General features: G+C 70.8%; 36 protein-coding genes (2 of these 36 cut by a window edge). 27 read left to right on the top strand and 9 right to left on the bottom strand.

Annotated elements, in window-relative coordinates; translation table 11 throughout:
• The 3 genes from NFR49_RS04220 to NFR49_RS04210 all read left to right on the top strand — a co-directional run.
• Positions 1 to 255, top strand: partial view of an ornithine cyclodeaminase family protein gene (locus tag NFR49_RS04220; RefSeq protein WP_251158398.1) — the 3' portion only. Its footprint begins 768 nt before the window's first position; 255 of the gene's 1,023 nt are visible here — the last part of the coding sequence; its start codon lies beyond the left edge, outside the window; the stop codon is at positions 253 to 255.
• A 40-nt stretch (positions 256 to 295) separates the two neighbouring features.
• Positions 296 to 1,453 (top strand): aminotransferase class I/II-fold pyridoxal phosphate-dependent enzyme, encoded by a 1,158-nt coding sequence (locus NFR49_RS04215; RefSeq protein ID WP_251158397.1) that lies wholly within the window; start codon positions 296 to 298, stop codon positions 1,451 to 1,453.
• 188 nt (positions 1,454 to 1,641) lie between these two features.
• Entirely contained in the window at positions 1,642 to 2,385 is a 744-nt protein-coding gene (locus tag NFR49_RS04210; protein WP_251158396.1) for a GNAT family N-acetyltransferase, read from the top strand.
• A gap of 79 nt (positions 2,386 to 2,464) precedes the next feature.
• Here the strand turns inward: NFR49_RS04210 and gpmA are convergent, their stop codons facing one another.
• Positions 2,465 to 3,226 carry a 2,3-diphosphoglycerate-dependent phosphoglycerate mutase gene (gene gpmA, locus NFR49_RS04205; protein ID WP_338032522.1) on the bottom strand — a complete coding sequence of 254 codons (762 nt, stop codon included), beginning with the start codon at positions 3,224 to 3,226 and terminating at the stop codon, positions 2,465 to 2,467.
• Between the two features lie 133 nt (positions 3,227 to 3,359).
• Here gpmA and NFR49_RS04200 point away from each other — a divergent pair, with 133 nt between their 5' ends.
• The 19 genes from NFR49_RS04200 to NFR49_RS04110 all read left to right on the top strand — a co-directional run bounded on the left by NFR49_RS04200 (position 3,360) and on the right by NFR49_RS04110 (position 41,453).
• Complete coding sequence (locus tag NFR49_RS04200) at positions 3,360 to 3,599, top strand: hypothetical protein (RefSeq protein ID WP_251158395.1); 240 nt, start codon at positions 3,360 to 3,362, stop codon at positions 3,597 to 3,599.
• 135 nt (positions 3,600 to 3,734) lie between these two features.
• A complete protein-coding gene (locus tag NFR49_RS04195; protein WP_135978361.1) occupies positions 3,735 to 5,069 on the top strand; it encodes a glutamine synthetase family protein in 1,335 nt (444 codons plus the stop codon).
• Positions 5,070 to 5,366: 297 nt separating this feature from the next.
• Positions 5,367 to 6,212, top strand: a complete 846-nt coding sequence (locus tag NFR49_RS04190) for a substrate-binding periplasmic protein (protein ID WP_251158394.1) — start codon at positions 5,367 to 5,369, stop codon at positions 6,210 to 6,212.
• A 147-nt stretch (positions 6,213 to 6,359) separates the two neighbouring features.
• The gene (locus tag NFR49_RS04185) at positions 6,360 to 7,166 is read left to right on the top strand and encodes an ABC transporter substrate-binding protein (protein WP_251158393.1); all 807 of its coding nucleotides are present in this window, start codon (positions 6,360 to 6,362) and stop codon (positions 7,164 to 7,166) included.
• 25 nt (positions 7,167 to 7,191) lie between these two features.
• Complete coding sequence (locus tag NFR49_RS04180) at positions 7,192 to 8,652, top strand: ABC transporter permease subunit (protein WP_251158392.1); 1,461 nt, start codon at positions 7,192 to 7,194, stop codon at positions 8,650 to 8,652.
• Entirely contained in the window at positions 8,645 to 9,505 is an 861-nt protein-coding gene (locus NFR49_RS04175; RefSeq protein WP_275557133.1) for an amino acid ABC transporter ATP-binding protein, read from the top strand. The genes NFR49_RS04180 and NFR49_RS04175 overlap by 8 nt, the downstream gene beginning before the upstream one ends.
• A 240-nt stretch (positions 9,506 to 9,745) precedes the next feature.
• Positions 9,746 to 10,366, top strand: coding sequence for a winged helix-turn-helix transcriptional regulator (locus NFR49_RS04170; protein ID WP_251158929.1), 621 nt, complete (start codon positions 9,746 to 9,748; stop codon positions 10,364 to 10,366).
• A gap of 229 nt (positions 10,367 to 10,595) precedes the next feature.
• Positions 10,596 to 12,194: a trypsin-like peptidase domain-containing protein gene (locus tag NFR49_RS10140; RefSeq protein ID WP_275557132.1), complete on the top strand. Its 1,599-nt coding sequence runs from the start codon at positions 10,596 to 10,598 to the stop codon at positions 12,192 to 12,194.
• Between the two features lie 348 nt (positions 12,195 to 12,542).
• Positions 12,543 to 14,831: a heavy metal translocating P-type ATPase gene (locus NFR49_RS04160; protein ID WP_251158391.1), complete on the top strand. Its 2,289-nt coding sequence runs from the start codon at positions 12,543 to 12,545 to the stop codon at positions 14,829 to 14,831.
• A gap of 88 nt (positions 14,832 to 14,919) precedes the next feature.
• Positions 14,920 to 17,055 carry an NAD-dependent DNA ligase LigA gene (gene ligA / locus NFR49_RS04155; protein ID WP_251158390.1) on the top strand — a complete coding sequence of 712 codons (2,136 nt, stop codon included), beginning with the start codon at positions 14,920 to 14,922 and terminating at the stop codon, positions 17,053 to 17,055.
• Positions 17,056 to 17,206: 151 nt separating this feature from the next.
• A complete protein-coding gene (locus NFR49_RS04150) occupies positions 17,207 to 17,512 on the top strand; it encodes an SWEET family sugar transporter (protein ID WP_251158389.1) in 306 nt (101 codons plus the stop codon).
• 104 nt (positions 17,513 to 17,616) lie between these two features.
• A complete protein-coding gene (gene hypB / locus NFR49_RS04145; RefSeq protein ID WP_251158388.1) occupies positions 17,617 to 18,345 on the top strand; it encodes a hydrogenase nickel incorporation protein HypB in 729 nt (242 codons plus the stop codon).
• Positions 18,338 to 21,181: an FAD-dependent oxidoreductase gene (locus NFR49_RS04140; RefSeq protein ID WP_251158387.1), complete on the top strand. Its 2,844-nt coding sequence runs from the start codon at positions 18,338 to 18,340 to the stop codon at positions 21,179 to 21,181. Before hypB ends, NFR49_RS04140 begins: the two co-directional genes overlap by 8 nt.
• Positions 21,182 to 21,186: 5 nt before the next feature.
• Positions 21,187 to 21,531: a hydrogenase maturation nickel metallochaperone HypA/HybF gene (locus NFR49_RS04135; RefSeq protein ID WP_251158386.1), complete on the top strand. Its 345-nt coding sequence runs from the start codon at positions 21,187 to 21,189 to the stop codon at positions 21,529 to 21,531.
• A 266-nt stretch (positions 21,532 to 21,797) separates the two neighbouring features.
• The gene (gene gltB, locus NFR49_RS04130) at positions 21,798 to 26,432 is read left to right on the top strand and encodes a glutamate synthase large subunit (protein ID WP_251158385.1); all 4,635 of its coding nucleotides are present in this window, start codon (positions 21,798 to 21,800) and stop codon (positions 26,430 to 26,432) included.
• A 3-nt stretch (positions 26,433 to 26,435) separates the two neighbouring features.
• Positions 26,436 to 27,920 (top strand): glutamate synthase subunit beta, encoded by a 1,485-nt coding sequence (locus NFR49_RS04125; RefSeq protein ID WP_251158384.1) that lies wholly within the window; start codon positions 26,436 to 26,438, stop codon positions 27,918 to 27,920.
• A gap of 264 nt (positions 27,921 to 28,184) precedes the next feature.
• On the top strand, positions 28,185 to 33,935 hold the full coding sequence (locus NFR49_RS10135) for an isopeptide-forming domain-containing fimbrial protein (RefSeq protein ID WP_275557131.1): 5,751 nt from the start codon (positions 28,185 to 28,187) through the stop codon (positions 33,933 to 33,935).
• A gap of 394 nt (positions 33,936 to 34,329) precedes the next feature.
• Entirely contained in the window at positions 34,330 to 40,125 is a 5,796-nt protein-coding gene (locus NFR49_RS04115) for a DUF11 domain-containing protein (RefSeq protein ID WP_251158383.1), read from the top strand.
• Between the two features lie 110 nt (positions 40,126 to 40,235).
• Positions 40,236 to 41,453 (top strand): hypothetical protein, encoded by a 1,218-nt coding sequence (locus NFR49_RS04110; protein ID WP_251158382.1) that lies wholly within the window; start codon positions 40,236 to 40,238, stop codon positions 41,451 to 41,453.
• 58 nt (positions 41,454 to 41,511) lie between these two features.
• On the opposite strand, the gene NFR49_RS04105 is transcribed toward NFR49_RS04110, so the two are convergent.
• On the bottom strand, positions 41,512 to 42,807 hold the full coding sequence (locus NFR49_RS04105; RefSeq protein ID WP_251158381.1) for an O-acetylhomoserine aminocarboxypropyltransferase/cysteine synthase family protein: 1,296 nt from the start codon (positions 42,805 to 42,807) through the stop codon (positions 41,512 to 41,514).
• Positions 42,808 to 43,215: 408 nt separating this feature from the next.
• Between NFR49_RS04105 and fba the strand changes: the two genes are divergently transcribed.
• Positions 43,216 to 44,088: a class II fructose-1,6-bisphosphate aldolase gene (gene fba / locus NFR49_RS04100; RefSeq protein WP_251158380.1), complete on the top strand. Its 873-nt coding sequence runs from the start codon at positions 43,216 to 43,218 to the stop codon at positions 44,086 to 44,088.
• A gap of 261 nt (positions 44,089 to 44,349) precedes the next feature.
• Positions 44,350 to 45,594, top strand: coding sequence for a C40 family peptidase (locus NFR49_RS04095; protein WP_251158379.1), 1,245 nt, complete (start codon positions 44,350 to 44,352; stop codon positions 45,592 to 45,594).
• Positions 45,595 to 45,823: 229 nt separating this feature from the next.
• Here the strand turns inward: NFR49_RS04095 and NFR49_RS04090 are convergent, their stop codons facing one another.
• From NFR49_RS04090 to sufC, 7 genes are all read right to left on the bottom strand, one after another.
• Complete coding sequence (locus NFR49_RS04090; protein ID WP_251158378.1) at positions 45,824 to 47,659, bottom strand: Ig-like domain-containing protein; 1,836 nt, start codon at positions 47,657 to 47,659, stop codon at positions 45,824 to 45,826.
• A gap of 327 nt (positions 47,660 to 47,986) precedes the next feature.
• Positions 47,987 to 48,442: an RrF2 family transcriptional regulator gene (locus tag NFR49_RS04085; protein ID WP_251158377.1), complete on the bottom strand. Its 456-nt coding sequence runs from the start codon at positions 48,440 to 48,442 to the stop codon at positions 47,987 to 47,989.
• A 1-nt stretch (position 48,443) separates the two neighbouring features.
• Entirely contained in the window at positions 48,444 to 48,905 is a 462-nt protein-coding gene (gene sufU / locus NFR49_RS04080) for a Fe-S cluster assembly sulfur transfer protein SufU (RefSeq protein ID WP_251158376.1), read from the bottom strand.
• Positions 48,892 to 50,277, bottom strand: coding sequence for an aminotransferase class V-fold PLP-dependent enzyme (locus tag NFR49_RS04075; RefSeq protein WP_251158375.1), 1,386 nt, complete (start codon positions 50,275 to 50,277; stop codon positions 48,892 to 48,894). Before NFR49_RS04075 ends, sufU begins: the two co-directional genes overlap by 14 nt.
• 2 nt (positions 50,278 to 50,279) lie before the next feature.
• Positions 50,280 to 51,416, bottom strand: coding sequence for a SufB/SufD family protein (locus NFR49_RS04070; protein ID WP_251158374.1), 1,137 nt, complete (start codon positions 51,414 to 51,416; stop codon positions 50,280 to 50,282).
• The gene (sufB, locus tag NFR49_RS04065) at positions 51,416 to 52,840 is read right to left on the bottom strand and encodes a Fe-S cluster assembly protein SufB (RefSeq protein WP_251158373.1); all 1,425 of its coding nucleotides are present in this window, start codon (positions 52,838 to 52,840) and stop codon (positions 51,416 to 51,418) included. Before sufB ends, NFR49_RS04070 begins: the two co-directional genes overlap by 1 nt.
• Before the next feature lie 3 nt (positions 52,841 to 52,843).
• Positions 52,844 to 53,605: a Fe-S cluster assembly ATPase SufC gene (gene sufC, locus NFR49_RS04060; protein ID WP_251158372.1), complete on the bottom strand. Its 762-nt coding sequence runs from the start codon at positions 53,603 to 53,605 to the stop codon at positions 52,844 to 52,846.
• Positions 53,606 to 53,862: 257 nt separating this feature from the next.
• On the opposite strand from sufC, the gene NFR49_RS04055 reads away from it, so the two are divergent.
• The 3 genes from NFR49_RS04055 to NFR49_RS04045 all read left to right on the top strand — a co-directional run.
• Positions 53,863 to 55,095 (top strand): MFS transporter, encoded by a 1,233-nt coding sequence (locus NFR49_RS04055; RefSeq protein WP_251158371.1) that lies wholly within the window; start codon positions 53,863 to 53,865, stop codon positions 55,093 to 55,095.
• A gap of 195 nt (positions 55,096 to 55,290) precedes the next feature.
• Complete coding sequence (locus NFR49_RS04050) at positions 55,291 to 56,202, top strand: bile acid:sodium symporter family protein (RefSeq protein ID WP_251158370.1); 912 nt, start codon at positions 55,291 to 55,293, stop codon at positions 56,200 to 56,202.
• Between the two features lie 239 nt (positions 56,203 to 56,441).
• Positions 56,442 to 57,671: the 5' portion of an MFS transporter gene (locus tag NFR49_RS04045; RefSeq protein ID WP_251158369.1), read on the top strand. Its footprint extends 15 nt past the window's final position; only the first 1,230 of its 1,245 coding nucleotides appear in the window; it begins with the start codon at positions 56,442 to 56,444; the stop codon falls past the right edge of the window.

Here is a 57,671-nt window from a genome sequence, read left to right as displayed (position 1 = left end):
GTCTTCGTCGACGACCGTACCCAGTCCGTCTCTTCCGGCGAGCTCGAGGTCCCCGTCAGGGACGGCGCCGTGGCGCCGGACGCCATCGTCGCCGAGCTCGGCGAGGTGCTCGCCGGCCAGGTCGCAGGCCGCACCGCCGACGATGAGGTTACCGTCTTCGACACCTCGGGCATCGCCGTGCAGGACCTCGCCGCGTCCAAGGTCGCCTACGACCGTGCCGTGGAGGCCGGCCTCGGGACCTGGGTGGAGCTGTAGCGGCGCCCGCCCCGACCGACCAAGAGAGAAGGAGAGACCGATGAGGATCAAGGACTTCGCCGTCGAGCAGTGGATGAACACGTGGGAGACGCGGTGCCGCTTCAACGTGGCAGAGACCTGCTGCGACAGCCTGAGCATCGACGACCTGTTCGAGCTGGGCGGGGCCTCCGCCAGCGAGTTCCTCGGCGAGCTCGCCGGACGTCGCCTCACCTACGGTCACATCGAGGGGTCGCCGGAGTTCCTCTCGGGCGTGTGCTCCCTCTACCGCACCGTGGGGCCCGAGCACGTGGTGCCCACCCACGGTGCGGCCGGTGCCAACATGCTCGTGCTCTCCACGCTGTGCGGACCTGGCGACCATGTGGTGGCGGTCATGCCTACCTACCAGCAGCTCTACTCGATTCCCGAGATGTGTGGCGCCGAGGTCTCGGCCCTGCACCTCGACCCCGCCGACCGCTACCACGTGGACGTCGACCGCCTCATGGCCCTCTGCCGCCCGGACACCTCGGTCATCTGCATCAACAACCCCAACAACCCGACGGGCGCCCTGCTCTCCACCGAGGAGCTCGAGTCCATCGTGGAGGTCGCCCGCTCCGTGGGGGCGTGGCTCGTGTGCGACGAGGTCTACCGCCCGCTCAACGCCGCCGGCGAGTACCAGGAATCCGTGGCCGACCTCTATGGGAGGGCCGTCTGCACGTCGTCCATGTCCAAGGCCTGGAGCCTCGCCGGCATTCGTCTGGGCTGGGTGGTGTGCAAGGACGACGACCTGCGCCGCCGCCTGCTCTCCCACCGCGACTACGACCTCATCTCGTGCTCCATGCTCGACGAGGCCGTGGGGGCCTTCGCCCTCGCCCACAAAGACGCTCTCATCGAGCGCAGCCGCCGCATCGTGCGCGACAACCGCGCCGTCCTCATGGACTGGGTGGCCGGCGAGGAGCACCTCTCGGTGGTGGAGCCCGAGGGTGGCACCACGGCCCTCGTCTATTACGACTACCCCATGGACTCCTACGAGTTCTGCACCCGGTTGGTGCAGGAGGAGGGCGCTCTCGTGACCCCGGGCGACTGCTTCGAGGAGCCGAGGTCCATGAGGATCGGCTACGCCTACTCCGCCGACCCGTCCGGTCTCCGTGAGGGCCTAGAGGCCGTCAGCCGCTTCTGCCGCACGGTGGAGGGGGAGCTGCAGGCCGGCGTGCGGGCGTAGGCCTCCGTGCGAGCGGGCCCTGTCACGACCGGGTTGGGCAGGGCCTGCGACGTTTGGTGGTTTGGATCAGTTGTCGTATGGAAAACCACAAAACAGCCGAGAAGCGCGAACATCCGAGGAGCCCGTCCTCCGAGGTGGGACAAAAGTGTCCGAGTGATGGGACACTGGTGCCGGGAGGGGAGGGTGCCATGGACATGGTGACCGCAGGCAAGACCGCAGCAGAGCTCGCACGGCGCGTCGCCGCCGGCGACGTGGACCTCGTGCCCGTCCAGCAGGTGCTCGCCCTCGGCCTCGGTCGCCCGGTGCACGTGGCGCCGGGCCTCGTCTACGTGGACTCCATCGGGGGCGCCGACGGCTTTCTCTGGGCGGAGGACGCCGCCGGGGCCGCGGCGCTCCTGTCCCGCTGCCCGCGGCCGGCCATGGTGGAGGTCACCGGCCGGGCGGCCGCCGAGGCTGTGGCGCGGGCCTTCCCCGGCAGCTCCGAGCCCCAGGGGCACCTCGTGTGCGCGTACCTTGCCGCCACGCCGCCCCCGGTGGCCGACGCCCTCGAGATACGCCCCCTCGCGCCGGACCACGCCGACCTCGTGATCGCCCGCTACTCCCACCCCGAGTACTTCTCCCGCGAGGAGATCGTGCGCCGTCTGGCGGCCGGCACCATCGACGGCGGATACCTCGACGGCGGGCTCGTCGGGTTCATCGGCATGCACGCCGAGGGCTCCATGGGCATGCTGGAGGTCTTCCCCGGGTGGCGCCGCCGCGGTGTGGCCCTCGCCCTCGAGGCCGCGAAGATCGCCTCCGGGCTCGCGGCCGGGCACGTCCCCTGGGCCCAGGTCTTCCCCGAGAACCGCGCCTCCATCGCCCTGCAGCACCGCCTGGGCATGGCTTTTGGCTGCGGCTACCAGGCGTTTCTGGACTGCGGCGGCCCGGCCTGACGGCGCCGCCGCACAAGGGAGGGCCGGGCCCCCACGGCGGGTGCCCGGCCCTCGACGTCCGCTCCCGTGTCCCGGCAGGCTACTTCTTGGCCTTGCCCTGGTTGGCCACGGCGTCGATCTTGGCGGCGATGACCTCGGGGTCGCCCACGTACTGCTTGTCCACCACGTTGAAGTCCCTGTCGAAGGTGTAGACCAGCGGGACGGCCGTGGGGATGTTCACATCGAGGATCTCGTCGGGCGTGAGGCCGTCGAACTGCTTCACCAGCGCGCGCAGGGAGTTGCCGTGGGCGGCGATGACGATGCGCTTGCCGGCGCGCATCTGCGGCTCCACGACCTCCTGGAACCACGGCCACACGCGGGCGATGGTGTCCTCCAGGCACTCGGCGTAGGGGATCTGGTCGGCGGGCACGTCGCGGTAGGCCGGCTGGTTGTGGGCGTCGCGCTCGTCGCCGGGCTCCAGCGCGGGCGGCCGCACGTCGAAGGAGCGGCGCCAGACCTTCACCTGCTCGTCGCCGTACTTGGCGGCGGTGTCGGCCTTGTTGAGGCCCTGCAGGGCGCCGTAGTGGCGCTCGTTGAGCTTCCAGGTCTTCTCCACGGGCAGCCAGTCGCGGTCCATGGCGTCGAGCACCAGGTTGAGGGTGTGGATGGCGCGCTTGAGGTAGCTGGTGTAGCAGAGGTCGAAGTCGAACCCGGCGTCCCTGAGGGCCACGCCGCCGTTGTAGGCCTCGTCGCGGCCGAGCTCGGACAGGTCGACGTCGGCCCATCCGGTGAAGAGGTTCTCCTTGTTCCACTCGCTCTCGCCGTGGCGGATGAGGACGAGCCGCATCGTGTCTTGAGCCATTGTGTGGGCTCCTTTCCGGTGGTTGCGAACGGTTTGTCGCTGGTCTTATAGTAGGGCGCGAAATAAGTAAACACCGGCTAACTCAAAAGGCCCACAAACGGGCCGACGCCTATGGAAGCAGGGGGGATGTCCCATGATCGATGCGATCGTCGTCGCGGCCGTGGTCGTCGCCGTCGTCCTCGTCGTCCGCGCCCGGGTCCGCGCCGGCGCCAAGGGAGGGTGCGCCGGCTGCGGGTCGGCGTCGGTGTGCGCCGGGTCGGGTACCGGCTCGTGCCCCGTGGCGGACGACGCCGTGGAGTCCATGGAGGAGGCGGCCCGCGCCGCCGCGGCGTCGGTGAGGCCGGCGGGGAAGGGGCGCTCCTGTTGCCACTAGGCGGTGCCCCGGGCGCACCCGGCCGCCGGCCCCGTTCATAGAAACAGAGCTGAAACACCCCTGTGCAACAGTTGTCAGGACTATGCACAAGGGCCCCTTGCGACGGCCTCCGCCCCCTTCCATTGCGAGGTAGTGATGAGCAACTCCAGCAAGGACATCGATTACGTGCTTCGCACCGTCGAGGAGCGCGACGTCCGGTTCGTCCGTCTCTGGTTCACGGACGTGCTCGGCAACCTCAAGTCGTTCGCCATCTCGCCCGAGGACCTCGAGGAGGCCTTCGAGGAGGGCATCGGCTTCGACGGGTCGTCGGTCAACGGCTTCTCCTCCGTGGTGGAGTCCGACATGCTGGCCTTCCCCGACGCCTCCACCTTCCAGTTCCTGCCGTGGCGCCCTGCGGCCAACGCCGTGACCCGCATCTTCTGCGACATCTGCACCCCCGACCGCCAGCCCTTCGAGGGCGACCCGCGCCACTGCCTCATGCGCGTCTTCCGCCTGGCGTCCGACCGCGGCTTCGTGCCCAACGTGGGGCCCGAGCTCGAGTACTTCTACTCGGAGAGCTCCAAGAGCCCGGTGCCCCTGGACGACGCCGGCTACTTCGACCTCGCGCCCACCAACTCGTCGCGCAACCTGCGCCGCGACACCGTGCTCTCCCTCGAGCGCCTCTCCATCCCCGTGGAGTACTCCTTCCACGCCATGGGGCCGTCGCAGCAGGGCATCTCGCTCCGCTATGCCGAGGCCGTGAGCGCGGCGGACAACATCATGACCACGCGCTTCGCCGTGAAGCAGATCGCCCAGAACAATGGCTTCTACGCGTCGTTCATGCCCAAGCCCATCCCCGGGCGCCCCGGCTCCGGCATGTTCCTGCAGGAGTCGCTCTTCGACGGCGAGGGGGAGAACGTCTTCTGGGGCGCCGAGGGCGGCCACCACCTCAGCGACGTCGCCTGCCACTACATCGCCGGCCTCGTCCGCTACGCGCCCGAGTACATGCTGCTCACCAACCCCACGGTGAACTCCTACAAGCGCCTCGTCCCCGACGGCGAGGCCCCCACGTTCGCCACCTGGGGCCGCCGCAACCGCAACGCCCTCGTGCGCATCCCCATGCACAAGCCCGGCAAGCACCAGTCCACCCGCGTGGAGCTGCGCGTGCCCGACCCCTCGGCCAACCCCTACCACGCCATCGCCGCCACGGTCATGGCCGGCCTCAAGGGCATCGAGGAGGGTCTGCCCCTGCCCCCGGAGTACACCTCCGACCTCGGCACCTCGGAGCTCGAGCTCGAGAGCGCCGGGTTCGAGCGGCTCCCCCGCGACCTCGGGGAGGCCATCGAGGCCTTCCGCTCCTCGGAGCTCATGCGCGAGGTCCTCGGCGACCACACCTTCGAGTTCCTGGTGGAGGAGAAGAGCCGCGAGTGGCTGTCGTACAACTCCACGGTCACGGACTGGGAGGTCCGCAGCTACTACGGCGGATATTAGGACCCCCGCCCCTCCTGCGACGACCCGTGCGGTACCTTGGGCCGCCCCCTTTCCGGAGGGGGCGGCTTTTGTGTGCCCCCAGCTATACGAGAAGGAAACGTATGCCGGTTACCTTATAGATTACTGAATAAACTGATTGAGAAGATACTATCTTAACGAAACCTTAAAAAGCCTCCTACCAGCGGTTGTCCCCCGGGTGCCGCTACCCGTAACGAGGGGCCGTCGTGGGCCCCGTTGTGTTACTTTGTTTCAAAGAGCTTTGAGAGAACCGGCTTGTTCGGGGAGGCGGTCTTTCCATTGGGTGAACCCGTCAGACACGGCCACAGGCGTCCGACGCCGCGCACGGCCCTGTGCGTGCTCGTCATCCTCGCCAGCACCCTCCTGTGCGGGTGCGCGGCGCTCCAGGGTCCCTTCGCCAAGCGGAACATCGAGCGGGACCTCTCCACCGTGGAGCCGGGCGCGCTGACGGTGGCCTGCGACTTCGCGTCGCCGCCCATGGACTTCGTGGACGCCGACGGCCAGTGCCGCGGGTTCGAGTACGAGCTCGTCACGGAGGTGGCCGACCGCCTGGGCCTGGACCTCGAGGTCCTCCGGTGCGAGGACCTCCCCGCGGTCGAGTCTGCCGTGGCCGACAGGACGGCGGACATGGCCGCCTCCGCCCTCTCCCTCGACGATTTCGGGGGCGGCGTCTCCTGCCTCGAGGCGGGGTCGCCCTACATGTCGGTGGGCCGCGACGTCGTGGTGCCCCGCGATCACCCGTTCAAGGGCGTCGAGCAGCTCAACGACCCCGCGTGCACCGTCGTGGTGCAGGGCGGGTCGCCCAACGAGGCCTGGGTGCGCGAGACCCTCCCCAAGGCCGTGGTGGTCCCGGTGGACGACGCCGTCCAGGGCCTCACGGGCGTGGCCAACGGCACCTACAGCGCCGCCGTCTACGACGACGTGAGCGCCACCTACCTCCTCAACTCCATGTTCGGCACCCTCATGGTGGGCCACCACCAGGACGACGTGAGCCGCTACTGCTTCGCCTTCTCGTCCGAGGACCCCGCCGTGCGCGAGGCCGTGGACGACGCCCTTGCCGCCCTCGAGGAGGACGGCTTCGTGGCGTCGCTCGAGGCCAAGTGGTTCGGGTCGCCGCTGGCCTGAGGGGCCTTCGGGCACCCGCCCTGAAAATATTCGGAGTATTGAATAACAATCTCGTTTCTTTTAGCGGCACGTATTATGAGCTGTCGAATAAACGTCCCGGGGATGGTAGTATCGTCCCCACATTCGAGTCCCCCTGAAAGGACGCTTATGAAACGAGCATCGAAGCTGGCCGCCCTGGCCGCCTGCGCCGCGACCGCCCTCGCCCTCGTCGCCTGCGGCTCGTCGTCCGCCGGGGGAGCGGGGGGCGTCTCCACGGTCAAGGAGGGCACCCTCACGGTCCTCTCGGACCTCGCCTACCCGCCCCTCGAGTCCGTGCCCGAGGGCAAGACGGCCGCCGACTGCGAGGGCTACGAGGTCGACGTCGTGGACGCCGTCGCCGGGAAGCTGGGCCTTAAGGCCGAGTGGTCCCAGGTGAAGTTCGACACCATCATCCCCCAGATCAAGCAGGGCGGCAGGGCCGACATCGGCGCCTCCGCCTTCACCATCAACGACGAGCGCGTCGAGGAGATCGACTTCACGGACCCCTACCTGGACTCCAACCAGGGGCTCGTCATGCCGGCCTCCTCCAAGGTCCTGGACCCCGACACCGAGCTCAACGACGCCAACGCCAAGGTGGCCGTTCAGTCGGGCACCACGGGCGAGGCCTGGGTCGAGGAGAACCTCACCAACGCGCAGGTGGTGCCCCTGGACGACGTCATCCAGTGCCTCATGGGCGTCCAGACCGGCTCCTACGACGCCTGCGTGGCCGACCTGCCCGTGCTGTCGTACCTCTGCAACACCAGCTACAAGGACCTCGCGGTGAAGCAGGAGATCGCCACGGGCGAGCAGTACGGCTTCGTGGTCTCCAAGGACAACCCCGCCCTGACCGAGGCGATCGACAAGGCGTACAAGGAGCTCGTGGACGACGGCACCATAGCGAGGCTCCAGGAGAAGTGGTTCGGCGAGCAGCTGTAGCCGGCCCGAAGGAGGATTGGTTCCCATGAAGCACACGGCAAAACGGCAGGGGCGCCACGTCGCGCGCGCCCTCTGTGCCGCCCTCGCCGCGGCCCTCTGCCTCACGGTCGCGGCGCCCGCCACGGCCGAGGCCGTCACCATCAACAAGGCGACGGCCAAGCCCAACGAGGACGGCGGCTCCGGCGTCATCGGCGGCATCGACACGCGACTCACCTGGGAGGCCACCGTCGAAGAGGGCGAGAGCGTGGACGCCGTGACGCTGACGCTGCCCCAGGACGGCTCCTTCGACGGCTCCACCCCCCGCGTCACCGTGCTCGAGGGCCTCAAGCGCAAGGACGTGCAGGCCGACGCCAAGGCCGACGGCACGAGCCTCACCCTCGACTTCTCCGAGCCCGTGGGCGCCGGCGACCTCCTCCGCGTGGAGGTCACCAACATGCGGTTCCCGCCCGAGGGCGGCGACGTGCAGGTGACCGGCACCGCCACCGTCAACGGCCGGGAGACCGACCTCGCGCCGTCGCCGGCCATCGCGGTCATCGCCAACACGCCGCTGCAGGCGCTCGTCAACTGGCTCGACGAGCAGCCCTGGGTGGCGGCGTGGAACTCCAACCAGTTCCTCGGCATGTTCTTCAAGCCGCAGCTGCTCGTGACGTCGTTCGCCTCGCTGTTCCCCGGCTGGCTCGTCTGCCTCGCCATCGTCGTGGTGGCCTACCCGTTCGCCATCCTGCTCGGCCTGCTTTTCGCGTTCATGAAGATGGCCAAGCACCGCGTCGTGCGCGCCGTGGCCGTCACCTACATCAACATCCTGCGCGGCACGCCGCTCTTCCTGCAGATCTACATCATGTTCTTCGGCCTGCCCATGATCGGTGTCAACATCGACAACAACGTGCTGGGCGTCATCGTCATGGCCGTGAACTCGAGCGCCTACCTGGCCGAGATCTTCCGCGCCGGCATCGAGTCCATCCCCAAGGGCCAGTACGAGGCCGCCGAGTCCCTCGGCATGAACCCCCGCCAGACCATGGTCTCGGTCATCCTGCCCCAGACCGTGCGCCGCGTGCTCCCCACGGTCACGAGCGACTTCATCACGGGCTACAAGGACACCTCGCTGCTGTCCTCGGTGGGCGTCATGGAGCTCATGATGTTCTCCAAGAACCTCACCACGGTCACCGGCAACATCACGCCCTACATCGCCGCGGCCATCTACTACCTCATCGTCACCCTGCCGCTCATCCGCATCGTCTCCAAGGTCGAGCAGCACCTCGCCCGCAGCGAGTCCGGGCAGGGGCCGCGCCCCAAGGGCCCGGCCAAGGCCGAGGGCATCGAGGAACGCGACGCCGAGACCGTCGACCCCGACCCCGTGGCTGAGGCCGTCGCCGAGGAGAGCCGCAAGGCCTTCGGCGCCGTGCGGCTCAAGCCGCGCCCGTCCGTGTTCGCCGCCGCCCGCGCCCGCATGGCCGCCGCGCCCCGAGAGGAGGCCCAGGATGCCTAGGTCCCACAGGAAGGCCGTCGAGGAGCACCCCGTCCTCGACGCCGACACCGCGGCGAGGCTCGCCTACGAGCACGACCGCACCCTGTCCACCCACGCCTTCGTCGAGGGCGAGCACCCGGTGGTGCGCATCGAGCACCTCAACAAGGCGTTCGACGACAACGTGGTGCTCCGCGACGTCAACCTCACGGTGTGGCCCGGCGAGGTCGTCGTGGTGCTGGGTCCGTCGGGCTCGGGCAAGTCCACCATGCTGCGCTGCATCAACCGGCTCGAGACCCCCACGGGCGGCCACATCCTCTTCAACGACGAGGAGGTCACGGGTCAGTCCAAGGCGCGCCTGTGCGAGATGCGCAAGCACCTGGGCATGGTGTTCCAGAACTTCAACCTCTTCCCGCACCTCTCCGCCAAGGAGAACGTCATGATCGGCCAGGTCAAGGCCCTCGGGCGCACCAAGGAGGAGGCCGAGGCCGAGGCGGTGCGGCAGCTCGAGGCCGTCGGCCTGGGGGACCGTGCGGACTTCATGCCCGCCCAGCTCTCCGGCGGCCAGCAGCAGCGCGTGGCCATCGCCCGCGCCGTGGCCATGCACCCCGACGTCCTGCTCTTCGACGAGCCCACGAGCGCCCTCGACCCCGAGCTCGTGCGCGGCGTCCTCGACGTCATGCGCGACCTGGCCGAGAACTCCGGCATGACCATGATCGTGGTCACCCACGAGATGGGCTTCGCCCGCGACGTGGCCGACCGCGTGGTCTTCATGGAGGACGGCCTCGTGGTGGAGGAGGGTCTGCCCGGCGACGTGTTCGACCATCCCAAAAGCGAGCGCACGGCGGCGTTCCTCGGAAACATCGAGGGGGCCTGAGGCCTGTCGTCGCAGTTGGCCGGGCGTCCTTTGTTTTACGGCGGGAGGGTCCTTCGGGGCCCTCCCGCCCCTTTGGAAATGTTACAAGTTGCTGACGGGACGCTGTGGTAAACTTCTATCTACTTGTGTGCAACTCTTTGCCCTTTTGAGCAATGTCGCCCCGCCTTGTGAAGGAGGCCTGGCTTGCAGCACCATAAGAACGTCCTCCTCGTCTCGAAGACGAGCCGCCTGCACGAGCGGATGCGGGAGCTCTCCCATTCCCTCGACATCTCGGTGCTCCTGTCGACGCCCGACACCTTCGACCAGGCCATCTCGTCGGGACACGACTTCGACCTCGTCCTGCTCGACCTCGCGGGCCTCTCGTCCGAGACCCTCAACAAGGTCGACGCCTACGTGGCAGGCAACTCCGGCATCCCGCGCCTGTTCTCCGTGGACGAGGAGCAGCTCTCCTCCCTTCGGATGCCGGTGCAGGGCCGCTCCGACTTCATCCTGGCCACCGCGTCGGAGGCCGAGTTCGAGGTCCGTCTGGCCCTCCTGCTCTGGCCCGGCGAGGAGACCGTGCCGTCGGACTTCGTCACCATCGACAACATGACCATCAACCTGGCCACCTACCAGGTCACCATCGACGGCGAGCCCGTGGACCTCACCCTCATGGAGTACTCGCTGCTCTCGTTCCTCGCCACCCACCCGTCCCGCGCCTACTCGCGCGAGGCCCTGCTCCACCGCGTGTGGGGCTTCGAGTACTGCGGCGGCACCCGCACGGTGGACGTGCACATCCGCCGCGTGCGCTCCAAGGTGGGTCCCCAGGTGGCCTCGCACATCGTTACGGTGCGCGGCGTGGGCTACCTCTTCAAGCTCTGACGCGCACGGGGCCCGGCCCCGAGGCAGCGGCCCCACCGCCCGGTGCGCGGCGGTGGGGCCGCTGCCGTTTTCGCGAGGGGGCCGACGGCCTTAGGCAGGCTTTAGGTGGGGCAGATAGGCTGTTTTCGTCCCCCTATTTGAAACGTTATCGGGTGGCGGGGTACCACATCCCTAGAAGAGCGACCTCGCCACCGCGCCCGACCGCGCCTGTTGAGAGGAAGGCACACCAGTGAGCACAGACGACACCCGCATCCCCGAGCCGGACGGCGCCCAGCGCCCGCACCACGTGTCCCCGGGCCCCGAGACCGACCCGTCCCTGGAGCCCGAGCCCCTCCACCGCCGCCCCGCGGGCGCCCCCGAGAGCCCCTTCGCGGCCACACCTGCGCGGGTCGAGGGCCCCGACGAGCGCCGCTCCGCCGTGGCCGGCCTCCCCGAGGTGGACGCCCCGGCGCCCGACGCCACCGCCGTGCACCCCACGCGCGTGATGGCATCCCCGGCCGCGCCCGCCCCCGGGACCGCGGACGATGCCGCCGGCGGCCCCGTGCCCCCCGTCCCGCCCGCGGGTGCCGACGCCCCGGCGCCCGGCGACGCCCCGGCGCCCCGCCGCCAGGGCCACCCGTTCCTGGCCGGCCTCCTCGGCGGCATCCTGGCCTGCGCCGTCGCCCTCCTCGTGTTCCTCGCCGTGACGGGCCGCATCGGCGGCACCGTCGCCTCCACCGGCACCAGCGACTCCGCGGCCGGCCCCACCGTCAACGTCACCGCCGCCCCCCAGGACGCCACCACCGCCGAGGTCGTGGCCGCCAAGTGCCTCCCCTCCGTGGCCTCCATCAACGTGAGCTCCAGCGAGGGCGAGGGCGTGGGCTCCGGCGTGGTCTACGACACCGACGGCAACATCCTCACCAACTTCCACGTGGTCGACGGCGCCCAGTCCATCACCGTCAACCTCGGCGGCAAGAGCTACGAGGGCACCGTGGTGGGCTCCGACGAGTCCAGCGACCTCGCCGTGGTGCACGTGGACCTCGGCGGCGACACCGTCACGCCCATGGAGCGCGGCGACTCCTCCAAGCTCGTGGTGGGCGAGTGGGTCATGGCGATCGGCAGCCCCTTCGGGCTCGACCAGTCGGTCTCCTCGGGCATCGTGAGCTCGCTCTACCGCTCCACCATCCTCGAGGGCTCCTCGGGCAACACCATCTACACCAACCTCATCCAGACCGACACCGCCATCAACCCCGGCAACTCCGGCGGCGCGCTCGTGGACTCCGAGGGCAGGCTCGTGGGCATCAACTCCATCATCGAGAGCGCCTCGGGCTCCAGCTCCGGCGTGGGCTTCGCCATCCCGGTCAACTACGCGGTGGACGTCGCCGACGCCATCATCGCCGGGCGCCAGGTGGAGCACGCCTTCCTGGGCGCCAACGTGCAGACCGTCACGCCCCAGGCCGCCGTCCGCAACCGCCTCGCCGTCAACCAGGGCGCCTACGTGGCGTCCGTGACCGAGGGCGGCCCCGCGGCCCAGGCCGGCCTGCAGGAGGGCGACATCATCACCAAGCTCGGCGACGAGGACATCACCTCCGCCGACGGCCTCATCCTCGCCGTGCGCAGCCACGCCGTGGGCGACAAGGTCACCGTCACCTACTACCGCGGCTCCGAGGAGTCCACGGTCGACATCCAGCTGGGCAGCGACGCCCAGAGCCAGTCCGCCACCCAGGACCAGCGCCGGCAGTCGGCCTGGGACGAGGGGGCGTCCTCCCAGGACGGCTCCTCCCGGGACGGCGACGCCCGGGGCTCCGGCCCGCTCGGCGACCTGCTCGGCGGCCTCGGCATCGGCTGAGTCCCCACCGACGGAGACAGGCAAGGCCCTGCGGACCCACCGGCCCGCAGGGCCTTTTCGCTGTCTGGCCGTCACGGCCGCCCTCCAGACCGCCTTCCCAGAAGCGGTTCCGGGAAGGCGGCCGCCCATGGGATTTGGAACCGACCCTTCCCAGGACCCCTTTTGGGAAGGATTTCCTTCCCAAAAGACGTTGCGGGAAGCGCCCGCCTCATGGGATGTGGGACCGCCCCTTCCCAGAAGCGGTTCCGGGAAGGCGCGCAGGAGGGGTTGGTCGGAGTTGCATGAGCATATGCTCATGTGTTTATACTACTGTGAATAGGTAGGAAATGCGTCAAGGAGGAGGCCGACGTGAGCACCGCCACCGAGCGCACCGCCCGTTTCGCCATCGACGGGATGACGTGCGCAAGCTGCTCCTCGATCATCGAGAGGATGGTGGGCCGCATGGACGGGGTCGAGTCCATGGCGGTCAACCTCGCCGCCAACAGCGGCACCGTCACCTACGACCCCGGCGCCGTCTCCCTCGACGCCGTGCTCGAGACCATCGACGGCCTGGGCTTCTCGGCCGAGGTGGTCCCCGACGAGAGCCGCGCCGCCTTCGACGAGGGGCGCCGGGCCAAGGAGGCCGCCACGGAGCGCCGCGACCTCGCCATGTTCGTGGTCTCGCTCGTGCTCACCGTCATCATCCTGGTCATCTCCATGACGCCGCTGGGCATGTCTGCGGCCATGGCGGCGTCGGGGGCCATCTGGGGCGAGGCGAGCCACGGCCGGGCCATGGAGCTCATGAACGTCGTGTGCTTCGTGCTGTGCATCCCGGTGCAGTTCGTGTGCGGCGCCCGCTACTACAAGGGGGCCTGGGGCGCCCTCAAGGCCCGGGCCGGCAACATGGACACCCTCGTGGCCGTGGGCACCACCGTGGCCTTCGCCTACGCCACCTACCTCACGTTCGGGCCCCGGGCCACCTCGGGCGTCATGGCCCCGTTCGAGACGAGCGCCATGCTCATCACGTTCGTCATGCTCGGCAAGATGCTCGAGCACCGGGCCAAGGGCCGCGCCGGCGCCGCCGTGGAGGAGCTCATGAGCCTCACGCCGGCCGTGGCGTGGGTGCGCCGCGGCGACTCCCTCGTGGAGGTGCCCCAGGGCGAGCTCGCGGTGGGCGACGTCTGCGCCGTGCGCCCCGGCGAGCGCGTGCCGGCCGACGGCCGCGTGGTCTCGGGCCACTCCTCGGTGGACGAGTCCATGCTCACCGGCGAGCCCCTCTTCCAGGAGAAGTCCGCCGGCGACGAGGTCACCGGCGGCACCGTCAACGGCACCGGCGCCTTCGAGTTCGAGGTCACGGCCGCCGGGTCCGACACCGTGCTGGCCCACATCGTGGAGCTCGTGGAGGCCGCCCAGGGCTCCAAGCCGCCCATCCAGCGCCTGGCCGACCGCATCAGCGCCGTCTTCGTGCCCGCCGTGCTGTCCGTGGCCCTGGCGACCTTCGTCGTGTGGCTCGTCGTGGCGGCCGTGGGCGGCACGCTCGACGCCGCCGGGTTCGAGCGCGCCCTCATGGTCGGCGTGTCCGTGGTCGTCGTGGCGTGCCCCTGCGCCCTGGGCCTCGCCACCCCCACCGCCATCATGGTGGGCACGGGCCGGGGCGCCGAGGAGGGCATCCTCATCAAGGACGGCCAGGCCCTGGAGGGGGCCGGGTCGCTCACGTGCGTGGTCTTCGACAAGACGGGTACCCTCACCGAGGGCTCGCCGCAGGTGACCGAGGTGCTCTGCGCCGACGGCACCGGCCGCGGCGACGCCCTCGCCCTGGCGGCCGGCCTCGAGCGGGGGAGCGAGCACCCGCTGGCCCGCGCCGTGCTCCTGGCCGCCGAGGAGGAGGGGGCGGCCCCCGTGGCGGTGGACGGCTTCGAGGCCGTCCCGGGCCACGGCGTCGTGGGCACCGTGGCGGGTGCGGACGGCTCGCCGGTCGAGGTGGGCTTCGGCAACGGGCGCCTCGTGGCGCGTCTCACCGGCTCCGGCGTCCCCGCGTGGGCCGAGGGCTCGGCGCCGGGCGGCACCGACATGTACCTCGTGCGCGGCGGCACCGTGGTCGCCCGCGTGCGCGCCGCCGACGAGCCCAAGCCCACGGCCGCCGAGGGTGTGGCCGCCCTGGAGGCCCTGGGCCTCCGGGTCATGCTCCTCTCGGGCGACGGCCGCGCCGCCGCCGAGGGCGTGGCCTCCCTCGTGGGCATCGGGCCCGACAACGTGGTCGCCGAGGTGCTCCCCGGCGACAAGGCCGAGGTCGTCGAGGGGCTCCGGGCCTCCGGCGAGAAGGTCTGCATGGTGGGCGACGGCATCAACGACACGCCGGCCCTCGCCACGGCCGACATCGGCATCGCCATGGGCGCCGGCTCCGACGCGGCCCTCGAGGTGGGCCAGGTGGTCCTCATGCACGACGACGTGCGCGACGTCGCCCGGGCCGTCTCGCTCTCCCGCGCCACGATGCGCAAGATCCGCCAGAACTTCGCGTGGGCCCTGGGCTACAACTGCCTGCTCATCCCGCTGGCGTGCCTGGGCATCATCGCCCCGGAGGTCTCCGGGGCGGCCATGGCGCTCTCGAGCGTGTCGGTGGTGTCCAACTCGCTGCTGCTGAAGCGCTGGCGCGGCTGACCGTCCCCACGTGGCGGCGCTGCCTGGCGGCGCGGGGCGGCGGCCTGGGGTAGACTCCGAGCGTGACACCTACGCTTCCGGAGGCCCCATGGACAAGCCCTCTCTCGACGAGGCGCGCGACCGCGCCCAGGCGCTGCGCGCCAAGCTCGACTACCACGCCTACCGCTACTACGCCCTCGACGACCCCGAGATCTCCGACGCCGAGTTCGACCGCCTGCTCGGCGAGCTCCAGGACATCGAGGCCCGCCACCCCGAGCTCGTGGTCCCCGAGAGCTACACCCAGCGGGTGGGCGGCTACGTGAGCCCGCAGTTCGCGTCGGTCGCCCATGCCCAGCGCATGTACTCCATCGACGACGCCATGACCATCGAGGAGCTCGACCGCTGGCTCGCCCGCACCGACGAGGCCCTGGGCGCCACGCCCGAGAGACCCGTGGCCTACACCTGCGAGCTCAAGATCGACGGCCTCGGCGTGGCCGCCACCTACCGCGACGGCAGGTTCGTGCGCGCCGCCACCCGCGGCGACGGCTCGGTGGGGGAGGACGTCACCCTCAACGTGCGCACCATCGGCGACGTCCCGGCCCGCCTGGCCGACGCCGGCCTCGCCGGGCTGCCCCACGGCGGCGCCGGCCAGGCCGTGGAGGTGCGCGGCGAGGTCTACATGGCCAAGAGCGCCTTCGCCCGCCTCAACGAGGAGCGCGACCTCGCCGGCAAGCCCGTCTTCGCCAACCCGAGAAACGCCGCCGCCGGGTCGCTGCGCCAGAAGGACCCCCGCGTCACGGCGTCGCGCGACCTCGCCACGTTCGTCTACGCCGTGGCCGACCCCGCCATGGTGCAGGTGAGCACCCAGGCCCAGTTCCTCGACTGGCTGCGCTCCTGCGGCTTCTCCGTCAACCCCCACGCCGAGCGCTGCGAGAGCGCCGCGGCCGTGCACGAGTACTGCGCCCAGGCCCTGGCCGACCGCAACGGCCTCGACTACGACATCGACGGCGTGGTGGTGAAGGTGGACTCCTTCGCCCAGCAGCAGGCCCTCGGCTTCACCTCGCGCGCCCCGCGCTGGGCCGTCGCCTTCAAGTTCCCGCCCGAGGAGAAGGAGACGGTCCTCCGCGAGATCCGCGTGCAGGTGGGCCGCACGGGCTTCCTCACCCCCGTGGCCGAGTTCGACCCGGTGACCGTGGCCGGCTCCACCATCGCCCGCGCCACGCTCCACAACATGGACGAGGTGCGCCGCCGCAACGTGCGCGTGGGCGACACCGTCGTGGTCCACAAGGCGGGCGACGTCATCCCCGCCGTCGTGGGCCCGGTCCTCTCCAAGCGGCCGGCCGACTCCGTGCCCTTCGAGATGCCCGCCACCTGCCCCTCCTGCGGCAGCCCCGTGGTGCACGAGGAGGGCGAGGTGGCCTACCGCTGCATCTCCATCGACTGCCCCGCGCAGTCCCTGGAGCGCCTCGAGCACTGGCAGTCGCGCAAGGCCATGGACATCGACGGCATGGGTCCCGAGATGATCGGCCGCCTCGTGGGCGCCGGTCTCCTGCGCGACGTCGCCGACATCTACTCCCTCACGGTCGAGCAGGTGGCCGCCCTCCCCACGGGCCGCACCTACAAGACGCGCGCCAAGGGCCACGACGTGGGGGACCCCATCCCCACGGGCCGGCGCACCGCCGAGAAGCTCGTGGCCCAGATCGAGGTCTCCAGGTCCCGGCCGCTCTCCCGGGTGCTGTTCGGCCTGGGCATCGTGCACGTGGGATCCTCGGTGGCCGACGCTCTCGCGGCTGCCTTCCCCTCCGTCGAGCTGCTGCGGGCCGCCACCGAGGAGGAGCTCGCCCAGGTGGACGGGGTGGGCCCGGTCGTGGCCTCCAGCGTGGCGGAGTTCTTCTCCATCCCCGAGAACCTCGAGGTGCTCGCCCGTCTCGGCGCGGCCGGCGTCACCATGGCCGACGACGCCCCCGCGGCCCCCGGGCGCCCCCAGACCCTGGCGGGCCTCACCTTCGTGCTCACGGGCAGCCTCCAGGGCATGACGCGCGACGAGGCCGGTGCCGCCCTCAAGGCCCTGGGCGCCAAGGTGTCGGGCAGCGTCTCCAAGCGCACGAGCTACGTGGTGGCGGGCGAGGCCGCGGGCTCCAAGCTCGCCAAGGCCGAGTCCCTCGGCGTGCCGGTGCTCGACCAGGCCGCCCTGGAGCGCGTCCTCGAGACGGGGGAGCCCCCGGCGGCCGCCGATCCCGCGTGAGCGCCCGTCCGTGAGCGCCCCGTCCGAGGGCGCGCCGGCCCCGGACGGACGGTGAAGACCCTGTAGAGTCCCCCGAACGCCGCCGTCGCCCCCTCGGGGTCGCGGGTACCCGGGTCCTCGGTACCCATCCGCGACCCCGAGGAGGAACCCCATGGCAGACACCGACACCCGCACCGCAGCCCCCGTCGACGACGCGCGCCGCGTCCGCGCCGTCAAGGCCCTCGGCCGCGTGGCCTCGTGCCTCTCCGTGCTCATGTACGTCTCCTACATCCCCCAGATCGCCAACAACCTCGCCGGTAACTACGGCTCCCCGGTGCAGCCGTTCGTGGCCATGGTCAACTGCGTGTTCTGGACCGCCTACGGCCTGCTCGAGCGGCCCCGCGACATGCCCATCGTGGTGGCCAACATCCCCGGCATCGTGCTGGGGTGCGTCACCTTCCTCACCGCCCTCCACTAGGTCGTCATCTCTTCAGGGTCTTTTGTCTTGTTGACGGTCTGATAGGGGCCGTCAACGGTCGAGTTGCTAGACTTGGCAAAAACCCTATGGAGAGGAGAGATGCCATGGCCCAAGAGCCCAAGGCGTCCGACGGGCGCGCGGTGCGCGTCATCGAGGTGAAGGAATCGGTCTTCGCGGCCAACGAGCAGAGGGCCGATCGGCTGCGCGACGACCTCAGGGAGCGGGGGACGTTCCTGCTCAACGTCATGAGCAGCCCCGGCTCGGGGAAGACCACCCTCCTCACCCGCACGGCCGAGCGCCTGCGCGACCGCCTGTCCATGGGCGTCATGGAGGCCGACATCGACTCCGACGTCGACGCCGTGACCATGGCCGACGCCGGCGTGGTGGCCGTGCAGCTCCACACCGGCGGCATGTGCCACCTCGACGCCGCCATGACCTCCCAGGGCCTCGCGGAGCTCGATGCCGCCGCCGCCGAGCAGGGGGCCGCCCCCATCGACCTCGCCGTCCTCGAGAACGTGGGCAACCTCGTGTGCCCCGCCGAGTTCGACACCGGCGCCTCGGCCTCGGTGGCCCTGGTCTCGGTGCCCGAGGGCGACGACAAGCCCCTCAAGTACCCCCTGATGTTCGAGGTGGTCGACGCCGTGGTGGTCAACAAGGTCGACACCTGCGAGCTCTTCGACTTCGACATCGAGCGGTTCCGCGAGAACGTGCGCCTGCGCAACCCCGAGGCCCCCGTCATCCGCCTGTCGGCCAAGACCGGCGAGGGCGTCGACGCCTGGACGGCGTGGCTCGAGGGCGCCGTGGCCGCCTGGAAGGGAGGCTCCCATGCCTAACGAGCGTCGTATGGCCGCCGACGAGCGCATCGAGCGGCTCTGGGAGGCCGGTCTCACCGTGGAGGGGGACTACGTGCCCCCCGAGGCGTCCGACCCCTCCGTGGCCGTGCGCAAGCCGGTCCTCGAGCTGGCCCAGATGGTCTCCGACCGCATCGGCCACAAGGTCACCCCGGCCGACCCCGAGTACTACGGCCTGGCCGCCTGCATCACCGACCCCATGGCCGAGGTGGCCCTCAAGATGGGGGTGCGCAAGCCCAAGACCCTCGCCCAGCTGGCCGAGCTCTGCTCCATGGACCCCGCGGAGCTCGAGCCGCTCCTGTTCGACATGGGCTACGTGGGCCTCATCGAGTGGAACCGCGAGAACGAGGACGGCCGCAACCCCGAGGGCGAGCTGCGCTACGTGCTGCCGCCCTTCGTGCCGGGCTCGGCGGAGTTCTTCAACATGCGCCAGTCCCAGATCGACGAGCACCCCCAGGTGGCCAAGATGTTCGAGCGCATGACCCAGCTCCCCCTGGAGCGCGTCACCGCCATGGTGCCCCCGGGCGGCGCCGGCATCGGCATGCACGTCATCCCCGTGGAGCGGGCCATCCCCATGGAGAACGAGTCGGCCTCGGTAGAGCACATCACCCACTGGCTCGACAAGTACGACGGCAAGTATGCCGCCAGCCCCTGCAGCTGCCGCATGAGCCGCGAGAAGCTGGGGGAGGGCTCGGCCGACGACCCCGAGGACTGGTGCATCGGCGTGGGCGACATGGCCGACTACCTCGTGGACACCCAGCGCGGCCGCTACATCGACCGCGACGAGGTACTCGCCATCCTGCGCCATGCCGAGGAGAACGGCTTCGTGCACCAGGTCACCAACATCGACGGCGAGCACAAGATCTTCGCCATCTGCAACTGCAACGTGAACATCTGCAACGCCCTGCGCACGAGCCAGCTGTTCAACACCCCCAACATGAGCCGCTCGGCCTACACCGCCGAGGTCGACCGCGAGGCCTGCGTGGCCTGCGGCCGCTGCGTCGAGGTGTGCCCCGCCGGCGCGGTGTCCCTCGGCCAGAAGCTCTGCTCCGCCAAGGCAGGCGGCAAGGTGCCCGAGTACCCCGTGCGCGAGCTGCCCGACGCCACGCCCTGGGGCCCCGAGCGCTGGAGCCCGAACTACCGCGACGACAACCGCCGCGAGACCTACGACTCCGGCACGGCCCCCTGCAAGACCGCCTGCCCGGCCCACGTGGCCGTCCAGGGCTACCTCAAGCTGGCCGCCCAGGGCCGCTACCGCGACGCCCTCGCCCTCATCAAGCGCGAGAACCCGCTGCCCGCCGTGTGCGGCCGCATCTGCAACCGCCGCTGCGAGGACGCCTGCACCCGCGGGCGCGTGGACGCCGCCGTGGCCATCGACGAGGTCAAGAAGTTCGTGGCCGCCGCCGACCTCGACCCGGCCACCCGCTACGTGCCGCCGGCGGTGACCCCGTCCAACCGCGGGGGCTTCCCCCAGAAGGTCGCCATCGTGGGCGCCGGGCCGGCCGGCCTCTCCTGCGCCTACTACCTGGCCGAGAAGGGCTACGCCCCCACGGTCTTCGACCGCAACCCGCGGCCCGGCGGCATGCTCTCCTACGGCATCCCGTCCTTCAAGCTCGAGCAGGACGTCATCGACGCCGAGATCGACGTCATGGCGCAGATGGGCGTGGAGTTCAGGCTCGGCGTCGACGTGGGCTCCGACGTGACCCTCGACGAGCTCCGCGAGCAGGGCTACGACGCCTTCTACCTCGCCATCGGCTGCCAGGGCTCCCGTTCCGCCGGCATCCCCGGCGAGGATGCCGGGCACGTCTCCTCCGCCGTTGACTTCCTGCACCGGGCCGCCGAGGGCACCCTCGACGGCGCCTCCCTCGGCCGCACGGTCGTCGTGGGCGGCGGCAACGTGGCCGTGGACGTGGCCCGCACGGCCGCCCGGGCCGGCGCCTCCTCCGTGGAGATGCGCAGCCTGGAGCAGCGGGGCGAGATGCCCGCCAGCGACGAGGAGCTCGAGGAGGCCGCCGAGGACGGCGTCACCGTCACGTGCGGCTGGGGCCCGGCCGAGGTGCGTGTGGGCGACGACGGCTCCGTCTCCTCCGTGGTGTTCAAGCGCTGCGTGCGGGTGTTCGACGACGAGGGCCGCTTCTCGCCGGTCTACGACGAGGCCGACACCGAGGAGGTCCCCTGCGACACCCTCGTCTTCTCCATCGGCCAGGCCGTGGAGTGGGGCGCGCTCCTCGAGGGCAGCGCCGTGGAGCTCGGCCGCGGCGGCTCGCCGGTGGTGGACCCCGTGACCTACCAGACGGCCGAGCCCGACGTCTTCTGCGGCGGCGACGTGGTCACCGGCCCGCGCTTTGCCATCGACGCCATCGCCCAGGGCCACGAGGCGGCCGTCTCCATCCACCGCTACGTGCACCCTGGCTCCAGCCTCACCGTGGGCCGCAACCCCCGGTTCTACGTGGAGCTGGACAAGGACGACGCCGTGCTGCCCAGCTACGACACCTCCTCGCGCCAGCGCCCCGCGACCGACAGGGCCAAGGAGAAGGCCGAGCCCTTCCGCGAGTACGCGGGGACGCTCACCGAGGAGCAGGTGCGCACCGAGACCGCGCGCTGCCTGTCCTGCGGCGCGAGCTGGGTGGACCCCAACCAGTGCATCGGCTGCGGCCTCTGCACCACCCGCTGCGAGTTCGACGCCATCCATCTGGTGCGCGACCACCCCGAGGCCAGCACCATGGTGCGCTCCGAGGACAAGCTCAAGGCCATCGGCCCCTACGCCCTCAAGCGCGCGGCGAAGATCGCCGTCCGCAAGATCCGGCGGGAGGTGTAGGCGCGGTGCACGAGCTGGGCATCGTGTTCTACATCGCCGACGAGGTGAGGGACGTCGCCCTGGCCAACGGGGCGACGTCCGTGGCCTCGGTCACCGTGGAGCTCGGGGAGGTCTCGGGGGTGGTGCCGCGGCTCCTCCAGGACGCCTGGCGCTGGTGCGCCGACCGCGAGGACCTGCTCCGCGACTGCGAGCTCGTCATGGAGGAGGAGCCCGCCGTGACGCTCTGCGAGGACTGCGGCACCCGCTACGGCACGGTGGCCCACGGCCGCACGTGCCCCGCCTGCGGCAGCCCCCACACCCACCTGGAGCAGGGGTCGGGCGTGGTGATCCGAGAGATCGCCGTCGTCTAGGCCCCGCCCCGCGACGTGTGGGATGTGACAGGGGTGCCTGGCCCATCTGTCACTTCGTATATTTCATCGTTGAAACGACGGGCCGTCTTCCGGGGCCCCTTCCGACGGAGAACCGCGCCGGGAGGGGCCCCGGCGCCGCCCCGTCCGTCCCTCTGTTACGCCCCCTTTTCCATCTCGTAAGCCCTGGGGGCACGAAACAGGGGCCACACACTGCCGCCGTAGGGTACGAGAGACCCGGACAAGTCCCCGGCCCCTAGGGAGCGAGCATGACCCAACCGCAACCCGGCCCCACCCTCTGGCGCCCCGAGTTCGAGCACGACGCCTGCGGCATCGGCGCCCTCGCCCACATCAAGGGCAGGCGCAGCCACCAGATGGTCGACGACGCCCTGTCGGTCCTCGTCAACCTCGAGCACCGTGGCGGCGTGGGCCTCGAGCGCACCACCGGCGACGGCGCCGGCATCCTCTTGCAGGTGCCCCACCGGTTCTTTCGCAAGGAGGCCCAGAAGGAGGGGTGCCTGCTCCCCGACGAGGGCGACTACGGCGTGGCCATGCTCTTCCTGCCCCAGGACGAGTTCGGCGTGACCGCCGCCCGCCGCACCTTCGAGGACGGCTGCGCCGCCGCCGGCCTGCCGCTGCTGTTCTGGCGCGAGGTCCCCGTGGACCCCCACGACCTCGGCGAGGCCGCCCGCGACACCATGCCCTCCATCTGGCAGGCCTTCATCGGCCGCCCGGACGCTGTGGCCGCCGGCGACGACTTCGAGCGCGCCCTCTACGTGTGCCGCCGCACCGTCGAGAAGGCGGCCGAGGCCTCGAGCGCCCTCGACGGCCGCATCTTCTACGTGTGCTCCATGAGCGCGCGCACGGTGGTCTACAAGGGCATGCTGCTCGCCACCCAGATGCGCCGCTTCTTCCTCGACCTCAACGACGCCGCCGTGGAGAGCGCCCTCTGCCTCGTGCACTCCCGCTACTCCACCAACACCACGCCCAGCTGGGAGCGCGCGCACCCCAACCGCTACATCATCCACAACGGTGAGATCAACACCCTCAAGGGCAACGTCTGCGCCCTGCGCGCCCGCGAGCCCGGGCTCTATTCGCCGGTGATGGGCCCCGACCTCGAGAAGGTCCTGCCGGTCATCGACCGCGAGGGATCCGACTCCGCCATCCTCGACAATGTCCTTGAGTTCCTCGTCATGAACGGCCGCTCCATGAGCCGCGCGGCCTCCCTGCTCATGCCCGAGCCCTGGGACCGCAACGACCACCTCGACCGCGAGCGCCGCGCCTTCGACCGCTACCAGTCCATGCTCATGGAGCCCTGGGACGGCCCGGCCGCCATCGCCTACACCGACGGCCGCACCCTCGGCGCGTCCCTCGACCGCAACGGCCTGCGCCCGGCCCGCTACTACGTGACCCACGACGACCGCCTGCTGCTCTCCAGCGAGGTGGGCACCCTGGACGTGGACCCGGCCGACATCCTCGTGGCCGGCTCCCTCGGCCCCGGCGAGATGCTCGAGGTGGACCCGGCGGAGGGCCGCATCGTCTGGAACGACGAGCTCCGCCGCGACCTCGCCAGCGCCAAGCCCTTCGCCGACTGGATCGCCGAGGAGACCCTCGCCGTGGCGGACCTCGACGACCCGGGCGACCCGGGCCGCGAGCCCTTCGACGGGCGCCCCTTCGCCTGGTCCATGGCGGCCCTCGGCCACTCGTGGGACGATGTCGCCGAGGTGCTGCGTCCCATGGCCGAGAAGGGGGCCGTGCCCCTGGCCTCCATGGGCTTCGACACGCCCCTCGCCTGCCTCTCGGCGAGGCCCCGGCCGTTCTTCGACTACTTCTACCAGCTGTTCGCCCAGGTGACCAACCCGCCCATCGACGCCCTGCGCGAGTCCATGGTCACGAGCAGCGTGCTCTATCTCGGCAACCACGGCAACATCCTCGAGGACGCCCGCGACAACTGCCGCCTTGTGGCCCTCGACGGCCCCATCCTGTCCGACGACGCCTTCCGCCGTATCGCCGCCCTCGACCGCACCGGCTTCCACGCCCGCACCTTCGTGGGCGCCTTCGACCCCGCCGCGGGCCCCGGCGCCCTCGAGGCCTCCCTGGACGCCCTCTGCGACGAGGTGGAGCGGGCCGTGGCGGCCGGCACCAACGTCGTGGTGCTCACCGACGACTGCGACCCCGCGCTGATCCCCGTGCCGTCGCTGCTCTCCCTCGGCGCCGTCCACGACCGACTCATGGCCCGCGGCCTGCGCATGGAGGTCGACATCGTCGTGGACACCGGCGACGCCGTCTGCGCCCACGACTTCGCCGCCCTCGTGGGCTTCTCGGCGTCCGGCGTGCACCCCCGCGGCGCCCACGACGCCTTGGCCTGCGCCGTCGCCACCGGCGCCGTCACCGTGGGCCTCGCCGAGGCCCTGGCCAACTACGACCGCGCCGTCACCTCGGGCATCGTCTCCATCATGTCCAAGATGGGCATCTCCACCATGCAGGGCTACCACGCCGCCCGGATCTTCGAGGCCGTGGGCCTCGCCGGCGAGGTCGTGGACCGCTGCTTCTCCGGCGTGCCGTCGCGCGTGGGCGGCCTGGGCTTCGCGGACATCCAGCGCGAGCTCGTGGAGCGCCGCGCCGAGGCCGACGCCCTGGCCCTTTCGCCGGCCCCCGACCAGCTGCCCAGCTCCGGCGCCACCAAGTGGCGCCCCGACAACGGCGTGTGGGAGGGCGAGGAGCACCTCATCGACCCCGAGGCCATCTACCTCCTGCAGCGCGCCTGCCGCGAGAACGACGCCGACCTCTGGGACGCCTACGTGGCCCACGTGCACCGCCCCGGCCGCCCCATGATGCTGCGCGACCTCCTCGAGTGCGTGCCGCTGCCCTCCGGCCCCGTGCCCCTCGACGAGGTGGAGCCCGCCTCCTCCATCGTCCGCCGCTTCAACACCGGCGCCATGAGCTACGGCTCCATCTCCAAGGAGGCACACGAGTGCCTGGCCGTGGCCATGAACCGGCTGGGCGGCCGCTCCAACACCGGCGAGGGCGGCGAGGACCCGGCCCGCGAGGCGCCGCTGGCCCCCGGCTCCATCGCCGGATGGCGGCCCGGGGACTCCGCCAGGAGCGCCATCAAGCAGGTGGCCTCGGGGCGCTTCGGCGTCACGAGCCGCTACCTTGGCAGCGCCACCGAGATCCAGATCAAGATGGCCCAGGGCGCCAAGCCCGGCGAGGGCGGCCACCTGCCCGGGGCCAAGGTCTACCCCTGGATTGCCGAGGTGCGCCGCTCCACCCCTGGCGTGGGCCTCATCAGCCCGCCGCCGCACCACGACATCTACTCCATCGAGGACCTCGCCGAGCTCATCTTCGACCTCAAGAACGCCAGCCCCGGCGCCCGCGTGTCGGTGAAGCTCGTGGCCGAGGCCGGCGTGGGCACCATCGCCACCGGCGTGGCCAAGGGAGGCGCCGACAAGATCCTCATCTCCGGCTCCAACGGCGGCACCGGCGCCGCCCCGCGGGACTCCATCTACCACGCGGGCCTGCCCCTGGAGCTGGGCCTCGCCGAGGCCCAGCAGACGCTGCTCCGCAACGGCCTGCGCTCCCGCGTGGTCATGGAGGCCGACGGCAAGCTCATGAGCGGCCGCGACGTGGCCGTGGCTGCCCTCCTCGGCGCCGAGGAGTTCGGCTTCGCCACCATGCCCCTCGTGGCCATGGGCTGCCTCATGCAGCGCGACTGCCAGCAGGACACCTGCCCCGCCGGCATCGCCACGCAGAACGCCTGCCTGCGCCGGCAGTTCAAGGCCACCCCCGACGACGTGGTCAACTTCATGACCTTCATGGCCGAGGACCTCCGCCGCGAGATGGCGGCCCTGGGCTTCCGCGCGGTGGACGAGATGGTGGGGCACCCGGAGCGACTGCGCCAGAAGGCGGGGGAGGGCCCGTGGAAGGCCCGCACCCTCGACCTCTCGGCCCTCCTGGCCGCGGGCACCAACCTCTACGGCACCTCGGTCCCCGGCGCCTCGGGCACGCGGTTCCTCGAGGAGATGCGCTTCGACATGGCCCTCGAGCGGACACTCGACGCCACGCTCTTCATCCCGTACACGGCCGACGCCCGCGAGCACCTGACGCCCATCGAGTTCACGGCCGACCTCGCCAACGTCAACCGCTGCGTAGGCACCATGCTCGGTGCCGCGGTGACGGCCCGGCATCCCGAGGGGCTGCCCGACGACACCGTCCGCATCCGGTGCCAGGGATCCGGCGGCCAGTCGTTCGGCGCGTTCCTGCCGGCGGGCATCTCCCTCGACATCTCGGGCGACGCCAACGACTACGTGGGCAAGGGCCTCTCCGGCGGCATCGTCTCGGTGCACCCGGGCGAGGGGGCCACGTACAAGTTCAACGAGAACACCGCCATCGGCAACGTGGCCTTCTACGGCGCCACGGCCGGCCGCGGGTTCGTCAACGGCCTGGCGGGCCAGCGCTTCGCCGTGCGCAACTCCGGCGCCACGGTGGTGGCCGAGGGCGTGGGCACCTGCGGCTGCGAGTACATGACCGGCGGCGTGGCCCTCATCCTGGGCGAGGTGGGCCCCAACTTCGCCGCCGGCATGAGCGGCGGCGTGGCCTACGTCTACGACGAGCTGGGCACGCTGGAGTCGCGGGTGAACAAGGGCCTCGTGGACGTGCTGCCCTGCGACGGGGACGACCTCGGGCGGGTGCGTGCCCTCATCGAGGAGCACGTGGAGCGCACCGGCAGCCCCCTGGGCATCAAGCTGCTCTACCGCTTCGGCCCGGTGTCCGGGAGGTTCAGGAAGGTGCTGCCGCGCGAGTACGCGCGGGTGACCGCCCTGGTTGACTCCGCGCTCGCGGCGGGCGCCACCAGGGCCGAGGCCGAGCAGCAGGCGTTCGACGCCATGAGGATGGGGAGGTAGGCCATGGGCAAGGTCGGTGGCTTTCTCGAGATAGACCGTTGCACCCACGGCGAGCGCCCCGTCGAGGAGCGCCTGGGCGACTACCGTCCCATCGCCGTCGCGCTGCCAGACGAGCGCCAGCGTCTCCAGGCGAGCCGCTGCATGGACTGCGGCGTGGCGTTCTGCCAGACCGGGCGCCCCTTCGGACGCGCCCGCGTGAGCGGCTGCCCGCTCCACAACCTCATCCCCGAGTGGAACGACCTCGTGTGGCGCGGGCTCTGGGGCGAGGCGGCGTCGCGCATGCGCGTCACCAACCCGATGCCCGAGTTCACGGGCCGCGTGTGCCCGGCCCTCTGCGAGGCGGCCTGCAACCTGGGCCGCGACCGCGGGGCCACCGCCATCAAGGACGACGAGCTCGCCATCTCCGACCACGAGTGGGCCGACGGCGGCCCGGCCGCGTTCGACCCCGGGCGCCCCCGGCCCCTCGCCGGACGCTCGGTGGCCGTGGTGGGGTCCGGCCCCGCCGGCCTCGCCGCCGCCTGGGAGCTCTGCCGCCTGGGCGCCGACGTCACCGTGCACGAGCGCTCGGACGCCCCCGGCGGCCTCCTGATGTACGGCATCCCGACCATGAAGCTGGACAAGTCCGTGGTACGCCGTCGAGTGGGGTGGCTCGAGGGCCAGGGCGTGGCGTTTGAGACGGGCTCCGACGCCTCCGACCCGGCCGTGGCGGATGGGATCGCCTCGTCCTGCGACGCCGTGGTGCTGGCCTGCGGCGCCGGGGCCGCCCGCCGTCTCGCGGTGCCGGGGTCGGACCTCGACGGCGTGGTCATGGCTGTGGACTACCTCACGGCAAGCACCAGGGCCGTCGAGGCGGCCGACGGCGACCCGGCGGCCGTCACCCCGGAGGTCTCCGCCGCGGGGCTCGACGTCGTGGTCGTCGGCGGCGGCGACACCGGTACCGACTGCGTGGCCACGGCCCTGCGCCAAGGCGCCCGCTCGGTCCGGCAGCTGGAGTTCATGGCGTGCCCGCCCGAGACGCGCCCGGCCTCCAACCCGTGGCCCGAGTGGCCCCAGGAGCTCAAGGTGGACTACGGCCAGGTGGAGGCCGAGGCCGTGGGCGGCGACGACCCCCGCACCTGGGGGGCCGACACCCAGGCCCTCGTGGACGGCGGCGACGGGTCGGTGGCCGCGCTGCGCTTCCGGCACCTGGACTGGTCGGGCGGTTCCCCCGTGCCCGTCGAGGGCTCCGAGGAGGAGGTCCCGGCCCAGCTCGTGCTCATCGCCATGGGCTTCACCGGCCCGGCGCCGGCGGTCCTCGAGGCCTTCTCCGTGGAGACGCGCGACGACCGCCCGCTGCCGCTGGTGGGGGAGGGCGGCCACGACGCCGTGTCCGGTTGCGCCGTGCCGGTCTTCGTGGCCGGCGACTGCCGCTCCGGCGCCTCCCTCGTGGTGAGCGCCATGGCCGACGGCCTGGCCTGCGCCCGGGAGGTGGCGTCCCGCCTCTCCTGACCCCGTCGGCAAGGGCCCCCTCACGACGGCTCGTGAGGGGGCCCTTTTTTTGTTCCTCCCGTGTCCATAGATATCTCTAAATTTATAAATATGCTCAGGTGAAATTGGTAAAAAGCACCAGGTTGCCTAGCTCTTCCCCTCCGTTTGCCGACTGAAATCTGAGTGTCCCTTGAAAGTAGTATTTTTTCAGAGCAGAGTCAGAAATGCTCTGTAGAGGTCGTCGCCTGCGGCACGGGACGTGCCGCGGCCAACGGAGGTTCCGAGATGAATGCATCCACCCCAAGAAAACGCACATTTGCATTCGTGCTCTCGCTCCTGCTCGTCTTGCAGATGCTGGTTCCCAGCGCAAGCCTGCAGGCGATCGCCGAGGAGATGACGGGAGGGGGTGACTCTACGGTAGTGGTGGAGCCCGTCGGCGACGACGAGCCCCAGGACGCCGCTCCCGACGCCGCCCCCGAGGAGGGCGCCCCGGACGACGGGGCCGTCGACGGCGAGGGTAACGGCGAGGGCGACGATGCCGCCGCCCCGAAGGCCCCCACCCCCTCCGAGGTGGCCGTGCCCGCCGCGGCGGACCTGCTCGCCGCCCTTCCCACCACCGTGGCCGAGGGTGACGACGCCCCCGTGGCCCAGGCGGCCGACACCACCGTGGGATCGCTCGTCATCTCCGGCGGCACCGCGGGCGTGGACTACACGGTCTCCGGCACCACCGTGGTGGTGCAGACCGGCACGCCCCTCACCTTCAAGGGCACCCTCACCAACGGCACCGTCCAGATCAAGCAGGGCGCCTCTGCCAACATCACCCTGAACGGTGCCACCATCACGTCCAACACCAACAGCTCGCCCATCAACCTCATGGGCACGGGCACCACCCTCAGGCTCTTCCTGGCCGACGGCACCACCAACACCATCACGGTGAGCAGCCCCAGCTCGGTCTTCTGCGCCGGCATCCATTGCGGCGCCGGCTCCACCCTCTACATCGACGACTCGGTGGCCAACTGGAGCGGCTCCACCCACGTCGAGGTGCTCAACGGCGTGGTGGACACTACGGCCACCCTGGACAACGGCACGGCCGTCGCCCAGGGCGACCCGGTCACCCGTCTGGCGAGCCCCGACCCCGGCAAGCTCGTCGTGCGGGGCGGCGGCGGGTGTGCCGCCATCGGCTCCGGGTCCCAGGAGAACGCCGGTAACATGATCTTCGACGGCGGCGTCATCACCGCCTACGGTGCCGGCGGCCACGCCAACAACGGCGGCACCAACGCCAACCAGAACTGGAGCTCTGGCACCGGCATCGGCGCCGGCGCCGCCGGCGGCGCCACCAACATGTGGTTCAACGGCGCCCGGATCGCCGCCTACGGCTCCTACCACGGCGCCGGCATCGGCGCCGGGTGGGCCAGCGGCGCGGTGGCCACCCAGACCGGCGCGGTGGCCGGGGGAGGGAACAAGACCTGCGGCAACATCTACATCAACGCCGGCTACCTCACCTCCCAGGGCTACGAGCACGGCAACGCCTTCGGCGGCGCCTGCGGCACCACGGCCACCAACTGCATCATCCGCATCACCGGCGGCACCCTGCACCCCTCCTCCTATTCCGGCAAGTTCGACATCGGCGGCACCGGCGGCTACACCATCGTCACCGGTGGCTCGGTCTACGTCTCCGACAAGAGCAAGTTCACCGGCGTGGGCAACACCGCTTACAACACCCAGGGAGTCACCACGTGGAGCGACGTGACCGCCCTCGGCGGCTCCCTGCCCGCCGAGGACAAGGTCTTCATGCTCACCGTGGACCTCTCCACCTCCGCCGAGCACCTCACCAACGAGAAGCTCGAGGACTTCAAGCTCTTCATCGGCGGCGAGGACGCCAACTACGGCGCCCCCACCGAGTTCGAGGGTGGCAAGCTCTACCTGTGGCTGCCCGAGTGGGTGGCCGCCCCCAACGCCGAGAAGGAGGTGCGCATCGAGATGTCGGTGCGCAAGGACGACGGCACCGTGGCCAAGATCGACCCCCTCTACATCGCCAAGCCCTCCACCTCCGACACCACCCAGACCGTCAAGCGCTACATCGAGTTCCCCTTCCCGGACGAGTACCAGAAGACCCTCGAGAAGGACTACGACGGCCTGCCCTTCCCGGCCCTGGTGGTCGACGCCGCCCATCCCATCGAGGTGGTGCGCCAGGTGGGCGACCAGACCCTGACCGAGCTGCTCAACAAGGGTGACGACGTCAAGTTCAAGTACCAGATGCTCAAGGAGAACGAGGACGGGGAGTGGGTGCCCGACGGGGCCGAGTCCGAGGAGGGCGCCGCCACCCTGCCCACCGACACCGGTCGCTTCCAGGTGACCATGACCTCCTACCAGTACGCCAACGACCCGGCCTACACCTCGAGCTACTGGGGCCACCAGGCCAAGGGCGTGGCCACCATCAACCCGGTGCCCGCCGTGCTCACCATGGAGGGCGTCGAGTGGGGCCACCTGGCCGACGACGGCACCTGGACCCAGATCACCCAGGACAGCGCCGCGGGCCAGGCCGGCAACCGCCTCAAGCTCACCTTCAACATCCGCAGCGCCAACACCACGGCGCTCACCTGCGCCGCCCCCACAGGCTCGTTCCAGGTGCGTATCGACGGCAAGGAGGTGGGCGACCCCATCGTCCTCACCGCCGAGGGGGTGGGGGCCTCGGCCTTCTCCACCATCGAGTGGCCCGACATCACGGTGGGCTCCCAGACCGGCGGCACCGAGACCCGACACGCCACCAAGGTCACCTACTACCTCGACCCCGCCAACCGCGACGGCCTCCTCGACATCCTCGAGTCGGCCGCGGGCGGCGGCGAGCACACGGTGAACATCGAGTACATCGCCGACAAGAACTACATCCAGGGTGTGGACAAGAACCCCGACAACGCCAAGGAGGACGACACCTTCATCGTGCCGGTGCCGCCCACCGGCGACGTGGTCCCCGACCCCGACGACCCCATCAAGGTGGAGCCCACCCCCGACCCCGGTCCCGACGACCCCGACGACCCCGTGGACCCCGATGACAAGACCCTGGTGGTCCGCAAGACCATCACCGCGTCCTACAGCTCCTTCCACAGCAACGACGCCGAGATCGCCGACTTCTTCAACCTCAAGTTCCAGTCGAGCTCCTCGGCCAAGGTCACGTGCACCACGTCCAACGCCGCCGTGGCCGACATCGTCCGCGCCGAGGACGGCTCCATCGACCTCGAGAACATCAAGGTCCAGGTGAACAGCTGCGGCACCGCCACCATCGTGATGGAGCAGGGGGCGAATGCCCTCTACACCGGCACCCGCTACATCCTCACCGTCAACATCACCCCGGACCCCTCCATCAAGCCCAAGGTCCAGATCCGCATGGTCACGCGCAACCTCGACCATCCCGGCCAGCCGGCCCGTCCCGGCGACCGCATCGAGTACCTGGTCACCGGCCTGAACCTCACCGAGGGGTCCGCGTGGCAGGCCGCCACCCTCCTGGACACCCTCGACAGCCGCCTCACCCTCGACGAGGACTCCGTGCGCATGGCGGCCAACTACGCCACGCCCGACGTCCCCACCACCCTGGGCACCTCCGCCTTCTACGCGGCCGCGGCCGGGCAGGGCTTTGCCTGGGAGGGCCTCGACTGGAGCGACCTGGCCGACGACGCCTGGAACCTGAGCGGCACCACGGTCTCGGCCGGCGCCGGCACGGTGTACGGCGGCCAGTCCACCACCCTGCGCTTCGTCGCCACCCTCAACAGCGGCACCGCCGACCGTCCCGTCGACCCCGACGACCCCAAGCCTGTGGACCCGACCCCGGGCGGCGGCGGCTCCTGGGGCGTCAACCCCGACCCGCTCCCCGGCGAGGACCCCGGGACGCCCAAGCCCCTCGACCCGGACAACCCCGACGACATCGTGATCGTGGGCGACGACCCCACCCCCGACCCCGACGACCCCGACAACCCCAACCCCGTCGACCCGGGCACCATCCCGTCGCTGCCCGTGATCCCCAAGGACCCCGTGGTCGTGCCCGACCCCGACGACCCCGACGGCGAGGCCGACATCTCCGTGACCAAGGAGGCCGCCAACCTCACCCATCCCGACGCCAAGCGGGCTCTCGTGGGCGATGAGATCTCCTACACCATCACCCTCGCCAACAAGGGGGTCGACACCGCCTGGTACTCGCCGGTGATCCGCGACACCCTGCCCCAGGGCCTCGAGCTCGTGCCCGGCACCCTGGTGCTCACCCGGGTCGACGGCACGGAGCAGCCCGTGGACGACGCGGTCTACGTGGAGTCCACCCGCACCATCGCCGTCTACGTGGACGACCTCTACGGCGGTGAGTCGACCAAGCTCACCTTCACCTGCCGGGTGACCCCCGACGCCCAGGGCACCGAGGGCGCCAACGTGGCCTTTGCCTTTGGCACCACCCCCACCGAGAAGTGGGAGGAGGAGCACCCCACCCCCGACCCCGACGACCCGGACAATCCCGACGACCCGGACGACCCCGACAACCCTGACAACCCGGATAATCCCGACAACCCCGACGACCCGTCGCCCACCCCCAAGCCCAAGCCCGAGCCCGGCGACCCCTTCGTGCCCGACCCGCCCGCCGGCGTGGACCCGGACGATCCCACCTACGACCCGTGGGAGGACTTCGACTGGGACACCTATCCGGAGAACAAGCCCACGCCCGAGCCCAGCGACCCGGTGACGCCCGGTCAGTCCGGCGGCGTCATGCCGGCCGACCCCGACGAGGACGGTCTCGCCATGGCCCTCACCGGCGAGAACCTCACCCGCGACATCTCCCGCACCATGGTGGGTGACACCATCCGCTACACCGCCACCTTCACCAACACCCAGGACCACACGGCCCTCTACGACACCGTCCTGCGCAACATCGTCCCCGACGGCCTCACGGTGGTTCCCGGCTCCATCCACGTCGAGGTGCCCGACACCGCGGCGCCCGTGAGCCTGCTCGCCCTCGCCGACGGCGTCGCCCCGGTCGCCTCGCCCGAGGTCACCGAGGACGGCCACCTGCGCTACGCCGTGGCCGACGGCGCCTATGTGGACGCCACCCGCACCATCGGCGTGCGCTCGGGCCACATGCCCGCGGGCACCTCGGTGCGCCTCGTCTACGATGCCGTGGTGGGCCCCGAGGCCGCGGCCCGCACCATCCTCGACCGCGCCTGGGGCCACGGCATGAAGCCGAGCTACTACGACCTCGACTCCGCCGACCCCGAGGTCTCCGAGGCCTTCGTGCCCTCCGGCACCCTCGCCGCGTTCCTCGCCACCGAGGGGCTCGCCACGCTGCCCGCCACCCATGAGATCCCCGTGAGCGACGTGACCGACCCCGCCGACGGCGCCGTGACCCTGACCAAGACGGCCAAGAACCTCACCAGCACCGACGGCAACACCTACGTGGGAGACCGGGTGCGCTACACCCTGACCCTGGCCAACGACACCCCCGGCTCCGCCGTCTACGACGCGGTCATCGAGGACACCGTGCCCGCCGGCCTGGCCGTCGACGAGTCCACCGTCCGCCTGGTCACGGCCGACGGCCGCTCCGTGGCCTGCCGCGGCGTCTACGACGCGGCGACCCGCCGCCTGTCGGTGGTGGCCGGCGACGTCTTCGGCAGGGGACAGGCGGTGCTCACCTTCGAGGTGGAGGTCACCTCCGAGGCCGTGGGTGCCGACGTGGGCAACGTCGCCCGCGCCTTCGCCACGCTCCCCTCCGACATGGGCGACGGCGAGCGGGTCCCGCTCGTGCCGGGCACGCGCTTTGACCCGCCCGCCGGCTGGGACGCCTTCCTCACCGACTCCGGCAGCCTCTCGGTGAACAGCGGCGACGCCGTCTACCCCTCCGAGCGGGTGAGTGCCCGCGAGGGTGTCAAGGCCCGCGTGCTGCCCGTCACCGGCGGTAGGGGACTGGTCCCCGTGACCGGCGACGTCGCCGCCATCGTGCCGGCGCTGGTGGGCCTGGCCTGCTGCGCCGTGGCCGCCACGGTGGCGTTGCGGCGCCGACGCTGACCCACCGACACCGTCCGAACCTGCACCGCCCGACCGGGGAGGGCCGGCACCCGCACCTGGGGCGCCGGCCCTCCCCCTGCCTGTCCCATCACCCGGACACTTTTGTCCCACCCGCCCCCTCGAGGAGGCCCTTCTCGGTCGTTTGGTACTTTTCGGTACGATCCCTGATCTAAACCACCAAACAACGCGTTGTTTGGTGGTTTTTGGCCCCCTGCGCAGGGAAAACCACCAAACCGTCGGTGCGGCAGGGGCATGGGCTCTTCTCGTTTCCTGCTTTCTTACAGAATCTAAATGCACCTTGAAAACAAGGGACTAGAGAGTATATTCAGAAGATACTCAGGAAAAATGGCACTCTCGCCGTCCCCATGACGGTGCGCGACCCGGAGGTGACCCAATGAACGCGCGAACACCCAAAAACCGTCCCTTTGCGTTCCTGCTCTCCATGTTCTTGGCCTTTGAGCTCTGTCTGCCCGGAGCCTGCCTACCGGCATTGGCGGAGGCCATGGAGGTGGCGCCGGAGGTGCCCGTGGACACCCGGTCCGTCGACGAGACCGACGGTGAGGACGAGACCGACGGCACCACGGACGGGCCGGCCGACGAGGCCGACGACGGGGCCGACGACCCCGCGCCCGCCGAGGAGCCGGCCGGCCCGGACCCCCAGGGCCTTTCCGACGACCCCGCGCCCGCCGAGGAGCCGGTGGCCGCGGCCTCCGAGGGCCTCCCCGAGCCCCGCGACGTCGGCGACGGCTTCACCGACTACGGCGGCCTCTCCATCGCCGGCGGCACCCCGGGGACGAGCTACGCCCTGGAGAACGTCACCTACACCCGCGTCGGCCGCGGGTCCAACGAGGACCTGCAGTACCAGGACGGCCGCCGGTTCCCCGTCACCTCCACCGACACCCGCGCCATCACGATGCTGGTGATCAAGACCGACGGAGCCTACACCATCCGCAACGCCGCGGGGTCCGGCACCGCCGTGGCCACGGGCATCCGCGTCGCCCCCGGGGTCGACGCCACCATCACCTTCGCCGGCGTGAACATCCAGGGCCAGTTCCCCATGGACATCGCCACCAACTCCACCGTCTCCGGCAACGGCACCGTCGAGGTGTCGGGCGACGACGTGGCCGACAAGACCACGGTCCACCTCATCCTCGCCGACGGCACCACCAACACCCTGCGCAACTCCTACTACTCCACGTTGGACACCGGGTCCAGCACATCGGCCGCCTACATGTTCCCGGGCCTGCGCTGCGGCGAGGGCTCCGTGCTCGTGGTCGACGACGAGGTGCTCAACCAGGACGTGTCGGGAGAGCCCATCGTGCCCGCCCAGGGCATGATCCCGGCCGGCACCACCTACGTTGATCGCGACGGCAAGACCCAGACCTCCACGGGTGTGGGCAAGGACCTCGTGTCGAGCCTCTCCAACCTCGAGAGCCGCGACCCCGGCCAGCTGTGGGTCTACAGCGGCATCCGGTCGGCCGCCATCGGCGGCGGCCCCATCGAGAACAGCGGCGACATGACCTTCAACGGCGGCGAGCTCCACGTCTACTCCAACGACAAGGCCAGCAACGGCTCGGGCGCGGCCATCGGCGGCGGTCACGCCGGCGGCGGCACCGCCATCACCTTCAACGGCGGCACCGTCGACTCCTACGCCTCCTTCCACGGCGCGGCCATCGGCGGCGGGTGCACCTACACCGGCGGCATGTCCAGGAACACCAGCACCTGGCCCCTGCGCGACGCCATCATCTCCCGCACCGCCAACCACACCATCGCCGGCGACATCACCGTCAACGGCGGCTTCGTGGAGGCGTGGGGCGCCGAGCACAGCAACGCCTTCGGCCAGGGCTGCGGCGGCACCAACACCGGCAGGACCATCCTCATCACCGGCGGCACCCTGCTGCCCCACTGGGGAGGCAACAGCAGCTTCCTCGAGATCGGCGGCAGCCAGGGCTACGTGGTCATCACCGGCGGGTCGGTCAACTGCACCCGCTTCCAGGGCAACGACAACGACGGCCTGGCCTACGGCGACCTCGAGCGCACCAAGAAGGTGGCCATGCTCACCATCGACGTGAAGTCCAAGATCCAGGCCATGGCCGACGCGGCCGGCGTCACCCCCGACTTCAACGCCAAGCTCGAGAGCTGGGAGCTCCTGCTCGACAAGATGCTCACCGACCCGCTCTACGGCGCCCCGGCCAACCTCAACGACGGCAAGCTCTACCTGTGGCTCCCCAGGGGCACCAACACGTCACACCAGATCGACGCCAACTTCTCCTACTACGTGGGCGAGAAGCTCCTCACCTCCAACACGACCCTTCCCCAGGGCTCCGCCGGCTCGGGCGACACCACCGCCAAGGAGTGGGAGAGCTTCGAGCTGGACGAGGAGTTCGTCACCAAGAACTGGAGCAAGTACTACGACGGCGAGCCCCTGGAGAAGGTGGACGTCTCCAAGACGCCGATCAAGGTGGACAACCCCGCCGGCGGCCAGCTCGACAACAACGAGAAGATCAAATACAACTACCAGCAGATGGACGAGGACGGCAACCCCATCAGCGCCGCCACCACCGGCACCAGGACCCCGGCGGACGCCGGCCTCTACGACATCGAGGTCCGCTCCGAGCAGTACAAGGAGAACACCCTGTTCTCCCAGACCTACTGGGGCCACTCCGCCACGGGCCGCGCGGTCATCTCGCCGGTGTGCTCCATCACCTCCTGGGAGCTCAGCGAGCCGGTGGTCCTCTCCACCACCGACGCCGACGGCAACGAGGTGAGGAAGGAGTACACCGCCCCCACCTGGGCCCAGGACGACAACGCCGGCAACTACAACACCGCCACCAACAACCACCTGGTGGTGCCCGTTGACGTCACCAGCGGCTCCCTGCCCTTCGGCGACTCCTACCCCGACGGCTCCACCATGAGCCGCACCTCCTGCAAGGCCCCCACCGGCCGCCTCCAGCTCTATATCGACGACCGCGCGGTGCCCGAGGACCTGGGCGGCGTGATCGAGGTCGACCGCGACCGGCTCGAGGACGCGTCCTTCACCCACGCCTGGATCGTCTCCGACAGCAGCGGCCGCGAGCACACCATGGCCTACTTCGACCTCACCCGCTCCCAGCTCGAGGCCTTCGGCCTGGAGGACAAGAGCTCCGAGGGCAACGAGCACCACGTGCGGGTTGAGTACACCAGCGCCTCCGCCGACGCCGGTCCCCGCGACGAGGCCGCGGCGGCCTCCGAGGACGACGAGAAGCCCTGGGCGCCCGCCCACAACGACTCCGCCTACGTCAACTACTACGAGTCGGCCAACGACGACAGCGCCGTCGAGATCGAGCTGGCCACCCCCGACATGCGCCTGTTCAACGAGAGCGGCACCGGCTACATCCCCAACGGGGAGGGCCTGGCCGAGGGCGACCTGGCCGCCAACGACGCCAAGCTCAGGCTCGACGAGGACCACGAGCGCGACTGGACGGCCCCCGACGGCACGAGGATGGGCACCGAGGACCGCACCGACGTCTCCGCCTTCCGCGACGAGCTCGACGACGACGGCAACGTGGTCAAGGAGAACCCCGACTGGTTCCCCCTCTACCTCCAGACCAACTCCATCGGCGACGTGGAGTTCACCAGCTCCAACCCGGCCGTGATCTCGGTGGTGCCCAACGACGCCATGACCGACCGCACCTATGTGGAGAACAAGACCGACTACGGCGTGGGGGCCCGGGCCCGGGTGCTCTCGGCGGGGAAGACCACCATCACCGCCACCGTCAAGGGCACCGGCGCCTACAGCGGCGCCTCCAGGAGCTTCGACGTCTACGTCTTCCCCGACCTGGCCAAGAAGCCCGAGCTCACCCTCACCGCCACCGCCTACGACACCACCCGCGACGACGGCACCGTGAGGCCCGGCGACGTGATGCGCTACACCGTCACCGCCACCAACACCGCCGCCGACTCGGCCTGCATCAACCCCGTCTACGAGCTCGGCATCCCGGGCGACACCACCCTCAAGTCCCTCGTGGCCGTGGCCCCCGACGGCACCGAGACCGTCATCGAGAACCCCCGCGTCGTCGACGGCAAGGTGGTCGTCGACAGCCTCCCGACCCTCTTCGGCGGGCAGTCCTGGCGGTTCACGCTCGACGTGACCGTCGACTCCGACCTGTTCGACCCCGGCCACGGCGCCCTGGAGCTCGCGAGCACCTCCAAGGCCTCGGGTATCTACGGCGTCAACCCCGACCAGTTCGAGTGGGACACCCGCTTCCCGGCCGAGGGCATGCCCGTGGACGACGCCCTGGTGACGGTCGACCCCTCCAAGCCCGCCCCCGAGAAGCCCGGCGACCCCGACCCCGAGCCCGACCCCGACAAGGCCGTCGACATCCTGGGCGGCGACCTCATCGACGAGACGCCGGACCCCGACGACCCCGACGACGAGCCGGACGCCCCCGGTGTGCCCGTGGGCCCGGTGGTCCCCGGCAGCCCCTTCGACGAGGCCGAGCTCCCCGGCGACCCCGACGACCCGGACGCCCCGCCCGTGAGGGAGCCCATCCAGCCCGGTGACCGCGTCGTGATCTTCGGCGACGACCCCGACCCGGTGACCCCCGAGGACATCGCCAAGGAGCTCGAGGAGCAGATCCGCAAGAAGCTCGAGGAGGACCCCGAGGCCACCGAGGTCAAGATCCCGGTGACCGTGGAGCGCCCCGGCCCCGACGGCACCCCGGAGCGCGTCGAGGTGGTGGTGACCGTGCCCATCACCCCCGACATGCGCCCAGAGCCCGAGGACCGCGACGACCACGACCTGGTCCCGGTGCCCTCCGACGTCGACCCCCGTCCCGACGGCGACATCGTCAGCACCAAGAAGGCCGTCAACGTGACGCCGGGCCACGACCGGCGCCCCAACAAATCCGTGGCCCTGGTGGGCGACACCATCCGCTACACCGTGACGGTCTCCAACACCCTTCCCGGCGGCGCCTGGTACAACGTCGTCGTGCGCGACGCGCTGCCGGTGGGCCTCGCCTACGTCCCGGGCTCGGCGCGGGTCACCCTGGCCGACGGCACCGAGCTCACGGAGTTCTCCAGCGACTTCGACCCCGCCACCCGGGTGCTGGGCTTCTGCCTCGGCGACCTCGTGAGCGTCTCGTCGGCGTCGGTGACCTTCGACTGCACCGTCACCCCCGACGCCCTCACCGCGGACGTGGAGGGCAACGTGGCCACCCCCTTCGGCACCGAGCCCTCCGCCACCGTCACCCCCGACCCCGAGAACCCCGACGGCCCGCCCTCCGTGGGGCCCGAGCCCGAGACCCCGGGCCCGTGGAACCCCGAGGACCACGACAAGACCTGGGAGGACGTGGAGAAGGAGACCGAGGAGCAGGTCCGCGACGGGCTGCCCGTGCCCGACGACGAGGAGGTGAAGGTCGCCCCCACCGACCCCTCCTTCATCGACGACGTGGTCCACGAGGTTGTCCCCGGCGACCCCGACCACAGCCGCTTCTCCTGCACCAAGACCGCCGAGAACCTCTCCGGTCGCGAGGCCGGCACCGTCCTGGTGGGCGACACCATCCGCTACACCGTGGCCTTCACCAACGGCGACGAGCCCTGGACCCGCTGGTACGACGTGACCCTCTACGACAAGATGCCCGCCGGCGTCACCCCGGTGTCCGGCAGCTTCAAGCTGGTGCTTCCCGACGGCACCGAGATGCCCTGCCCCGACTCCGTCTACAACCCCGTCTCCGGGGACGTGTCGGTGGCCGTGGGCGCCGTCGACGGCGGCCAGACCGTCACCCTCGTCTTCGACGCCCTCGTGGAGGAGGCGGCCGTGGGCACCGACATCGCCAACACCGCCTCGGCCCTGGGCACCGACCCGTCCGGTGCCACCGAGGGCGTGATCCGCGACGGCGGGTCGGCCCCCATCGGCGACCGGCGCGAGGTCGGCGGCCTCCTCGGCATCTACGGCGGCCTCGACGCCTCCACGGCGGCCTCCTCTGAGGTGGCCTACCCGGACGGCGTGCGCCCCGAGGTGTCGCGGCCGGCCCCCGGCGCCACGCTGCCCCAGACCGGCAGCCCCATCAGGGCCACCCTCTCCCAGCGCCTGAGGGCGATCGTCCCGGTGACCGGCGACCAGGCCGCCACCTACGGCTGGGCGCTCCTGGCGGCCCTCGCCTGCGCCGGGGCCGTGACGGTGGTGGAGGGGCGGCGCCGCGGGCGCTGAGGCCCCCGTTTCCCCGCGCGTTCCCTGACGGCCCCCGGCGCCCCTCGGCACCGGGGGCCGTCCCCGTTCGCGGCCGTGGTAGAATCAATCACATGGAAACAGATAAGATTTTGGAGACAATCCGGGAGTCCCTCGCGGCCTCCCGCCCCGGGGGCGGCGCCCCGGAAGGTCCGGGCCCCGACCTTCCGGGCCCCTGCGAGGCCGGCCTCTTCCGGGCGCCCGGCAGGCCGCCCCTCGAGGTGCCCTGGCCCGAGGACCTCGTGGCCCAGGAGGCCGGCCCCCGGGAGTCGGAGGCGGCCGCCACGGCCCGGGCAGACCTCGAGCGCCTCCGTGAGGGGTTCTCCCGCAGGGCAGGGCAGGGGGACGCGGCCCGCATCGCCCTGCTCGAGGCCCGCTGCGGCGAGCTCGAGGCCAAGGTGGCGTCGCTGTCCGAGGCCCTCGCCCGCACCACGGCGGCCGCCTCGTCCCAGACCCGGGAGGCCGTGGCCCGGGCCCTCGACCGGGAGCGCCGCGAGGGGGCCCGACGGGAGCGGGAGGCCCTGGAGAGGGGCCGCGACGAGGGGCGCTCCCTGGCGTCCGAGCGTCTCGGCGCCGCCGAGGCCGACGCCCGGTCGGCCCGCAGGGAGGCCCGGGCGGCCGCGGCCCGCATAGACGACCTCGTCGCCGAGCTCGCCGCCGTGCGCGACGCGGGCCGCCAGCTGGAGCAGGAGCGCGCCTCCCGCGCCCAGGCCGAGCGTGACCACGCCCGGGAGGTCTCCCGTCTCGAGAACGAGGTGCGACGCCTGGGGGCGGAGCTCGCCCAGCTCCGGGGCCGGGAGCCCGAGGTCGACCTCGGACCCGTCAGCGGCCCCCTCGACGCCATCCGCACCATCCCGCACTCCCTCGTGGAGGAGGTGCGGCTCTTCTCGGGCCTCCAGGACCGGGTGGAGTTCCTGCCGTCGGCCCTCGAGGCGGCCGCCAACTACCACGGGGGAGACCTCGACCGCTACTGGGAGGCCCTCATCGCCATGCACGACGTCATGTGGCCCCTCAAGTTCCAGGAGGCCGACGTCCAGATCAGCCGCGACTTCCGCGACCGCACGGGCTTCCAGTACGCGGCCAACGAGAGCCGCGAGACCCTGGAGATCGAGAGCTGCCGCAGGGCGCGCACCTTCCGCTACCAGGGGCGCGACCGCCTCATGACCAACCACGTCAAGGTGGGCAACTCCGGCAACTACGCCGACGGGGCCCTGCGCATCTACTTCCTGTTCGACGAGGAGCGCCGCAAGCTCGTGGTGGGCCACGTGGGCAGGCACCTGCCCACCAAGAGCTTCATGCGCAGCACGTAGCGCCGGGGCGTGCCGTGGAGGCCCGGCGCTACGTGCGCCCGCCGGAGCGGGCGCCCGGTCAGCGGGCGGCCACCCGCCCGAAGGCCCGGTCGAGGTCGGCGATGATGTCCTCGATGTGCTCCGTGCCGATGGAGAGGCGCACCGTCGTGGGCCTGATGCCCGCGGCCAGCAGCTCGTCTTCCGAGAGCTGCGAGTGGGTGGTGCTGGCCGGGTGGATGGCCAGGCTCTTGACGTCCGCCACGTTGGCGAGCAGCGAGAACAGCTCCAGGCTCTCGGTGAAGCGCTTGGCGTCCCCGGCGTCGCCCCTGATGTCGAAGGTGAAGATGGAGCCGCCGCCCCCGGGGTAGTAGCGGTCGTAGAGCTCCCGGGCGCGCCCCTCGGAGAGGCTCGGGTGCGTCACGCGCTCCACCTGGGGGTGGTCCTTCAGGTGCGCCACCACCGCCAGGGCGTTGGACACGTGGCGCTCCACGCGCAGCGACAGGGTCTCTATGCCCTGGAGCAGCAGGAACGCGTTGAAGGGCGAGAGCGTGGCGCCCTGGTCGCGAAGGAGGGTGGCGCGGGCCTTGGTCACGTAGGCCGCCTCTCCGCAGGCGTCGGTGAACACGGTGCCGTGGTAACTGGGGTTGGGCTTGGCGAGGCCGGGGAAGCGGTCGGCGTGCTCGGCCCAGGGGAACGTGCCGCCGTCCACGATGACGCCACCCATGACGGTGCCGTGGCCGCCCAGGAACTTGGTGGCGGAGTGCACCACGACGTCGGCGCCGTGCTCGATGGGGCGCACGAGGTAGGGCGTGGAGAACGTGGCGTCGACGACGAGGGGCAGGCCGTGGCTGTGGGCGACGTCGGCCCAGCCCTCGATGTCGAGCACGTCGGAGTTGGGGTTGCCCAGGGTCTCGGCGTAGAGGGCGCGGGTGTCGGGCGTGACGGCCGCGGCCACGGCGTCGAGGTCGGCCGGGTCCACGAAGGTGGTGGAGACGCCCTGCTCGGCCAGGGTGTGCTCCAGGAGGTTGTGGGTGCCGCCGTAGAGGTTGGTGGAGGCCACCACGTGGCAGCCCGCGGTCGCGACGTTCTGCAGCGCGATCGTGATGGCAGCCGAACCCGTGGCCACGCCCAGGGCGCCCACACCGCCCTCGAGCGCGGCGACGCGCTCCTCGAGCACCGCCACCGTGGGGTTGGTGAGGCGCGAGTAGATGTTGCCCGGCGCGCTGAGGCCGAACCTGCCGGCGGCCGTCTCGGAGTCGGGGAAGACGTAGCTCGTGGTGGCGTAGATGGGCACGGCCCGGGCATCGGTGGCGGGGTCGGGGGCCTCCTGGCCGGCGTGCACCTGCAGGGTCTCGAAGTGGCGGAAGTCGCTCATGGGTCGCTCCTCACGGGAAGGTGTCTCGATGGCGTGCGGGCCTCCCGGGGAGGTATGGCTACGGTCGTGCCGCGGCTCCCCGGGAGCGGCGCATTCGCCTGGCCGTGACCACGGGCCTGTCCATGGCGTCCCCCTTCGTCCCTCGTTTTCCTTGGGAAGGGTTATACGCCCCATAAATCCTATCTATGCGCTAGGATTATGGAGGTTCACCGGCCCGTAACATGGGGCCCGGGGCGCGGGGTTGTCCTCCCGTGAACGTACAACTTCGTCAAAAGACGCTGATAAACCGTGTGGCCGCGGTGAATGGCCCGATGCCGGCCCGGTCCGGCGCGGTTCAGGACCATAATCAAGGCATATGGGCAGGCGTCACCGGCGCCTGGAAAGGTCACGACCAACGGAGGTTCGACCATGCTCGTCAATTCCAAGCAGATGCTCGACAACGCCGTCGCCGGCCACTACGCCGTCGGCGCCTTCAACACCAACGACCTCGAGTGGTGCCACGCCATCATGCTGGCGGCCGAGGAGACCCAGTCGCCCCTCATCATCCAGTGCTCCATGGGCGCCGGCAAGTACCAGACCGGCTACAAGACCGTCTCCGCCCTCGTGCACGCCATGTACGACGCCCTGAACCTCACCGTGCCCGTCTCCCTGCACCTCGACCACGGCTCCTACGACGCCTGCCTCGAGTGCATCGACGCCGGCTTCACCTCCGTCATGTACGACGGCTCCCACGAGGAGAACTTCGACGTCAACATGAAGAACACCGCGGAGCTCGTGCGCATCTGCCACTCCAAGGGCATCTCCATCGAGGCCGAGGTCGGCTCCATCGGCGGCACCGAGGACGGCATCACCGGCACCGGCGAGTGCGCCGACCCGGCCGAGTGCAAGGCCATCGCCGACCTCGGCGTCGACATGCTGGCCGCCGGCATCGGCAACATCCACGGCCTCTACCCCGAGAACTGGACCGGCCTGCAGTTCGACGTCCTGAAGGCCATCAAGGCCGAGGTGGGCGACCTGCCCCTCGTCCTCCACGGCGGCACCGGCATCCCCGCCGACCAGATCGCCAAGGCCATCGACCTCGGCGTCGCCAAGATCAACGTCAACACCGAGCTCCAGGTCGTCTGGGCCGACGCCGTGGCCAAGTACGTCCGCGACGGCGGCGTGGAGAAGGAGAAGGGCTTCGACCCCCGCAAGATGCTCAAGCCCGGCACCGCCGCCATCCAGGCCAAGACCGAGGAGAAGATCCGCGAGTTCGGCTCTGCCGACAAGGGCTGGAACTAGCGGCGTACCCTCCGGCACCCCGCTTCGGCACCCTGCCGCCCCATCGGGCCGACCCTCGGGTCGGCCCTTTTTTGTGGGCTTCCATCAAGGTGAAAAGAGGGGACCTCGACGCTGCCTGCGGTTTCTGCAAAGCCACTTTTCAGTTGTGAAGCGCGGCGTCCCCCTGGAACCCCGTCGCGGCCGGTTGATACAATGGCTCGAACGGGCAACGGCGCGCGTCGCCGTCTCCCGGCAGCCATGCACCCTTCCTAGAGAGGCGTTATGAATCTCAAGACCAAGGTTTGCGGTCTCGTGGGCGCGGCCCTCGTGGCCGGCACCGTGGGTTTCTCCGTGCCGTCCCCGGCCCTGGCCGACACCGCCAGCGACCTCCAGGCCAAGCTCGAGGCCGCCCAGTCCCGTCTCGACTCCCTCTACGACCAGGCAGGCCAGATCTCCGAGCAGCTCAACGGCACCAAGGTGAACCTCGCCAACACCGAGGCCCAGATCGAGGAGTCCAACCAGAAGATCGCCAGCACCGAGGCCGACATCAAGGCCAAGGAGGCCGAGCTCGTGGAGCGTCGTGCCAAGCTCGGCGACTCCGTGGCCCAGGACTACAAGACCGGCGGCGTCAACTTCCTGTCGATCATCCTCAACTCCGGCAGCTTCGACGACTTCGTCTCGCGCGTGTACTACGCCGACAAGATCAGCTCGCAGCAGGCCGGCGACATCCAGGCCACCAAGGACCTCCAGGCCTCCCTCGAGAACCAGAAGGTGAGCCTCGAGGCCACCAAGACCCAGCTCGAGCAGCAGAAGCAGGAGCAGACCGACCTCCTCGGCCAGCAGCAGGCGCAGCAGGACCAGCTCTCCGCCTCCGTCTCCGAGGCCGAGAGCTACGTCAACGGCCTCGACGCCGACGTGAAGGCCAAGCTCGCCGAGGAGGAGCAGGCCCGCGCCGCCGAGCAGTCCCAGGCCGCCAGCGAGGGTCAGGCCCAGGTGGCGGCCACCGTCAACGACGCCCTCGACAACGCCGGCACCTCCAACGGCGGCGGCACCTCCAACAACGGGGGCAACAACGGCGCCTCCAACAACGGCGGCGGCTCCAACGGGGGAGGCACCTCCCAGCCCTCCGCCCCCTCCAAGCCCTCGGGTGGCAGCACCTCCAAGCCCTCGGGCAGCTCCTCGGCCCGCCAGGCCGTGCTCGACGCCGCCTACTCCATGATCGGCAGTCGCTACGTCTACGGCGCCTGCGACCCGGCCGGCCGCGCCTTCGACTGCTCCGGCTTCACGATGTACTGCTTCTCCAAGGCGGGTATCAGCCTCGACCACTACTCCGAGAGCCAGGCGGCCCGCACGGCCAAGAAGCCCGTGAGCCAGCTGCTCCCCGGCGACCTCGTGTGGCATCCCGGCCACGTGGGCATCTACGCCGGCAACGGCATGATCATCGATGCCGGCAACGAGCGCGTGGGCGTCTCCCTGCGCCCGCTCTACGGCGGCACGGGCCAGTGGAGGGGCGGCTGGCCCGCGTAAGGGCCGCAGTCCCACAAGGAACGACCCATCGGCACCCCGCAGGCCCCGGCCCGCGGGGTGCCTTCCTGTGCGGGGAGGACGGTCGACAGGAGCCTCGGCCCCGTGCGGCGCCTAGCGCCCCGGCCGGGGACCGTCGCGCCCCGGCCGCGCGAGCCCCGCCGGCCCACAGAAAAGGGCGCCGCAGCCGCTGCGACGCCCCTCTCCCATGGCCCATGGTAGGTTCCCTTACTCAGGCCCTCTGCCGGTCACCGCCTCTTCTCCAGAGCATGACCGTCGCCGACGCCCCCGCGACCGTCGCCGCCAGCGCGACGAGGGACGCCGTCAGGTCGCCGTCCCCGGTCGCTGGCACGAGCGCCCTGCCCAGGGCTGCGGGCACCGTGTCGGCGGCGCGGGCCTGGGCGCCCCTTCTGACGGCGGCTCCCTGCTGCCGGCCAGGGTCGGCGGGGTCGGGGGCCGTACGGTCGGGAGGGGTGGGGCCGGGAGGCGTGCCCGGGTCGCCCTTGGGGTCGCTCTTCGGGTCCTCCCGTGCCGCGTTGGTCACGGTGAAGCCCTGGGCGGCGTCGCCGGTCACCGTGGAGTCGTAGCCCTCCACGGGGTCCTCCGCCACTGTATAGGAGATCTCATGGCCGTCGACGGCCGTCTTGCGGAGCCCGTCGAAGCTGCCCCTCCACCCCGTGGATTCGTCCAGCACCAGCGACTTCCCTGCGTCGATGCCGTCGGCGAGCAGTCTCATCGTCACAGGGCCGGCCGCCGCGCCCTCCCAGACCTTCGTCACGGGGACGGAGACGGTCTCGGGGTCGTTGGCCACAGCCACCGGGATCTCGCCGCCCTCGGAGGGCACCTGCACCTCCCGCTCGCGCCCGTCCGAGACGTAGCCTGCGGGCGCCTTGCTCTCGCGCACCGTGTACGTGCCGGGTGCGAGGCTGCCCGTGAGGGCAGTGCCGTCCGTGCCGGTGGTGAGCTCGGACGCGGAGCCGTCGGACCCCCTCACCTCGAACACGGCGCCGGCGAGCGGCCGGCCGTCGTCCGAGGCGGTCTTCTCGATGCGGATTCTGCCGCCGAGCTCGCCCTGGCCGCTGCCGCCTGAGTCGGAGGACCGCACCTCCGAGGAGCTGCCCTGCCCGCGCTCGGCGGACTGGAGCCGCGCGCTGTTGCGGAGGGTCGTGCCGCGCGTGTAGGTCGTCCGGTAGGTGAGCTGGTACGACTCGCCGTGCAGGTCGTCGAGGTCGAGGGAGAAGGACCGCCCGTCCTGGGCCGTGGAGAGGCGCCCGGCGAGGTCCACGGTGCGCACCACGCGGGTGACGTGCCCCTTGGCGTCCATCTCCACCTGACGGAGCACGAAGCTGCCCGGCACGTAGGTGTCGGCGCCGGACCCCTCGCTCAGGGAGTCGTCCACCCGCGCCCCCGTGAGGTCGGCGCCCCGGTGGTTGATGCGCATGGTCCAGCTGGCGGTGGGGGAGCCGTTGTCGGGGGAGCCCCACTTGGCCAGCACCTCGTCCTGGATGTCGCGGTCACCGAACACCTCGACCTCCATGGACGTCACCTTGCCGCCCACCGTCGCCTGGACGGTGTTGCGGCCGTCCATGTTCAGCCGGCTCTGGACGAACGAGGCCGCCAGGTAGATGGACCCTTTGACGTTTCTTCTGCCCTCCACCCAGTCCGTGAACGTCACCCGCACGGTCCCGCCGCCCTCCGGGTTCGGGTCCACGTGGGCCCGCGCGACCACGGTCGTGCCGTCCTCGCCGTAGAGGTCGAAGTCCCTCGCGGCGCTGTCCTCGGGGAACCGCATCTGGTCGGGGAGGGTCATGTCGAAGTGGTCGCCGGCCCGGAGCCCCTGGCCGGCCGCCGAGGCGTCCCAGGTCATGGCGAGGTAGAAGCGGGAGGCGTAGTAGACTCGGTCCACGTCGCGGTGGCTCAGGTCCTGTATGGAGAAGTGCTCCACGGCCACGTCGACCGGCTGCGTGGCCGACGCCTCGCGCGCCGTCGCCACGGTCCCGGCACCGAGGAGGGCGATGGTCGCCGCCAGCGCCCCAAAGACCACGTATACGATCATCGTTCTTCTCATATTGCATATCCTCCATTCCCTCCTGTGCCGAATGCGCACAGGTAATCAGCCCTGTGCTACAATGGCAAAGGAGAACAGGCGCAACCATTTGCGCATTTTTAGGTTAAAGATATGCAAAGATTAACGTGGGGACCGCAGATTTCGCAAGGGTCCCTCGCGGTAAAATATCAATGTATTTAAACTTGTCCAAGCATGGTGGAGAACCGGTGCGGCCCCATCGCCGCCGACCCATGGGAAAGGGGCGCCGCACCCCGTGCGACGCCCCTTCGGGCCAGGTACCTGTCACGGGCGGCCGGCACCGCTCCTCTTGAGCCGCTCCTGGGCCGCTCAGCGGTCCTCGCAGCCGCCCTCCAGCGCCTCCAGGACGGAGTCGCGGTCGTCGCCGAGGAGGTCGGCGAGGGTCTTGGAGTCCAGGAACGCGGACATCACCTGCCCGAGCTCCTGCCAGAGCGGCAGGGTGGGGCAGAAGCTCGCGCGCTCGCACAGCATGCCGTGGCTGCAGTCCAGGCACGCCACGGGCGCCAGCGGGCCGTTCTCGGCCACGCGGAGCACGGAGCCCACGGTGTACCCGGACGGGTCGCGGGAGAGGCGGTAGCCGCCGCCCTTGCCGCGCTGGCTGTCCACGAAGCCCGCCTTGGTCAGCAGCGCCATGACCTGCTCGAGGTACTTACGGGAGATCTGTTGGCGCTCGGCGATGTCGCCCAGCGACACCCAGCCGTCGTGGCACCCGAGGTCGACCATGACCCGCAGGGCGTAGCGTCCCTTGGTGGAGATGACGGCCATCTCAGGCTTCCTCGGTCGTCGTGGGGCCCTCGGCGGACCCGGACAGCATCTCGTCGAGGGTGCGCCAGGCGAGCTCGGCGCACTTCACGCGCGCGGGCATGTGGGAGATGGACTCGAGGCAGGCGGCCTCGTCGAGCTCGTCGAGCTCGTCGGCGGAGAGCTCCTCGCCGCGCACCATGCGGCCGAACAGCGAGCACAGGCGCCGGGCCTCCTCGGGGGTGCTCCCCTGGACCAGGTCGCTCATCATGTCGGCCGAGCCCTGGCTCACGGCGCAGCCGGTGCCGGTCCAGCTTGCCTCGGAGATGGTGCCGTCGTCGCCCACCTTGACGTGGAGCACGAGGTCGTCGCCGCAGCTGGGGTTGATGCCCTCGTGGGTGCAGGTGGCGTCCTCGATGGCGTAGTTGTAGTCGGGGTGCGAGACGTGCTCCAGCAGCGCCGGCGTGTACAGGTCAGCGGCTCCCATTGAAGACCCCCCATACGAACTCGAGCCCGTCGATGAGGGCGTCGATGTCTGACTTGTCGTTGTAAAAGGCCAGAGAGGCCCGGTTGGTGTTCTCCACGCCCAGGCGGAGCAGCAGCGGCTGGGCGCAGTGGTGGCCGGCGCGGATGCACACGTCCTTGCTGTCGAGCAGGCTCGAGACGTCGTGGGGGTGGATCCCCTCCACGTTGAACGCCACGACCCCGTGGCGCTCGTGCGGGTCCTCGGGCCCGTAGACGGTCACGTAGTCGAGCTCCGCCAGCCGGGCGGTGAGGTAGTCGACGAGGGCCTCCTCGCGGGCCTGGATGGCCGGGTAACCCACGGCCTCCACGTAGTCCACGGCGGTGCCGAGGGCCCCGATGCCGGCGGCGTCCTGGGTGCCGGCCTCGAACTTCTCGGGCACCGGGGCCCAGACGGCCTCGGCCTCGGTGACGGAGTCGATCATCTCGCCGCCCGTGAGGAACGGCGGCATGGCCTCGAGGAGCCCCATCCTGCCCCACAGCACGCCGACGCCCATGGGGCCGAAGACCTTGTGGGCCGAGAAGGCGAGCATGTCGCAGCCCAGCTCCTCGACGTCCACCTTCATGTGGGGCACCGACTGGGCGGCGTCCACGACCGCCTTGGCGCCCATGGCGTGGGCGCGGTCGCAGATCTTGCGGACGGGGAGCTCCACGCCCAGCACGTTGGACACGTGGGCCACGGAGACGATGCGGGCCTTGGGCCCGATCTTGGCCTCGATCTCCTCGTCGGAGAGGTGCCCCTCGGCGTCGGGGTAGAGGTAGACGAGCTCGGCGCCGGTCTCGGCGCACACCTGCTGCCAGGGGATGAGGTTGGAGTGGTGCTCCATGACGGAGATGACCACCTGGTCGCCGGGGCGGAGCAGCAGCCTGCCCAGGCAATGGGCCGCGATGTTGAGCGACTCGCTCGTGTTGCGGGTGAACACGACCTCGCGGGGGTCGGGGGCGCCGATGAGGCGCGCCACCTTGACGCGGGCCTCGTCGATGAGCTGGGTGGCCTGCACCGAGAGCTCGTAGAGGCCGCGGAGCGGGCTGGCGTTCATCTGCCGGTAGAAGTCCGCCTGGGCGTCGATGACGGCGGCGGGGCGCTGGGCCGTGGCCGCGGAGTCGAGGAAGTACAGGCCGGGGTGGTAGGAGAACAGCGGGAAGTCCGCCTTGTAGGGGTTCTTGGAGATGTCGGCGGCCACGGCGGGGGCGAGGGCGGGGGTCCCGGTGAGGGGCGCGCCGGCCTCGAGGTCGGCCGCGGGGGCGTTGGCGGCGTCGCAGGCCGAGGGGAAGGCCTCCCCGGCGGCCGCCGGGGTGCCGGCGGCGACGGTGGTCGCGGTGTCTTGCTGGGCCATGGTCACTCCTCCTCACCGGCGGCGAGGTCGGCCGCCGTACGCGCGTTCTCGGCCGCCTCGGGCCCTAGGTTCCACGACGCCCAGGCGCACACGGCCTCGGCGGCCTCCCCGCCGAGGGTGGCGGCGGCGTCGTCCACGAGGGCCGAGACCATGAGGTCGGCGGCGTCGGTCTCGGTGATGCCGCGGCATCCCAGGTAGAAGAGCTGCTCGGGGGAGAGCGAGCCGATGGTGGCGCCGTGGTTGCCCACCACGTCGTCCTCGGAGCACAGGATCACCGGCAGGGTCTTGTTGACCACGGAGTCGCCGGCGAGCACGACGGTCTCGCTCTCGGAGCCCTCGGCGCCCTTGCAGCCTCGCACGAGGTCGATGGTGGCCCGGAGCGTCTTGCGGGCGTCGCCCGTGAGCACGCCGGTGCAGGCGATGTCGGCTCGGGTCCTGCGGCCGCGGCAGCTCACCTCGTAGGAGGCGTCCACCGCCTGGCCGGCGCGGCCGATGTAGTGGAGCGACGCCTCCACGGAGGCGCCGTCGCCCGCGAGGTCCACGGCCACGCCGGTGGCCGAGCTCTCGCTGCCCAGGACGTACTGGTCGATGGCGAGCTCGGCGCCGTCGCCGAGGACGGCGCCCAGGCTGTCGATGTGGCGCTGGCCGGCCCCTTGGGCCACGAGCAGGGCCACGGAGCAGCAGGCGCCCGGCTCGAGCACGAGGCGCAGGGCGCTGCCGGTCGTTGCGGCGCCGGCCTCGTCGCCCAGGGCGAGCACGCGCACCTCTGCGGAGGCGTCGGCCCCCACGACCACCGTGGTCTGGGCCAGGGTGCCGTCGGGGGAGAGGCACGGCACGGTCACGGTGCCGCCGTCGGTGCCGGCCGGCACGCGCACGACGGTGCGCCCGGTGGCGCCGGCGTCCACCCACGCGGTGGCCTGGGTGCCGGCGCCCATGACGATGCCGCGGGCGTCGTCGGGCACCTCGGTGTCCACGAGGTCCCCCAGGGCCGTCCCGTCGGCGAGGCGGGCGGCCACGGCGTCTGCCACGGGCACCTCGAGGGAGGTCTCGTTGACGGCGAGCCAGTTCCAGGTCTGGGCCGGTGCGGGGTCCACGTGGGACAGGGTGACGGTGCCCTGCACGGTCTTCTCGTCCGCCATCAGCCGATCGCCCCTTCCATCTCGAGTTTGATGAGGTTGTTCATCTCGACGGCGTACTCCAGCGGGAGCTCCTTCGAGACGGGCTCGGCAAAGCCGTTGACCACCATGCCGCGCGCCTCCTCCTCGCCGATGCCGCGGCTCATGAGGTAGAGCACCGTGTCGTCGGAGATGCGGCCGATGGTGGCCTCGTGGCCCACCTGGGCCGTGGCGCAGCGCACGTCCATGGCCGGGATGGTGTCGGAGACCGATCGGTCGTCGAGCATGAGCGACTGGCACGACACCGTGCAGCGGGCGTTCTCGGCCTTGGGGGTGACCACCACGGAGCTGCGGAACGTGGAGACGCCGCCGCCCTTGGAGATGGACTTGGTGGACACCGTGGCGCGGCAGTCGGGCGCGGCCATGTGCACCTTGCAGCCGGTGTCGAGGTCCTGGCCGGCGCCGGCGAAGGTGATGCCGGTGAAGTCGCAGGTGGCGCCCTTGCCCATGAGGAGGCTCGACGGGTAGAGGTAGCTCACATGGCTGCCGAAGGAGCCGGAGACCCACTCGATGGAGCCGCCCTCCTCCACGCGGCAGCGCTTGGTGTTGAGGTTGTACATGTTCTTGGACCAGTTCTCGATCGTGGAGTAGCGCAGGTGCGCGCCCTTGCCCACGAAGAGCTCCACGCAGCCGGCGTGGAGGTTGGCCACGTTGTACTTGGGGGCCGAGCAGCCCTCGATGAAGTGCAGGTCGGCGCCGGGCTCCACGATGATGAGCGTGTGCTCGAACTGGCCGGCCCCCGCGGCGTTGAGGCGGAAGTAGCTCTGGAGCGGGAAGTCCAGCGACACGCCGGCGGGCACGTAGACGAACGAGCCGCCGCTCCAGACGGCGCCGTGGAGCGCGGCGAACTTGTGGTCGGTCGGCGGGACGAGCCTCATGAAGTGCTCGCGGATCATCTCCTCGTAGGGGCCGTGGAGCGCCTCCTCGATGCCGGAGTAGACCACGCCCTGCTCGGCGACCTCCTCGCGCATGTTGTGGTAGACGAGCTCGGAGTCGTACTGGGCGCCCACGCCGGCCAGGCTGGTGCGCTCGGCCTCCGGGATGCCCAGGCGCTCGAAGGTGTCCTTGATGTCCTCGGGGACCTCGTCCCAGGAGTCGGCCTGCTTGGAGCCGGAGGTGACGTAGGTGGAGATGTTGGCCATGTCGAGGCCCTCGATGGAGGGGCCCCAGTTGGCGGGCATGGGGGTGCGCTCGTAGATCTGGAGGGAGCGCAGGCGCAGGTCGAGCATCCACTGGGGCTCGTCCTTGCGGCGGCTGATGTCCTCCACGATCTCGGGCGACAGGCCGTCGGCGAAGCGCTCGTAGCCCTCCTCGCTCTTCACGAAGTCGTAGAGGCTGCGGTCGACGTCCTCCACCTCGGTGCGGGCGCGCTCACGGGTCTCTGCCATGGGCTAGGCCTCCTTAGGGAGGGCGGCCTCGTACTCCTCGAAGCCGTTGGCGTCGATGTGCGCGATGAGGGCGGCGTCGCCGGTGGCGACGATGGAGCCGTCCACCATGACGTGGGTCTCGTCGACGTCGAGGCGCTCGAGGATGCGGGTGTTGTGGGTGATGACGATGAGGGAGCCGTCGCACTGCTCGCGGTAGGCCTGGATGCCGCGGGAGACCACGCCGAGGGCGTCGACGTCGAGGCCGGAGTCGGTCTCGTCGAGGATGGCCAGGCGCGGCTGGAGGAGGAGAAGCTGGAGCATCTCCACCTTCTTCTTCTCGCCGCCGGAGAAGCCCACGCCCAGCTCGCGGGTGAGGTAGGCGGTGTCCATGTCGAGCTGCTCGGCGAGCTCGGTGACGCGGCGGCGGAACTGGCGGGCGGTCATCTTGAGTTCGGGGCGCTTCTGGCAGATGGTGCGCAGGAAGCTGTACAGCGGCACGCCGGGGATCTCCACGGGTGCCTGGAACGAGAGGAAGATGCCGGCGAGGGAGCGCTTGTCCACCGGGAGGCCGGTGATGTCCTCGCCGTCGAAGCCGATGGAGCCGCCGGTCACGGTGTAGGCGGGGTCGCCCATGATCACGTGGCCGAGGGTGGACTTTCCGGCGCCGTTGGGGCCCATGAGCACGTGGCACGTGCCGGGGTCCACGTCGAGGTCAACGCCGTGGAGGATGGGCTTGTCGTCGGCGGAGGCCGAGAGGTCCCTGACGCTCAGAAGGGGGGTAGGCATGCTTGGTCCTTGCCTCGGGATGTGCGGTACCCGAACAAAATACCCCTTTGAGAGTGGGAATATAAGCCCCGTCTTCCGTGCGCGTGCCCCACACATCCGCTCACCCGTGGTAGGATGGCGGGACCGTATCCCTTGTTTTCCGAGGAGTTGAGGCGAAGTGGCTGCCAGGAGGCTTATCGAGCATTAGGTGACCCGGACCTGTCCGCGGTGCCTGATGCGCCCCCGGCCCTGCAGCCCCCTTCCTCCTTGGAGTCCCCATGGCCCATAGCCCGTTCCCTGCCGCCCCGTCCGCCGAGGCGAGGCTCTTCGTCTCCCGCCTTCTCGCCCGCATGGGGGTGGAGGTCAGCTACTTCATCGGCGTCTTCGGCACCGCCACCTACACCATGGGGGCCGACGCCTTCGCCATCTCGGGCATGATGCTCGTGGGCAACCTCTTCATCGTCGTGGGCACCGCCCTGGCCGGCCCCGTGGTGGACCGCGTGGGGCCGCGCCGCTGCCTCATGGGCTCCCTCGGGCTCACGGCCTGCATCTTCGCGGCCTACGCGCTCGTGGACGACTCCATGGGCCTGCTCGTGGCGTTCCTCGCGTGCTGGTCGCTGTTCATCGGCTTCACCAACACGGGGTCCACCTACCCGCCGTACCTGGTGGGGGAGGAGGGCCTCAAGCGCTGCAACGGCCTGATGTCCGTGGCCACCTACGGCGCCATCGTGGCGGGTCCCGTGCTGGGTGCCGCCGTGTGCTCGGTGTGGTCCGTCAAGGCGGTCTTCCCGCTGGCCGCGCTCTTCTTCGCGGCCGCCGTGGCGGTCACGGGGGCCAACCCTGAGCGCCGCCGGCCGGACGCCGCCCCTGCCGGGGAGGGGACCGCCGAGGGCGGCCGCGGGCGCTACCTGCTGGAGGGGTTCCGCGCCACGTTCACGAGCCGCACCCTGGCGCTGCTGTTCCTGCTGGGGTTCTTCGGCTACTTCTCGTTCGGCGCGTTCGACTCGCTGGAGTCCATCTTCTACCGCGACGTCCTGGCGGTCCCGGTGGAGTTCCTGGGCTGGCTCACGGCCGCGGTGGGGTTGGGCTGCGTGTGCGGCTCGGTGGCCATGATGCGGCTGCCCCGCGAGCGGCTCACCGTGCGCGCGTGCGCCCTCATGCTCTGCCTCGTGGGTGTGGGCAGCGTGGTCTACGTGGGCACCGGGCTCTGGCAGGTGGCGGCCGTGGGCCAGTTCCTGTGCGGCCTGGGCTTCGGCATGCTCGGCCCCACGCGCGACATGCTCGTGCAGGAGATGAGCTCGCTCGACGTGTGCGGCCGCGTGGTCTCGGTCATGCAGCTGGGCCTGCAGCTGGCCGGCGTGGTGCCGCTCTTCTTCGCGCCTTTTCTGGCCGAGGCCTTCGGCGTGCAGCCGGTGCTCGTCTGCGCCGCCGTCGTGGCCGCGTCCGTGGGCGCCGGCTTCTACCTGGCGGTTCCCCGCGTGCTGGGCCGTGGCGCCCGGCCGGGGAAATAAACTCATAAATAAATAGATGCCATCTCTTTAGGGTGATGCCGGCGTTTCCTCAGTGGCCGATAATCCCGGCTGTTGCCGGCTCCCCTAAAGAGGTATAAGGGCCGGTGACAGAAGGGACGTCGGCGACAGGGGGGTCCGGTGGGGCAGGCGCGCGCAGGTTGGTACGCGGCAACAGGCAGGTTCATCGGCGGCCACATGGCCTTCATCGCCCCCATCTGCGTGGTCGTGGGTGTGACGTTTGCCCGCTGGATCTCTCCTGTCGAGGCCCTGGTGCCGGCGCTCTTTGCCGTCATGACGTTCCAGGGCGCCCTCAACAACCGGTTCCGCGAGGTGGCCGAGGTCTTCCGCCACCCTCTGCTTCTCCTGCTGGTGCCGGCGGTCTCCCTCGTGCTCATGCCCTCGGTGGCGTGCCTGCTCGCCCGGCTGCTCTTTGCCGACGACCCCCAGGTGGTCTGCGGCATCGTTTTGGAGTACTGCGTGCCCGTGGGTGTGGTGAGCTACATGTGGGTGGGCATGTACGGCGGCAACCGCAGCCTGGCCCTCGCGCTCATCCTGCTCACCACCGTGGCGGCGCCGTTCACCATCCCGCTCTCCCTCGAGGCCCTGCTCGGCGCCACCGTGGAGCTCGACGTGGCCGCCATGATGGGCCGCATGCTCACGATGATCGCCGTTCCCGCCGTGCTGGGCATGGTGGTGAACGACGCCACCCGCGGCTGGGGCGAGCGGGTGCTCTCGCCGGCGCTGGGCCCGGCGGCGCGGGTGCTCCTCGTGGTCATCATCACCGCCAACAGCACCGGCATGGCGCCGTACCTCGCCACGGTCACGGCCGAGACGTTCTGCGTGGCCGGGTTCGTCCTGCTGTTTGCCACCGGCGGGTTCGCCCTGGGCTACCTGCTGGCCCGGGCCCTGCGCCGCGACGCCGCCGACACCGTCACGGCCTGCTTCTGCTGCGGCATCCGCAACATCAGCGCCGGTGCCGTGATCGCCGCGCAGTTCTTCCCGGGCCCGGCGGTCTTCGCCGTCATGATGGGCACGCTGTTCCAGCAGGTGTTGGCCGGCCTCATGGGCAAGGCGCTCGGGAGGCTGGTGGACGCGGCCGAGGAGTGAGCGGGGCCGGGGTGCCCTCGGTGAGCGGTCCCCTTCGGTGGGTGCGACCGGGCCCTTGAGTGAGCGAAAACCCGCTCACGGAGCCTCTGTGCGCGCCCCGTCCGCTCGCTGAGAGGTCCAACGGCACCCACCGAGGACCACTTGGTTCTGCGGCCGCGCACCGGGGGGCTGTCGCGCCCGTGCCACAGGCGGCTATCATGGGGACTCTTGCAGCATCCCCCCGGCAGAGCGGAGGCCCCATGGGTCGTGACACATCCTCGCCCAGGCGCGCCGACGATCGCGCCATCGCCCTGCTCGTAGCCTGCCGGCTTGTGGCCACGCTCGCCAATACCAGCTGCTTCACCGTGGGTGTGCTCGGCACGGCCGTCTACGACCTCGGCGCCACGGTGTTCGAGGTCTCCCTCCTCATGCTTGTGGTGAACCTCGCCATCGTGGTGGGCAACGCCTTGGGTGGCCTGGCGGTGGATGCCCTGGGCCCGCGCCGGGTGCTGGTGGCGGGGCTCGTCGGCTACACGCTCACCGCCGTCGTGTTCTTTGCCGTGCCGCTCTCCCTGACGGCCCTCACGGCCATCTGCGGCCTTTACTCCGCGGTCTTCGGCGCCATCGTCACGGTGTTCACGTCGCTGCCTCCCTTCGTGGTGTCCGACGCCTCCCTGGCCCGGGCCAACTCCCTCATGGCCACGGCCGAGAACGCCGCCTACATAGTGGGTCCCGCGCTCGGGGGCATGGTGGCCCTGGCGTGGTCGGCGCCCGGCTGCTTTGCCGTGCTCGGCATCGGCGGCCTTTTGGGTGTCCCCTTCGCCCTTGCCCTGCCGGCGGGGGCCGACGGCACGGGGCGCCGCGGGGTGTGCGACGGCGCGCCCGACGAGGCCTCCCGCGACCGCGGTGCCTCCTACGTCTTCCAGGGCTTCCGCCTGGCCTTCTCGACCCCGGCCCTGGCGTGCCTCGTGCCCATGGCGTTCCTGGCCTTCTTCGCCTTCGGGGCCTTCGACTCCCTGGAGACCGTCTTCTACCGGGACGTCCTTCGGGTGGGCGTCGAGTGGACCGGCTGGCTCAACGCCGTCATGGGATTGGGTGCCACGGCCGGCTCCCTGGCGCTGCTGCGGGTACCCGAGCGGCGCCAGACCGTGGGCCTCGCGGCATGGCTGGTCGCTGTGGTGGGCGCGGGCACCGTGCTCTACGTGGCCACGGCGAGCCCCTGGGTGGCCGCCTGCGGCATGGCCGTCCTGGGTTTCGGCTGGGGGCTTTTCGAGCCCCTGCTCAACCTCGTGGTGCAGCGCGACGCCCCCGAAGGCGCCGTGGGCCGCGTCATGGGGGTGCTCCAGATGGGCCAGCGCAGCTCCGGCGTGCTGCCCCTGCTTGCGGCGCCGTTTCTGGCCCAGGCCTTCGGCGTGCAGCCGGTGCTCGTGACGGCCGGGGCCGTGGCGCTGGTGGCGGGTCTGGCCTTCGTGGCGGTGGCGAGGCGCGTG

Source organism: Caniella muris, from assembly GCF_943193035.1.
GTDB lineage: Bacteria > Actinomycetota > Coriobacteriia > Coriobacteriales > Atopobiaceae > Granulimonas > Granulimonas faecalis.
The sequence above is the reverse complement of the archived record's forward strand: the minus strand, read 5'-3'. Positions and strand labels throughout refer to the sequence as shown.

Bases quoted from the DNA above. Each gene is read 5' to 3' on its own strand.
- NFR49_RS04215 (WP_251158397.1), top strand. From the start codon at position 296: ATGAGGATCAAGGACTTCGCCGTCGAGCAGTGGATGAACACGTGGGAG.
- NFR49_RS04210 (WP_251158396.1), top strand. From the start codon at position 1,642: ATGGACATGGTGACCGCAGGCAAGACCGCAGCAGAGCTCGCACGGCGC.
- gpmA (WP_338032522.1), bottom strand. From the start codon at position 3,226: ATGGCTCAAGACACGATGCGGCTCGTCCTCATCCGCCACGGCGAGAGC.
- NFR49_RS04200 (WP_251158395.1), top strand. From the start codon at position 3,360: ATGATCGATGCGATCGTCGTCGCGGCCGTGGTCGTCGCCGTCGTCCTC.
- NFR49_RS04195 (WP_135978361.1), top strand. From the start codon at position 3,735: ATGAGCAACTCCAGCAAGGACATCGATTACGTGCTTCGCACCGTCGAG.
- NFR49_RS04185 (WP_251158393.1), top strand. From the start codon at position 6,360: ATGAAACGAGCATCGAAGCTGGCCGCCCTGGCCGCCTGCGCCGCGACC.
- NFR49_RS04180 (WP_251158392.1), top strand. From the start codon at position 7,192: ATGAAGCACACGGCAAAACGGCAGGGGCGCCACGTCGCGCGCGCCCTC.
- NFR49_RS04175 (WP_275557133.1), top strand. From the start codon at position 8,645: ATGCCTAGGTCCCACAGGAAGGCCGTCGAGGAGCACCCCGTCCTCGAC.
- NFR49_RS04170 (WP_251158929.1), top strand. From the start codon at position 9,746: ATGCGGGAGCTCTCCCATTCCCTCGACATCTCGGTGCTCCTGTCGACG.
- ligA (WP_251158390.1), top strand. From the start codon at position 14,920: ATGGACAAGCCCTCTCTCGACGAGGCGCGCGACCGCGCCCAGGCGCTG.
- NFR49_RS04150 (WP_251158389.1), top strand. From the start codon at position 17,207: ATGGCAGACACCGACACCCGCACCGCAGCCCCCGTCGACGACGCGCGC.
- hypB (WP_251158388.1), top strand. From the start codon at position 17,617: ATGGCCCAAGAGCCCAAGGCGTCCGACGGGCGCGCGGTGCGCGTCATC.
- NFR49_RS04140 (WP_251158387.1), top strand. From the start codon at position 18,338: ATGCCTAACGAGCGTCGTATGGCCGCCGACGAGCGCATCGAGCGGCTC.
- gltB (WP_251158385.1), top strand. From the start codon at position 21,798: ATGACCCAACCGCAACCCGGCCCCACCCTCTGGCGCCCCGAGTTCGAG.
- NFR49_RS04125 (WP_251158384.1), top strand. From the start codon at position 26,436: ATGGGCAAGGTCGGTGGCTTTCTCGAGATAGACCGTTGCACCCACGGC.
- NFR49_RS10135 (WP_275557131.1), top strand. From the start codon at position 28,185: ATGAATGCATCCACCCCAAGAAAACGCACATTTGCATTCGTGCTCTCG.
- NFR49_RS04115 (WP_251158383.1), top strand. From the start codon at position 34,330: ATGAACGCGCGAACACCCAAAAACCGTCCCTTTGCGTTCCTGCTCTCC.
- NFR49_RS04105 (WP_251158381.1), bottom strand. From the start codon at position 42,807: ATGAGCGACTTCCGCCACTTCGAGACCCTGCAGGTGCACGCCGGCCAG.
- fba (WP_251158380.1), top strand. From the start codon at position 43,216: ATGCTCGTCAATTCCAAGCAGATGCTCGACAACGCCGTCGCCGGCCAC.
- NFR49_RS04095 (WP_251158379.1), top strand. From the start codon at position 44,350: ATGAATCTCAAGACCAAGGTTTGCGGTCTCGTGGGCGCGGCCCTCGTG.
- NFR49_RS04090 (WP_251158378.1), bottom strand. From the start codon at position 47,659: ATGAGAAGAACGATGATCGTATACGTGGTCTTTGGGGCGCTGGCGGCG.
- NFR49_RS04085 (WP_251158377.1), bottom strand. From the start codon at position 48,442: ATGGCCGTCATCTCCACCAAGGGACGCTACGCCCTGCGGGTCATGGTC.
- sufU (WP_251158376.1), bottom strand. From the start codon at position 48,905: ATGGGAGCCGCTGACCTGTACACGCCGGCGCTGCTGGAGCACGTCTCG.
- NFR49_RS04075 (WP_251158375.1), bottom strand. From the start codon at position 50,277: ATGGCCCAGCAAGACACCGCGACCACCGTCGCCGCCGGCACCCCGGCG.
- NFR49_RS04070 (WP_251158374.1), bottom strand. From the start codon at position 51,416: ATGGCGGACGAGAAGACCGTGCAGGGCACCGTCACCCTGTCCCACGTG.
- sufB (WP_251158373.1), bottom strand. From the start codon at position 52,840: ATGGCAGAGACCCGTGAGCGCGCCCGCACCGAGGTGGAGGACGTCGAC.
- sufC (WP_251158372.1), bottom strand. From the start codon at position 53,605: ATGCCTACCCCCCTTCTGAGCGTCAGGGACCTCTCGGCCTCCGCCGAC.
- NFR49_RS04055 (WP_251158371.1), top strand. From the start codon at position 53,863: ATGGCCCATAGCCCGTTCCCTGCCGCCCCGTCCGCCGAGGCGAGGCTC.
- NFR49_RS04050 (WP_251158370.1), top strand. From the start codon at position 55,291: ATGGCCTTCATCGCCCCCATCTGCGTGGTCGTGGGTGTGACGTTTGCC.